This is a genomic window from Nocardioides sp. NPDC101246, from assembly GCF_044767415.1.
Classification (GTDB): domain Bacteria; phylum Actinomycetota; class Actinomycetes; order Propionibacteriales; family Nocardioidaceae; genus Nocardioides.
In genome coordinates this window covers 222,589-280,259 of sequence record NZ_JBIWNX010000008.1, presented here as the reverse complement: position 1 = coordinate 280,259, position 57,671 = coordinate 222,589, and the positions used below count along the sequence as shown (strand labels likewise).

The window sequence follows — 57,671 nt, the reverse complement described above, 5'->3', positions numbered from 1 at the left end:
TTTGTGGTTGGGGTGGGCCGCCGACCCTCTCTTTGAGGGTCTTCTCGACCTGGCCCGGAGTCAAGGACGGCCTGCGGCCGCCGGCTTCGCCGGTCGCCTTCGGCGATCCTTGACACCGGACCATGTCGAGAAAAGATTTGGCTGGCTATCGGGGCGGCGGCCCGGGTGTGGTCGCGGGAAACCGCCCCGGGCAGGGGAAGGCTTCTACGGGCGAACGAAAATTCGTTCGCCCCCACCGAGCAAGGACTCCTCCAGCGGAAAGAAAATTCCTTCCACCAGCAGAGTCCACACCCGGAGGGGACAACTCAGGAGCGAACGAAAATTCGTTCGCCGTCCACCCCGCCCACCAACACCAGCGAAACGCTCAGCCGAGTCCCAGGCCCCCACCCAACCCAGACCTCCGCACCAAACCCCTGCCGCCGACCCGATAACCAGCCAAAATTCTCGGCGACGGCCGGCGTCAAGGATCGCCGAAGGCGACCGGCGTCAGCCGGCGGCCGAAGGCCGTCCTTTACTCCGGACGCCGCCGAGAACACCCTCCCCGAAAGGGTCGGCGGCAAACCCCAACCACAAACACCCCGACCAACACGCGGCCAAGAAAAGGAGACCTCAGGGCTCCAACGGCAACGGCAACCCCGGAGCAACCCCAGCAGTACGAACCTCGGTTCGCAACGGCCGGAACGGAACCACCGCATCCCCATCCCCGCTCATCACCACAGCAGCGTTGACCGGGACACCCTCGGGCACCAACTGGATCAGGGCCGCCTCCGCAGGCACCTCGACCTCGGCACCGAGTCCGGGACCGACCTTGACGGACTTGGCCTTGAGCGCCTTGCCCTTCGCGGTCATCGGGACCACCTTGACGGTGCCGCTGGGCCCGGTCTTGGTGACCGGACCGGAGATCAGGACCCGCTTCTTGCCGACGCCGGCGCCGGCCGGGACGACGGCCGCGGTCGGCTCCGAGATGGTCTCGGTGGCCGTCGTGATCGCGACGTCACCGCCGTCGACCGAGCGCATCGCGGTGGCGACCGGGCCGGTGGCGACGATCTCGACGCCGTACGCGTCGCTGGCGCTGTCCTTGCCGAGCAGCTTGGTCAGGTCGACCTGCATCTGCCCGTTGGGCGGCACCTTGATCTCCGGAGCACCCTCCGGGGTGAGCACGTTCTTCGGGGTGAGCAGGCGCAGCTCGGCGCTCACCTGGGCATCGCCCGGGTTGGTGACGGTGAGCGTGCGGCTCGCGGAGCTGTTCGGGTAGCCGACCAGCAGGTTGGTCTCGGCCGGCGCCGACTGGCCCGGGAAGTAGTCCTCGGTGGCCTTCTGCGACTCCAGCGCGATGGCACGGTCACGGACCATCGCCCCGGCCTGGCCGCGTACGACCGTGGTCTTCAGGGAGAGCTCGCCCTTGCGCGGGATCACGTGCAGCAGGTCGAAGGTGCGGGTGGTGTTGCCGGGGATCGCGACGCCGCGGAGTTCCTCGGGGACCGCCACCACGCCCTTCTCGTCGTAGAGCGAGATGTCGACCGTGGCCGCGCCGCTGTTGGGGTTGGTGAGCTCGAGGATCGAGTTGTGGGTCGCACCCGCACCGACGCCGGGGAACCACGCCTCCGCCTGCGGGGGAATGCACCCCGTCGCCGCGAGCGGCTTGGTCGTCGAACGTCCGGCGACCAGCCCGGGGGCGACCTCCTTGCCCGCCTTGACCACGACCGAACCGGGCTTGACCGACGCGCTGGTGACCTTGCCGGATCCCACGGTGGTCTCCGCGCCGTTGCCGGCGCCCGGACCGCTCAGCGTGACCTTGCCGGACCCGTCGGCGGCGTTGGTGACGGCGACCTGGTCGGCGCCGGACTTCGGCTTGCCGGGGCACACCACGGTGGCCGCCGTCGGCGCGCTGCTGTCGGCGGCCAGCTTCGGCTGCTCCCACTGGTGGGGCCGGTTGAGCAGCAGCGCCACTGCCATCGCGCCGACCAGACCCAGCGCCACCAGCACGGTGTTGTCGAGACGACGGCCGCGCTGCCTGCGTACGCGGCGCAGCCGGGGTCGAGCAGCGGCCGCTGCCGCGGCGGCAGCCGCCATCCGTCCGCCCTTGGCACGATCCGGCTCTGACTCCTGCTCGAGCTCCGGCTCCCCCGCCCGCATCTCGTCCGCGGTCGGCCAGGCCTCGAACTCCGGCTCGTAGGCAGGCTGGAACTCCCCGGTCCGGTAGTCACCTTCGTAGGGCGGCGGGTAGCCCGTCTGCGCGAGCATCTGTCCGGTCTCCGGGCCGGGCACATAAGGCTCCTGGGCGTAGAGCTGCTCCGGGGTGTAGCCCTCCGGCGGCGTCTGGGCCGTCTGACCCGTGTAGGGGTCGGCATACGGGTCCAGCATCCACGGCTCCTGGCCGTAGACGTCGTCGGCCTGCGGCTCGTGCGAGCGGTCGTAGGGGTCACGTGAATGGCTCATGCCGACTCCCTCCTCTGGATCAGCGTCGGCAGGCACAGGACCAGGACCACGAACAGCCCGATCCCGGACAGGACCAACAGGATCGTGCGGATGATGGACTGGGACTCGGTCACGCCCGGGTCGCTCGGCTCGGAGTCGAGCAGCCAGGCACGCGTCGAGCGCTCGACGGTGCTCGCCTGGGTCACCGACCCGGAGGCGTCGATCCCCTCGGCGACGGAGGAGTCGGCCGGGCCGGGCATCACGATGTAGGCCACGCCCTGGGCGGCCAGATCACCGATCACCGCGTCGTCGGGGTCGGCGGCGAGGCGGCGTACGACTCCGGTGAGCTCCTCGGAGCCACCGGCGACCTGCGCGATCTCGTCCTCACCGAGGGTGATCCCGTCGTTGCGGAGGACCGCGTAGCGGATGCCCTCGTCGACCGAGCCGCGCAGCACGAGGACGCCGTCCTCGGGCCCGAGGGTGGTCGAGGTCGGGTCGAGCATGTAGGAGGGCACTCCGATGTGGCCGAGGGCCCGGGTGTTGTCGGTGAGGTTGCCGGTGCCGGCGTAGACGAACCAGCCGAGGCTGCCGACGACACCGACCGCCGCGACCGCGGCCGCCGCGCCGACCATGACCTTCCGCAGCCCGCTGAGGCCGTCGAGGATGGCCCCCTGGGCACCCAGCACCGCCGCGACCACCGCGAAGCCCTGGATGGCGACCAGCGGGAAGCCCCAGCCGACCCGGGCGATGCCGGCGTCGAGCGGGATCGGGATCCAGGACAGCAGCATCGTGACGACCGCGGTTGCGACCGCGCCGATCCAGCAGACCATGACCGGGATCCGGGTGCGGCTCGGGATCAGTGCGAGCACGGCCAGCAGCGGCAGCGCCAGGCCCAGCCACCACGGGGCGCCGAGATCGGCACCGTCGAGCCCGGTGAGACGGCCCACGAGCAGGTCGAACCCGCCTGCGGCCGGAGCCGGCAGCCTGCCCGGGTCGAGCAGCAGACCGGCCCAGCCGCCGGAGAAGATCGCCGGCAGCCACCATGGAAGCAGCAGCCCGACCGGTGTCGCGATGGCCGCGGCGGGCGGACCCCACTGGTCGCGGTCACTGAGCACGGCGGGCATCAGCCGGCGGGCGACGATGAAGATGACCGCCGCGAAGACGGCCGCGACCAGGAAGGCCATCGGAGCGAAGGCGGTGATGACGGTGAGCAGCAGGCCGGTGCGCCACCCGGCGCGCCAGCGGCGGTCGGCGACGGGGTCACTGAACCCGAGCGCGGCGTGGGCGAGCCAGGGCAGCAGCGCGCCGACGACGACCGCACCGATCCGGCCGTCACCGAAGGCACCGCTGACGTAGGGAACCAGGGCGTACGCCGTCGCACCCCACAGCAGCAGCCAGCGAGGGGCGCCGAGGTGGCTGATCAGCCGGCCCGCGACCCGCAGCAGCCGCCACGCGCCACCGAGCGCGACCGGGAAGCTGAGCAGCATGACACCGGCGACCGCCAGGCTCGGGTTGCCGCCGAGGAATGTGGCGAGCACTGCCAGCGGGAAGACGTGCGGCGGCGCGGGCACACCGGTGCCCTGCGAGATCGCGTGCCACGACTCGAACTGCAGCTGCCACCAGTCGCCCACGTTCTGCGGCGTCGGCCCGAGACCGCTGCCGGCCACACCGCCGAGCGCCGCACGGGCGCCGATGACGCCGAGGATGCCGATGACGACCAGGAGCACCGCGACCGGGTTGGTGAACAGACGCACCAGCCAGCCGGTCTCGGCGGGGATCTCGTCCTCCTCCAGCTGGGCCCGCTCGGCCTGGCGCTTGGCGGCGAAGGAGGCCGGATCGGCCTCGGCCTGGGCCATCTGGCGCCGCTCGGCGATGTCGGAAGCCTGCTGGGTGATCGCGTTGGCGACGTCGGAGACGAAGTCGAGCCCGTGCCGGTAGGGCAGCCACGGTGGCGGCAGCAGCGCCTTGACCACGTCCTTGTCGGCGTGCGCCTGCTTCCGGCGCCGCCGCTTGGCCAGCATGATCTGGCCGGTGTGGCCGTAGATCCAGCCCAGCGCTCCCAGGTCGTCGAGCGCCGCCCCGGGATCGCGCACCAGGATGAAGCCGAGCATCCTCCACAGGGTCTGGAAGAAGAACCGGACCATCGTGAACGGGAGCATCCCCGGCCGGCCGTTGACCAGCAGGGTGTAGAGCGCGGCCCGTCGCTCCTGGTAGTGGATCCGGCGCCCGGTCAGCTGCGTCTTGCGTACGCCGCGGTGGGCCGCCTCCACGTGGAAGACAACAGCGTCCGGGACGGCGATGGTCGTGAAGCCGGCGTTGGCGGCCCGCCAGCCGAGGTCCATGTCGGTGCCGAGGACCGGGAGGTGCTTGTCGAAGCCGCCGAGGTATTCGAGGACCTCGCGGCGGATCAGCATGCCGGCGGTGTTGACGGCCAGGACGCGGCGTACCTCGTCGTGCTGGCCCTGGTCGTACTCGCCGCGCTCCAGGCCGGTCTCCCGGTTGCCGGTGACCGAGATCGAGACACCGAGCTCGAGCATCCTGCGCAGCGAGGGCCACTCCCGGATCTTGGGGCCGAGGATGTCGGCCTCCGGGTATTCCTCGGCGGCGTTGAGCAGGGTCGACAGCGCGTGCGGGTCGGGGGTGGAGTCGTCGTGGAGGAACCAGATCCACTCCGGCGGCTGGGCCGCCTGGTGAAGGATGGCGAGCGCCTCGTTGGCCGCGTCCGCGAACGTCGTCGACGCCGGGAGCTTGACCACCTGGGCGAAGGTCTCCTCCAGGATCTCGACCGACCTGTCGGTCGAGCCGGTGTCGATCGTGACGGCAAAGCTCACCGGAGCCTGCTGGTTCCGGATCCCGTCGATGACGGTTGGAAGCCAGCCGGCGCCGTTATGAGAGACGAGGACGAGGGCGACCGACGCGTGCACGATCGGCAACCCTAGTGCCCAACCGGTGATAGTCCGAATGGACCTGTCGGGCGATCGGGACACGCCCCCTCAGGTATTTGCCCCGAAATGATCAGCAGGCCCGGACCGTGACGGTCCGGGCCTTGCTGGCTCGTGCTTGGTTGCGACTGTCAGTGAATCTCAGACAGCGCGCTTCTTCAGCTTGCGGCGCTCCCGCTCGGAGAGTCCACCCCAGATTCCGAAGCGCTCGTCGTTGCCCAGAGCAGACTCAAGGCAGTCCTGGCGCACCTCGCAGGTCTGGCAGACCTTCTTGGCCTCCCGAGTCGATCCACCCTTCTCAGGGAAGAACGCCTCCGGATCCGTCTGCGCGCACAGGGCGCGCTCCTGCCAGCCCCCTTCGTCGGTGTCCGGCTCGAGGAGAAACAGCTCTCTCATCGTCTTTCCGACCTTTCGACCCTATTCAGCTTGTTTTTGGGACCGTGACCCCGTCTCGGGCCAGTCACCTCACGCCATCGGCAGGTAACCGATCCCCCCGTTTTTTGCGGGAACTGCCTCTTGTTACGACCTGGGCCGTCACTTTGATGCAGTTCCCTGACGAAATTTTCCCGAGATATCCAAGCACTGTGTCCACAGTTGTCGGTCCCCGGTTCAATTTCGAATCACACTGATGAAATTACATGCCTGTCGGTGCCACAAGTCAACCCTCAAATCTGCTAGGGCGGCATTAGCACCGGCTTTAAGCACCGGCTGGAGCAGGGTTGCTGGCCCCGTCTGAGAGGCTAGGGCCATGCGTGACATCACCGTTCTCTCCGGCGGCCATGGCGGCTCGAAGTTCATCTCCGGGCTCCTCCACGGCATCTCTGCCGGCCGTGTTCCAGGCATTAGGGAAGATGCCCGGGTCACCGTGATCGCCAATACCGCCGACGATCTGTGGATGCACGGCGTCAAGGTCTGTCCCGACCTCGACACGGTGATGTACACCCTTGGCAACGGATTCGACCACGAGCGCGGCTGGGGCCGCAAGGCCGAGACCTGGTCGATCAAGGACGAGCTCGAGGCCTACGGGGTGCCCGGGACCTGGTTCGGGCTCGGCGACCGAGACATCGCCACCCATCTCGTACGCACCCAGATGCTCGAGGCCGGGTTCTCGTTGTCGCAGGTCACCGCCGCGTTGTGCGAACGCTGGCTGAAGCCTGTATGGGACGACCGTGTGCAGCTGCTGCCGATGACCGACGACCGCGTCGAGACCCATGTGGCGATCAAGGACGAGAATTCACCCAGTGGACTCTCAGTCGTTCACTTCCAGGAATACTGGGTACGTCTCCGGGCCGGCGTTCCTGTCGAGAAATTGATCTTCGTGGGGCAGGACGAGTCGAAACCCGGACCCGGGGTGATGGACGCGTTGCTGAATTCCGACCTCGTGATCGTGCCCCCGTCCAACCCGGTGGTCTCGATCGGGACCATCCTCGGCGTACCCGGGATCCGGGAGGGCCTGGTCGCCACCTCGGCCCCTGTGGTGGGGATCTCGCCGATCATCAGCGGTCATCACGTACGCGGCATGGCGGAGCAGATGCTCGCCGCCATCGGCGTCGACGCGACCGCCGCCGGAGTCGGTCTGCATTATGGGACGCGAGGCGCGGGCGGGGTCCTCGACGCCTGGCTCGTCGACACCGCGGACGCCGCCGCGGTGCCCGCGCTCACCGAGTCGGGACTGAAGGCGGCGGCCGTCCCGCTGTGGATGTCCTCCGAGGACGCGACTGCCGACATCGCCGCCGCCGCGGTCGAGCTGGTCAACCGATGACGCGGCCCACGAACAGGCCGATGAGCGGGCTGGGCATCACCGTCACCGCCCCTGACGGCGTACCCGAGGTGCGTAAGGGCGACGACCTCGCCGCCCTGCTCCTCACTGCACTCGACTCCGGCCTGGAGTCCCCACTGGCCGACGGGGACATCGTCGTGGTCACCTCGAAGGTCGTCTCCAAGGCCGAGGGTCAGGTGCGGGAGGGCAACCGGGACGACGCGCTCCCCGGCGAGACGACGCGGGTGGTGGCCCGACGCGGGCCGACCCAGATCGTGCGCAGCCGCCTGGGGCTGACCATGGCCGCTGCCGGGATCGACGCCTCCAACGTCGAGGCCGGCCACATCGTGCTGCTCCCGCTGGACCCCGACGCCTCCGCGCGGGCCCTGCGCGCCACGCTCCGCGACCGAACCGGCGCGAACGTCGGGGTGATCATCACCGACACCGCCGGACGCGCCTGGCGCGACGGGCAGACCGACATCGCCATCGGCGCCGCCGGTCTCGAGGTGCTGGAGAGCTTCGCCGGCCAGGTCGACGCCTACGGCAACGATCTCGTCGTCACCGCCCCCGCCGTCGTCGACGAGATCGCGTCGGCGGCCGAGATCTCCCAGGGCAAGCTGGGCGCGCGGCCGTTCGCGGTCCTGCGCGGCCGGGCGGACCTCGTCCGCGAGCCCGGTGACGACGGACCGGGGGCGAACGCGCTCATCCGCCCCGAGGGTTCGGACTTCTTCGGCTTCGGGGCCCGGGAGGCCGTCGTACGCGCTCTGAAGGGTGCCGCCGAGGACCAGGCTCCGTTCGGTGCGCCGGCGAGCGTCGAGGAGCTCTCCGCGGCCGTCGCGGAGGTGACCGGGACCGCCCCCGTCCCGCACCAGGACGGGCTTCGGGTGGCCGGAGCCGACCCCGCGGTGATGGCCGCGCTGGCCTTCGCCCACGGCTGGCGGTGCGAGCGCGAGGAGAAGAATCACGGGGCAACTTCCCTTCTGCTACCACTGACCACCTAGAATCTGCGCGTCCCGACAAAAGACCCGAGGTACGCCGAACAGTGGCCAACAAGTCGCTCAACAAAGACCGCAAGGCGGTCATCAACGACATCCGCAAGAAGCAGGGCCGCGCAGAGCGCGTCCGTGGTGCGGCGATCGTCGGTGTCTGCGTCGTCATCGCCCTCGTGATCGTGGGTGCCGCTGCCTGGGGCCCGGTCACGGGCTTCTTCAAGGACAGGGAGTTCAACGACGTCGCGCTGCAGGACATCGGCAAGAGCGCCAAGGCCGCCGGCTGCCAGAAGGTGACCGAGATGGCCGCCGACGGCAACCAGAACCACATCGCCACCGGCACCGAGCAGACCTACACCACTGCTCCCCCGGCCTTCGGTCCGCACTGGAACGAGGCCAACGTCGCGCCTGCCGACATGTCGCGCAAGTTCTACACCGCCGACGACCGCCCCGACCTCGAGGCGCTGGTGCACAACCTCGAGCACGGCTACACGATCGTGTGGTACGACGACACCGTCTCCGAGGACGAGCTGGACGAGCTCCGGGCCATCGGCCAGAAGTTCTCCGGCACCTCCAACTTCCGCTACAAGTTCATCGCGGCCCCGTGGACCGCTGCCGACGCCAAGGAGACCGCGGTCGCCGGCGACAAGAAGACCGAGTTCCCCTCGGGCACCCACATCGCCATGACCCACTGGTACGCCGACGCCGCCAACCCGACCGAGGCGTCCACCCAGAAGGGCGTCTTCCAGTACTGCGAGGGTGTCTCCGGCGTGGCGATCAAGGACTTCATGGAGAAGTACCCCTACACCGACAGCCCCGAGGCCCAGGCCATGTGAGACCTGCCCTCAGGACGTATGACACGGCCGTCTCCCTTCGGGGAGACGGCCGTCTCATTCCGCCGGTCGAGCACGCCTCCGCCTAGCGGCTCCGGCGGCTCGACCAGCGCTAAGTGAGGTCTGTGCGGTCGGAGTCGTTGAGGGCGGCGACGATCTTCTTGACCTGCTGGGCATGGGTGCGGGTGGTGACCAGGACGGCGTCGTCGGTGTCGACGACGACGATGTCCTCGAGGCCGATGAGGGCGATCATGCGGCCCGAGTGGGGCACGACCAGACCGGTGGAGTCGAGGGCGTGGACGAGCGAATCGTCACCGAGGATCGTGGGGCCCTCGGGCGAGGCGGTGGTGGCGGCCTGGAGCAGCGTCGCCAGCGAGTCGAAGTCGCCGATGTCGTCCCAGCCGAGGTCGGCGGGCACCGTGGCGACCTTGCCCGCGGCGGCAGCGGGCTCGGCGACCGCGTGGTCGACCGCGATCTTCGGGAGCGTCTCCCACAGCTCCTCGAGCCGTGACGGCTCCGCGGCGATGGCCCGCAGCCGGTCGGTGAAACCGGGGTCCGACTCCGCGAGCAGGTCGAGGAGGACGGTGGGACGCACGACGAACATCCCGGCGTTCCAGCGGTAGCGGCCGGTCGCGAGATACCCGGCGGCGACCTCGGCCGACGGCTTCTCGACGAACTCGTCGACCAGGTAGGCCCCCGGGTGACCGTCCAGCGGCTTGCCCTCGGCGATGTAGCCGAACGCGGTCGAGGCGAAGGTCGGCGAGATCCCGATCGTGACCAGCCAGCCGTCCGCGGCGATGGCCGCGGCGCTGCGTACGGTCTCGTGGAAGTTGTCGATGTTGCGGATCACGTGGTCGGCCGCGAAGGAGCCCATCACGGCCTCCGGGTCGCGCCGCTCCAGGAAGGCCGCGGCCAGGCCGATAGCGGCCATCGAGTCGCGCCCGCTCGGCTCGGCCAGGATCGCGTCGTGCGGCACCTCGGGCAGCTGCTCGCACACGGCCCGCTCGTGGACCGCGCCGGTCACCACCATGATGCCGTCGGAGACGGGCTCGAGGCGGTCGTAGGTCTCCTGCAGGAGGGTACGTCCGTGGCCGGTGAGGTCGCGCAGGAACTTCGGCTCCGAGGACCGCGAGAGCGGCCACAGCCGGGTGCCGGCACCACCAGCGGGGATCACTGCCCAGAACGTCATGCGGCACACCTTAGGGTCTGTGTGTGACCAGCTTCCCCGAGACCCTCGCCCGAGCCCTGCGGACCGCCCCGGGCACCCCGTTCGTGACCTTCTACGACGAGGCCAGCGGCGAGCGCCAGGAGCTCTCGACCACCACGTACGCCAACTGGGTGGCCAAGGCGTCCGGCCTCCTCCTCGACGAGCATGGCCTCGAGCGCGGGGACAGCATCCGGATCGACCTGCCCACCCACTGGCTGGCCAGCGTGTTCCTCGGCGCCGCCTGGAACACCGGACTCGTGGTGACCGACTCCGAGAGCCCCGACGCCGTCGTGTGCGGTCCCGAGACCCTGCCCGCCTGGGCGGACGGCGCCGGGAAGCGGCCGACCCTGGCGTGCTCGCTACTGCCGTTCGGCGTACGTTTCGCCGACCCGCTCCCCCAGGGCGTGCACGACGTCGGCATCGAGGTCTGGGGGCAGCCGGACGCCTTCACCCCCTTCGACCCGCCGGCCGCGGAGGACACCGCCACCTCGTGGGCCGGCGTCGAGACCAGCCACGCCGACCTGTTCGGTGGCGGGAGGGCCGATCGGCTGCTCTCCCCCGTCCCCTCGGCCTCCCCTGCCGGCGCCGAGCTCCTGGCCGCCCTGCTCGCCGGTGGCGGCTCACTGGTGCTGGCGACCAACGCGACCGACGATCGCCTCGCCGCCCTCGCGGAGGCCGAGCGCGCTCAGCCGAACTGGTCGTAGCCGCGTACGACGCCCATCTGGGTCTTCCGGTCCCAGCCGCCGCTCTGGTTGTGCTCGTAGGCGAACCACATCCCGTCGGACTTGCGACGCAACAGCAGGTCGCCGCCGGTGGAGGCACCGCGCAGGTCCTTGGTCGCGAGGATGAAGTCGAAGGCGCTGGCGTCGATCCCGGGGTCGGAGTAGGTGGTCAGGCCACCGGGGCCGTTGGTGCGGAAGATCAGCAGCTTGCTGGCGGTCCTGAAGATCGCTTCCGGCGAGCCGTCGTCGTTGTAGAAACGGCCGGCTCCGATGACCTGGGTCGAGCCGCTCACCGCGCTGCGCATCCGGTAGGAAGCCCCCAGTGAGCTGGTGCCGCGGCCGGGCCAGACCCGGATCTCGCCGTTGGGGTGCTTGCCCACGATGTCGGGCCAGCCGTCACCGGTGATGTCGCTGACCACGTCGATGACCGAGATGGACTGGAAGTTGCGCCCGATGATGACGCCGGTGGCGAACGTCTCGGTCCCGTTGCCACGGTTGACCCGGATCGTGCCGTCGGTGTGGCGGATCAGGATGTCGCCGTCGCCGTCGCGGTCCCAGTCACCGGCGTTCATCAAGGTGGCCGAGGTGCCGCCGATCAGGTTGGTCGCCCGCGGCGTACCGAAGCGGGCGTTGCCGTCGGTACGGAGCACGACGATGCGCCGATCGCTGGACCGCCGGGCGACCAGGTCCGGGTAGCCGCGGCCGCTGATCTGCGACTGCAGCTCGCGCGCCGACCAGCTCGCCTGCTTCGAGCCCGCCTGCGAGCGGATCGTGCTCAGCTTGGCGTAGAGGTAGCGGCCGGGGCACGCGGTGGAGCCGGCGTCGCGATGACCCATGATCGCGTGCGAGAAGGTGCGGTCACCGATCTTGGTGGATCCCTTGTTGCCGCGGACACCGTGCAGCGACAGCTTCCACGCGAACAGCGATCCGAAGGCGTTGACCAGCGCGGTCGGGGGCGCGGCGTTGTCGAAGTTGCCGATCGCCGAGGCGCCGAAGCTGTAGCTGTTGTAGCCCGAGGTGTGGGCACCCACGACGGGGCGGTCGACGCCGCCATAGCGCCCCTCCCAGATCCGGCCGAACTTGTCGAGCAGGAAGTTGTAGCCGATGTCGCGCCAGCCCCGGCTCTTCACGTGGTAGGTGTAGATGCTCCGGATGATCCCCGGCACCTGCGCCTTCGTGTAGGAGTTCGTGTTGACGGTGTGGTGCACGAAGCCGCCGCGGACCTCGTGGTAGTCGGGCGGTCCGGCCTCGCGCACGCTCTCGTCGGCGCCCCACTGGCGACGGCTGTAGATGCTGGGCTTGGCGGTGTAGGCGCCCGCCGACAGCGTCGCCGCCTCCCCCTCCTCGGCACTCGTGGCGCCCTCCGCGCCCTCGGCCGGCTCCGGTGCGTCATCGGCACCGGTCTCGATCTCGGGTGACTCGCTGCGGCTCGCGTCCGCCTCGCCGGGCGTGATCACCGCCAGCCTGAGATCGGCCGGCACCTGGGCACCGGTCAGCCGCAGCCGGGTCTGCACCTGGTCGACCTCGCCGACGATCGCCTCCATGGTGCCCGGCCTCGACCCGGCGGCCTCCGTGGAGCTCGGGTCAGGAGCATGGTCGTCGAGGTGGACGTCCAGCGCCTGCCAGGCGCTCCACGTCCCGTCCTCCAGAGTGCGTACGTCAGCCCCGACCGCATCCTCCGGAACGACCGCATCGGGCGCCCAGGTGAGTCCGACCGTCCCGAAGCCGTCCACCGGCTGCGGGAGGCTGGTGACGGTCACCGCGTCGCCCCGAGAGGCGGCCTTCGTGGCCTCAGCGGTGATCCGTCCGGGCACGCGGCGCGCGGACGGTGCGGTCAGCGAGATCTCCTCGAGGTGGGCGTCGACCGGGACCGCGGGCACCTGCGCCGCCGACGGCGCCGCCACCTGGCTCCCGGAGACGGGAACCTCGCCGGGCCGGACCACCTTCAGGTCGACGACGGTGCTCGCCGGGACCAGCGCGGCCAGGACGAACCCGAGCACGAGCAGCTGCTGGGTCGAGGCGACATAGCGCGACCGAGCGCGCTCGACGTCATTCGACTGCTCTTCTCCGGCCTGCGAAAGCACGTATGGACCCCCCTGGTTCCGTAACACCAGGGAACATCTTTCACATCAGCCACAGAGGTTGGGAAGAGCCTGCGGGGAACTACAGATCTGTAATTCCCCGCAGGCTCTCACCCCGAACTCGCCTCAGACCTCCGCGCCAAGAGCGCTGTCGGCGGCCTCGAGCTGCCTGAGCTTGGCCGATCCCTTGGCGTCGTCCTCACCGTAGTGGAGGTACTCGATGCCCTCATCGACGTCACCGTCGAAGACCAGGCGGCCCTTCTCCAGGCAGATGACGCGGTCGCACATCCGCTTGACCGAGCCGGCGGCGTGGCTGACGTAGACCACGGTGCGGCCGCTGTCGCGGATCTCCTCCATCTTCTCCATGCACTTCTTCTTGAAGGGCTTGTCACCGACGGCGAGAACCTCGTCGGCGAGGAAGATGTCGGAGTCGATGTGGACTGCGACCGAGAACCCCAGGCGCGAGTACTGCCCCGAGGAGTAGTTGCCGACCGGGGAGTTGAGGTGGTCGCCGAGCTCGGCGAAGTTCACCACGTCGTCGTAGATCGCGGCCGTCTCCTCGGCGGAGAGCCCGTAGATCGCCGCGTTGAGGAAGATGTTCTCGCGCCCGGAAAGCTGCGGGTGGAAGCCCGCACCGGTCGCGATCAGGCCGGCGATCTGGCCACGCGTCTTCACGGCACCCTGGTCGGGGCGCATCACACCGCTGATCAGCTTCAGCAGGGTCGACTTGCCCGAGCCGTTGAGGCCCATCAGGCCGACCGACTCGCCCTGCTTGATCGTGAAGGTGACGTCGTCCAGCGCCTTGAAGGTGTTGGAGACTGCCCGTCCCTTCATCTTGGCGACGGTGATGTCCTTGATGCTGCGGTGGTAGCGGAGCGTGAAGTTCTTGGTGACTCCGTCCACCACGATCGAGTCGGCTGTCATGTCAGGCGCTCCGGAATCTTGTTCTCGTGCTTGCTGAAGATCAGCTGGGCGATCACCAGCAGAACCAGGGAGACACCGAACGCGCCCAGACCCCACATCCACAGATTCTCGGGCAGGTGCTCGGCGGCCGTCTGCTCGGGATTCGGGGTCACCCCGACCCAGAAGGCCTGCTGGAAGAGCAGCACGGCGTCCGCGATCGGGTTGAGCAGATAGATCCAGGCCTTGTCCCCCAGCGCGCTCTCGATCATCGAGAACGGGTACATCATCGGTACGCCGAACCGGATGTAGTTGGTGAGGATGTTGACCGCGCTGCCGAAGTCCCGGAAGAAGACGTTGGCGAGGCTGAAGACCAGCGCCAGTGCCGTGCCCAGCGCCATCACGATGCCGAGCGCGAGCAGGAGCGAGGGAACCGTCTCCCAGGTCGGCGTCCAACCGCTGAACAGGCAGACGACCACCAGGATCAGGGTCGCCGGCACCAGGTGGTAGAGCGAGACCAGCATCGAGGCGACCGGGAACATCTCCTTCGGCATCGCCATCTTCTTCAGCAGTCCCTTGTTGCCGAGCAGGGAGCGGGTCCCTGCCCCGAAGGTCTCGGTGAAGAAGTGGACGATGACGAGCCCGGCGAACAGGTGGACCGGGTAGTTGTCCATCCCCTTGTCGGCGCCCATGATCTTGCCCATGAAGATCCAGTAGACGCAGAACTGCGTCAACGGGTTGATGTAGGACCAGAAGACGCCGAGGATCGAGTTGGAATAGCGACCGCTGATCTCCCGCTGCACGAGCAGCTTGAGGAGGTAGCGGCGCTTGAAGACCGAGAGCAGACCGAGGTTCTCCGCCGGGGGTGCCAGCGGAGCGTCGACGATCCGTACGGGGCGTTCATCAACTCCGGTTGCCATCGGTCCCCTTCTCCTCAGCGGCGGACCACGGCTCGAAGGTCTTCTCCCAGGCCTCGGGCGAGGTGAAGTCGCCGAGCTTGGAGCGGTACTCCTCGGCCAGCTTCGGCCACTGGCGCTTGAGCCGGCGGTGCACCTTGACGGTGTCCTTCAGCATCTGGTTGAAGAGCTTCTTGTCGCGGCGGTAGAAGGCAGCGCCCTGCTGGTCGTTCATCGACACGATGGCGCTGTCGTACTTGGTGATCCGGTACCACTGGTTGTCCATCGCGGCGAGCTCGGCCTCGGGGAACTCCGTGGAGAGCTTGCGCGGCTTCATGATCTGCCGGATCGGCGCCTTGAGCGCGGCCAGCTTGACCTCGCGGTTGGTCGGGACCTCGGTGTCCTCCTTGCCCTTGCGCGGCGGCTTGTGGCGGCGCACGGGCGGGAAGTCTTCACGGTCGGCCTTGAGCTGAGCGTCCGAGTAGTCCTTGACCATCTCGCGTACGGCGGGAAGCTGGGTCGCGAGGGTCTCGTGCAGCTTCTCGGGGCCGGCGAGGACGTCGAGCAGCGCCTGGTGGCGCAGCAGGACCGTCGAGTACTGCATCGAGACCAGGTGCTTGACCTGGTGGGAGAACGACTCGGTGACCATCCGGCCGCCGTCGTCGTAGATCGAGTGCAGCAGCGCGGCCACGAAGCGGTTGCGCTGGTGGAAGTAGGACTGCCAGTCGAGGGCGTCGTTCTTGTCGGTCCACGGGACGTGCCACACGGCCGCACCCGGGAAGGACACTGTCGGGAAGCCGGCCGCCTTGGCGCGCAGGCCGTACTCGGAGTCGTCCCACTTGATGAAGACCGGCAGCGAGAGCCCGATCTCCTCGATCACCTTGCGCGGGATCAGGCACATGAACCAGCCGTTGAAGTCCACGTCGACGCGCTTGTGCAGCCAGCGGGTCGAGCGCAGGTTGCGGGCGCCGAAGTCCCAGTCGCCGTAGACGCCGGGAGCCGACTGCCACCAGAACCGCCACGGCTGGACGATCTCGCCGTAGGAGTGCAGGCGGGACTTGGCGTAGAGCGAGAACATGTGGCCGCCGACGATGGTCGGTCGCTTGGCGAGGTCACCGAAGGTGACCGCGCGGATGATGCCCTCGGGCTCGCAGACGACGTCGTCGTCCATCATCAGGGCGTACGTCGCGGTGCCCTTGCGCAGCGACTCGAGCTGACCACGCGCGTAGCCGCCGGAGCCGCCCAGGTTGCCCTGCTCGATGATGTGCAGCAGGTCGCCCAGGGCCTTCTCGGCCGCCGGGAACTCGACGTCGTCGGCGACCTTCTTGGTGCCCTGCTCCATCACGAAGACGGTGTCGAGGTAGGGGCGCAGCTGCTCGTCCTCGCCCATCTGCGCGAGCAGCTTGGCGCAGAAGTCGGGCTTGTTCATCGTGGTGACGCAGATGTCGACGGTGCCGTGCTCGGCACGGTCGTCGGGGACCTCCGCGGTCCACTCGGCCGAGGTGATGACGGCGTCCTCGTCGGAGGCGACGACGTCGTACCAGTACCAGCCACCGTCGACGAACGGCTTCAGCGGCAGGTCGAAGGTGAAGGTGCCCTCGGGGTTGGTGCCGGTGTCGGCTGCGTCGACGCGCTGCGAGCGGCCGTTGGCCATCGACTTGTAGACGATGACGCTCGCGCCGCGACCCTGCAGCGCGACGGTCAGCTTCACGCTGTCGACCACGGTGTGCCGGCGCCAGTAGCTGGCCGGGAACGCGTTGAAGTAGGTGCCGAGCGAGAGCCGCTCGCTCTTCAGGATCCGCAGCGCCGTACGCGACTCGATCTGGTCGGGGTGGATCTGGGTGCCGTCGTTGATCGACTGACGGATCTGGGCGTTGTTCAGCGCCTGAGCCGTCTTGTCGGAGCCGACCTCGTACTTGTCGGCGTCGAGGATGGCAGCCTGGTTGTCGACGTAGAGCGGGAGTACGTCGGAGTCACGGTCCAGGGGCAGGATCTGCCGCTGGAGCAGTCGGGTCACGCTCATTCGTCAACGCCTCCGGAGGTGAGCGGGGTGCCGTCCTCGAAGTGGGGACGGAGCTTGTTCTCGAACATGGTGAGCGCGGACGCGATCGCCATGTGCATGTCCAGGTACTTGTAGGTGCCGAGTCGGCCGCCGAAGAGCACCATCGGCTCCTTCTTGGCCAGGTCGCGGTAGACCAGGATCTTCTCGCGGTTGTCGGCGGTGTTGATCGGGTAGTACGGCTCGTCACCCTCCTGGGCGAAGCGGCTGTACTCCTTGACCACGATCGTCTTGCCGGGCTTGTAGCGGTCGGCCCGCTCCGGGTGGAGGTGCTTGAACTCCAGCTCACGGGTGAAGGGGACCTCGGGGTCGTTGGCGTTGACCACGCCGGTGCCCTGGTAGTCGTCCACGTCGAGGATCTCGGACTCGAGGTCCACGGTGCGCCAGGAGAGCTTGCCGGCGGAGAAGTCGAAGTACTCGTCGACCGGGCCGGTGTAGACGATCGGGACCTTGCCCTTGTAGTCGTCGACCACGGTGAAGAAGTCGGTGTCGAGCTCGACCTCGATGTTGGGGTGGTCGGCCATCCGCTGCAGCCACGCGGTGTAGCCGTCGACCGGGAGACCCTCGTACTTGTCGTTGAAGTAACGGTTGTCGAAGGTGTAGCGGACCGGGAGGCGCGTGATGATGTCGGGCGACAGCTCCGTCGGGTCCTTCTCCCACTGCTTGGCGGTGTAGCCCTTGATGAACGCCTCGTAGAGCGGGCGGCCGATCAGCGAGATCGCCTTCTCCTCGAGGTTCTTGGCGTCCTCGGTGTTGAACTCGGAGGCCTGCTCCGCGATCAGCGCGCGGGCCTCGTCGGGAGTGTGCGACTTCCCGAAGAAGGAGTTGATCAGCGCGAGGTTCATGGGCAGGGAGTAGACCTGCCCCTTGTACTTCCCGAACACCTTGTGCTTGTAGTCGGTGAACTCGGTGAACTTCCGCACGTAGTCCCACACCTTCTCGTTGGAGGTGTGGAAGAGGTGGGTGCCGTACTTGTGGACCTCGATGCCGGTCTCCTCGTCGAACTCGGAGTAGGCGTTTCCACCGATGTGCGGGCGGCGCTCGATGATGAGCACCTTCTTGTCCAGCTCGGTGGCAGCGCGCTCGGCGATGGTGAGGCCGAAGAGGCCGGAGCCGACGACGACGAGGTCAGGAGTGGTTTCAGGGAAGGACACGATCGCTCAGTCTAGGTCTCTGTGGGTAAGGGGTCGGTCAGGAGGAGGTGGGGACGGTACGCATGCCCCGCGCGGCGCGCAGGGCCTTGATCACGTTGACGGCTTCATGCTTGCCGCCTCGCAACGGGCTGAGGAGAACCACAGCCGCGGTGATGAGCCACGGTTTGAGACGTACCAGGACGTTCTCGCCGTAGCGGAAGTGGACGACGAAGAGGTTGCGGTACATGTAGAAGCCCTTCCAGCCGGCCAGGTCGTGCTGCTGGCTGAAGTCGAGCTGTCGCACGAGCACCGCGTCGCGTACGGCCCAGATGGTGCGGCCGGCGCGGCGGGCGCGGATCGCGAGATCCACGTCGTCGTAGAAGATGAAGTAGGTCGGATCGGGGAGCCCGATCTCCTCCAGGACGGTGCGGCGGATCATGAAGCCCTCGAAGGCGACGTTCTCCACCGGAACGCGCTCCGGCATGGCGTCGCGGGTCGGGTAGGTGTCCATGACGGCGGCGGTCTTGGGCTTGATCGCGAGCGGGTTGCGCAGGTCGAACTTCAGCGCGGCCAGCTCGATCAGCTTGCCGTTCTTGTCCTCGCGCACGGAGAAGAGGCAGTCCTCGTCCTGGGCGAGCAGCACCTCGAGGCAGTCGTGGGCCGGGACGACGTCGTCATCGATCAGGTAGAGCCGGTCCCAGCCCTGCTCGACCGCGGCCTTGGTGCCGAGGTGGAAGCCACCGGCGCCACCGAGGTTCTCCGGGCTGTCGATGACCTGCAGGTTGGGCGTGATCGCCTCGGCGAGCACCTGCGCGGTGTGGTCGGTGGAGGCGTTGTTGACGACGATCACCGCGTCGGCGGGCTGGTCGAGCTTGGTGAGCCCGTCGAGCAGCCCACGCAGCATGTCGGCGCGGTTGTAGGTGACGACGACGATCGCGACCGTCTCACGGGTGGTGCTCAACGAAGGAACCTCTCGTGTCCACTGAAGTCCCCCCGGATAGCGGCCCACCACGCCTGCATCGACAGCCAGATCCGGCGCGGCTGCGGCTTGGTGAGCAGGTAGAACCATAGAGTCTTCGCCACGAAAGCCAAAGCGAAGGGCCACCCTCGGTAGTCGCGCAGGTTGAGCAGGTTGTTGCGCGCCATGCAGTAGTGCTTCAGGTCGCTCGGCGTGTGGTTGTACGTCGCCCTCCCCCACGCCATCGGGGTGCCGAGATCACCGACGGAGGGGTGGCGCACCTGGGCGCCGACGACGGTCGCGATCCGCGCCCCGGCCTTCTCGGCCCGGAGACGGTATTCGTGGTCGTCGCCCCAGATGAAGTATTCCGCCCGGGGGTAGCCGATCCGCTCCACCAGGTCGCGGGTCACCAGGACCCCGTTGAACGGGATCACGATGTCCTTGATCAGGCCGTCGGTGGCGGCCGCCTCGACATCGGAGAGCTGGTGCACGACCTTGGAGCGGCCCGGGAGCCGGATCGGGAAGACCAGGCGGCCGGGGTCGCCCTCGTCGACGACGAGCGGCCCCCAGAAGTCGAGGTCGGTCTGCTTGAGCAGCAGCGCCAGGCAGTCGGTGTCGGGCAGGCCGTCGTCGTCCATCAGCCAGACCAGGTCGGCGCCACGCTCGATCGCCGTCTCGAGGCCGTCGTGGAAGCCGCCGGCGCCGCCGCTGTTGCGCTCCAGGGTGCGGGCGACCACCGGCACCTGGCGCTGTCCCGGCTCGATGGCACCGTCGAGCTCTGCGAGCCACTGCGACGTACCGTCGGTGGAGGCGTTGTCGATGACGATCACCTCGTCGAGGCCGTCGACCACGTCGAGCCGCTCCAGCAGTCGCTGCAGCAGCTCGAGACGGTTGTAGGTCACCACGACCGCGGCGACACGATTGCTCCCTGGCACGGATCCAGACTAGCCGCGACCGCGGTGTATCCCGGGAATCAGCGAGTCGGTGTGACCTGCCCTTAACCCGTTGTTCAACACGCTGAGGCGAGGTCGTCGGTCTCGTTGGCCTGGTAACCCTTGTTGCGAGAGCCCAGGGAGCCACCGGTGACCGGACCACCCTTGTCGGAGTCGCCGGTGGCCTTCGGCTTCTCGGTGGCGGGCGCCTTGGTCTCGCCGTCCTCGCCGGTGCCGGGCGACTTGAAGGCCTCCTCCTTCTTCGGGGTGGCCTTCTTCACCGCCTTGCGGACCTCCGCATGGATCTTGGACATGTTCGGGTCGGCGGTGTTGACCAGCGGAGGCACCAGCGAGAGTGTCGAGATCTTCTGCGACTTCGCCTTCAGCGCCAGCGTCGAGAACCGCTCGATCTCGCTCGGCGGGACCGTCGTGGTGATGGTGGAGCCGGTCGCCTTCGCGACGTCCTGGTAGTGGCGTACGACGTCGGCGGGGCTGGTCTGCTGCAGGATCGCGTTCAGGACGCACTTCTGGCGGGCCATCCGGGAGTAGTCGTCGGAGTCGTGGCGGGCCCGGGCGTACCAGAGGGTCTCCCAGCCGTCGAGCTTCTTCGTGCCGGGCTGGATGTGGGTGTAGAACTTGTCGGAGGGGAGGCCGACCGGGATCGGCTGGCGTACGTTCAGGGTGACTCCCCCGATGGCGTCCACGATCTCCTGGAACCCGTTGAGGTCGACGATCGCGTAGTAGCTGATCTGCAGGTCGGTGATGCCCTCGACAGCGTCGACGGTGGCGGCCATGCCGGGGTGGTCCTCGCCCTTGTACAGCTCCTTGTGGTCCTCGGCCCAGGTGCTCACGCCGTTGAGGTAGCAGCCGTCGCAGTCGAAGCCGCGCGGGAACTCCTCGTCCATCGGGGATCCGTCGTCAAAGGTGAAGTTCTGCATGTTGCGGGGCAGGCCGATGAGGACGGTGCGGCCCGTGACAGCGTCGATGGACGCGACCGTGAGCGAGTCGGGACGCAGACCCCAGCGGGTCTTGCCGCCGTCGGAGTCGGCACCGGCGAGCAGGACGTTGAAACGGCCGTTGTGGGCCTCGGCGGCCTCGGCACCGGCGAAGATCGCCTCGACCATGCCCTTGTGGACACCGACCAGGTGGGCGCCGAAGATCAGGGTCGCGGCCACGGAGAAGGCCAGCGCGCCGTTGATCGCGACCACGATGCGGCGCTGCTTGAGGTCGAGCTCGAGCGGGCGGCCCAGGCGCCAGGCGTCGATGAAGAGCCCGGCCCAGGCGATGGCGCCGGCGATGAGCGCGATGCGGAAGAGCCCCAGCAGCCACGGCGTCGTGCCGAGCCGGAAGATCAGGCCGTGCCACAGCAGGGAGATCCCGAAGACCAGCCCGGCGGTGACCGCGAGACCGATTACGGTCCAGATCGCGATCCGGCCGACGCGGCGGTTGCCTGCGACGAGCTGGGCGGAACCCGGCAGGAGCAGCGTGATCAGCAGCAGCGCCATGGCGCGACGGAACCGCACGCGGGAGGCGCGCTCGGCGGCCGTACGCTGGGGCCGGTAGTTCTGCTCAGCCATCTCGGGTCCCTCGGGAGAAGAGTTTGCACCGCCAGTATCACCAGTCACACTGGTAACACAGCGGTGCGACGCGCCGACTAACTTTAGCGGCCTGGCACGGTACGTTTGAGCGCATGCCAAACCCCCGCAACCCTGGCAGCCCCAACGATCCCCGGTCACAGCAGTATGGCTGGGCGTACGGCAACGGCCAGCCTGCTCAGCCTTCGGGCCCCGAGCCCACCAACGTCATGCCCACCGTCCGGCGCCCGCCGGGCGGTTCGCCGCCCCCGGCGCCGCCGCGCGGCGGCTATGACCGGCCGCTGCCCCAGCCGGGGCAGATCGCGCCGACCCCTGGCCAACAGGGCGGGTATGGGAACCAGGGTTACGACCAGGGCTACAACCAGGACTGGAGCCAGCCGAGCGAGTACGGCGGCAACGGTGGCAACGGCGGCTATGGGGGTCCGGGCGACGGCTACGGCGGCGGTCGCGGGGGCCGCCAGCCCAGGCCCAAGAAGCGCCACCCTTTCCGCAAGTTCGTCGCGATCGTGATGATCCCGATCCTGATCCTGGTCGGCGCGGTGGCCTGGATCGGCATCAGCGCCTGGAACAAGGTCGACAAGGTCCCCTACGAGCCGACCGCGGGTGAGCGGCCCGCGGACCAGCCGGGGACGACGTACCTCATCGTGGCCAGCGACTCGCGTGAGGGTCTGACCGCCGAGGAGAAGAAGAAGCTGCACACCGGCGATGCGGCCGGGAGCCGGACCGACACGATCAAGCTGCTGCACACCGGTGCCGGCAAGACCATCGTGGTCACCATCCCGCGGGACTCCCCGGTGGACATCCCCGGTCACGGCAACACCAAGATCAACGCCGCGTTCGCCTACGGCGGTCCTGAGCTGTTGACCCAGACGATCGAGCAGAACACCGGCGTACGCATCGACGGCTACGTCGAGATCGGCATGGGTGGTCTCGCCCGGCTGGTCGACGGCGTCGGCGGCGTCGAGATCTGCCCGAAGCAGGACATGAAGGACAAGCTGGCCGGGCTGGACATCAAGAAGGGCTGCCAGGAGGCCAACGGCGCGACCGCTCTGGCCTACGCGCGCTCCCGTCACGTGGAGAGCACCGGAGACCTGGCGCGAGGCGTCAACCAGACCGAGGTCATCTCCGGCATCGGGAAGAAGATGACCAACCCGGCCACCGTGCTCAACCCGTTCAAGCTCGCCGAGATGGGCAAGGGCGCCGAGGGTCTCAAGGTCGGCAAGGGCATGAGTGTCATCGGCGGCGCGAAGTTCGCCTGGGCCTTCAAGGCTCTCGCCGGCGGCTCCGCGATGACCTGCGGTGTCCCGATCGTGGGCATGAGCACCCAGTGGGACCGGGAACGCGCGCTGACGATGTTCGGTCACATCAAGGAGGACACGGTCGACGACATCCCGGCCGACCTCTGCACGCCGACCGGCCTGCCGAAGAGCGTCACCGGCTGATCCTCGGAGCAGCCACGGCCGTCCCTACTGACCTTCGTCGGTAGGGACGTCTGCTTTTCGTCCACTGTGCCCGGCCGCGTACGTCCTTAGGTTCGAGGCATGATCGAACTGGACCACCTGACCAAGAGATACGGCGCGACCACCGCGGTCGACGACCTCACCCTGCGGATAGAACCGGGCCGGGTGACCGGCTTCCTCGGCCCCAACGGCGCCGGGAAGTCCACGACCATGCGGATGATCCTCGGCCTGGACCGGCCGACGTCGGGAACCGCCACGATCGACGGCCGTCCGTACGTCTCGCTGCGGCGTCCCCTGCGCGAGGTCGGTGCGCTGCTGGACGCCAAGGCGGTGCACCCCGGTCGCCGGGTGCGTACGCATCTGGTGGCGATGGCGCGGAGCAACTCGATCCCGGTGGCCCGGGTCGACGAGGTGCTCGAGCGCGTCGGTCTGGCCGGGGTCGCCCGGCGGCGGGCGGGCAGCCTCTCGCTCGGGATGAGCCAGCGGCTCGGGATCGCGGGCGTGCTGCTGGGCGACCCGCGGGTGATGCTCTTCGACGAGCCGGTCAACGGGCTCGATCCCGACGGGGTGGTGTGGATCCGGAAGCTGCTGAGGTCGCTCGCCGCGGAGGGGCGTACGGTCCTCGTCTCCAGCCATCTGATGAGCGAGATGCAGCAGACCGCCGACCATCTGGTCGTGCTCGGACGCGGGCGGCTGCTCGCGGACGCCCCGCTGAGATCGTTCGTCGCCGGGCACTCCTCGCTGGAGGAGGCGTACTTCCGCCTGACCGCAGGGTCGGTCGAGTACGCCGGGGAGGTGGCCTGATGCTGAGCCCGTTCCTGGCCGCGATCTCGTCCGAATGGACCAAGCTCTGGTCGGTCCGCTCGACCTGGTGGTGCCTGATCGGCGCGGCCGCGCTGATGGCGCTCTACTCGGTCCCGCTGGGCTTCGACGCCGCCGAGCCCAACCCGAACCTGTCCCACGCCGACCAGCTGCTCCACGTCGAGGAGGTCGCCACCGCGGGGCTGCTGTTCACCCAGTTCGCACTGATCGCGCTGGCGCTGCTGACGGTGACCTCGGAGTACGCCTCCGGCAGCATGCGTACGACGCTGCAGTGCGAGCCCCGACGCGGCCGGGTGCTGGTCGCGAAGCTGGTCGTCGTGGAGGTCGTCGCGCTGGTCTCGGGCGCGTTCCTCGCTGTCCTGGGCGCCGGGCTCGGCTACCTGACGGCGGGTGACTACGGCGTCTTCGACGTCTCCTCGGTGGCCGCGGTGGCCGGCAGGATCAGCGTCTACCTGGGCGTGGTCGTCGCGCTGGCCATCGGGCTCGCGGTCGGTCTGCGCAGCACCGCCGGGGCGCTGGTCGTGGCGTTCCTGCTGCTGTTCCTGCTGCCGATGGTGCTGATGATGAGCGGGATGGACCTGATGACCGACGTGTCCTACTACCTCCCGGGGACGGCGGGCACGGAATACCTCGGCATCGGGATCGCGACCCTGTTCGGGCTCTCCGACGGACTCCCCTACGGCCGCAACGGCGGGCTCGGGCTCGTCGCCGCCTGGTCCGTGGCCACGCTCCTGGCGGGCTCCTTGGTGTTCCGCCGCCGCGACGCCTGAGGCCTGCGCCTCCTAGCGGTCCTCGCTCACGAGCCCGGCCTCGTGGGCGAGGATCGCTGCCTGCACCCGGTTGCGTACGCCGAGACGACCGAAGGCGCTGCTCAGATAGGCCTTCACGGTCCCCTCCACGAGGTGGAGACGGCGACCGATCTCGGCGTTTGAGAGCCCGGCGGCGACCAGCGCCATCACGTCGCGCTCGCGGTCGGTGAGAGCGGCGACCTTGGCCCGCGCGTCCGCGGCCCGCGACATCCGGTCACCGGCCCCGGTGCCGAGCTCGGCGATCACGCGCTGGGCGACCCGTGGGGAGAGGAAGGCGGCGCCGTCGGCGACCGCGTGCACGCCCGCGAGCAGCTCGCGGGGATCGCCGGACTTCAGCAGGAACCCGCTCGCCCCGTCGCCGAGGGCCCGGGCGATGTAGGCGTCCTCGGAGAAGGTGGTCAGCATGACCCGCGCGGTCTCCGGGGCGGTCCGGGCGATCTCCGCCCCCGCCGCCAGACCGTCCATCCGCGGCATCCTGACGTCGAGCAGCGCGACGTCGGGCCGGTGGCGCTGGGCCGCCTCGACCGCCTCTCGCCCGTCGGCGGCCTCGGCGACCACCTCGATCGTCTCGTCGGTCTCCAGGATCGCGCGTACGCCGGCCCGCACCATCGCCTCGTCATCGGCCAGCAGCACCCGGATCACAGCACCGCCTCACGCCGGTCGCTGCGTACGGGCAGGTCGGCGACCACCTCGAAGCCTCCGCCCGCGCTCGGGCCGTGGCGCAGCGTGCCCCCGGCGGCGCGCGCCGCCTCCTCGAGCCCGGCCAGGCCCAGCCCGGTCGTCGTCCCCGCTTGCGGTGGAAGGGTCGCGCGGCCGTTGCTCACCGAGAGACGTACGCCTTCTGGTTCCCGCTCCACCGAGACCGTCACCGACGACCCCGGAGCGTGCCGGGCGGCGTTGGTGAGCGCCTCCTGCACGATGCGGTGGGCGGCCGCGTCCCGCACCGGCGTGGATCCGGGGCACTCGTCGAGCGAGCCCACGAGGCGTACGTCCATCCCCGACTGACGCGCGCGCTCGACCAGGCCATCGATCCCGGCCGCGGCGGGGGTCAGCGGCGCCTGTTCGGTGGCGGGACGGAGGACGCCGACGATCTCGCCGAGCCGCTCGGTGGCCCCGGCTGCGGCCGCGCGGATGTCGCCGGCTGCCTGCTGGTGGGCCTCGGTGAGCCCCGGCGCCACCTCGAGCGCACCGGCGCGCAGCGCGATCAGGCTGAGCTCGTGGCCCAGCGAGTCGTGCATCTCCTGGGCGATCCGGGCACGCTCGGTGAGCTGGGCCTGCTCGATCTCGGTCGAATGGCTGCGGGCGACCTGACGTAGGTAGCGGCCGCTGAGCCACGGCAGCGCCATGAAGATGATCATGTTGCCGGCCATCGCGACCTGCACCCCGCCGCCGTTGACGACGGCGTCCAGCACCGTCAGCGTCACCACGGCCACGCCCGTCACGACCGCCGAGGGCCACACCTGGTCGGCCCATCTGCCGACGAGGAAGCTCGTCAGCGCGGCGAACGCGACGTAGCTGATCAGGATCCAGCCGTCGTTGGCCACCACCGTGCCGCCGACCAGCGCGCACACGAGTGCCATCGCGACGGCAGGACGCCTCTGCCGGACCCACATCGCGACGGTGACCCCGAGGACTCCCAGCAGCGCCGACCAGCCCGACCACTGCGGGTGGCCGGCGTCGCTCATGTAGAGGTGCTCGGCGGTGACCGCCACGACCAGAAGGCCCGACAGGATCGACTCGAGGGTCCGGGGCCGGCGCAGCAGACTCACGCCCACCACGGTAGTCGGCGACATTCTCGAAAAGTACTGTCTTTCGGCAGGGGGTCTCGACAAGCTCGACCACCGGTGCAGACTGTGACCCATGGCTTACGAGACCCTGACCTTCGACGTGGACGGCGACGGCATCGCGCTCCTGACCCTCAACCGACCCGACGCGCTCAACTCGTTCACGGTGACGATGGCGCGCGAGCTGGAGGAGGTGTTCACCACCGACGCGATGGCCGACGAGGTTCGCGCGGTCGTCGTGACCGGCGCCGGGCGGGCGTTCTGCGCCGGGATGGACCTCTCCGCCTCCGGGAACGTGTTCGGCCTGGACGAGTCGCTGCACCCGACACCCGAGAGGCTCGCCGAGCACCTCGCCGACCCGGCGAACCACCCCGAGTACGCCGAGGGCGTACGCGACACCGGCGGCAAGGTCACCCTCGCGATCCACGCACTCCCCAAGCCCGTGATCGCCGCGATCAACGGCCCGGCGGTCGGCATCGGCGCCACGATGCTGTGCGCGATGGACGCGCGGCTGGCGTCCTCGAAGGCGAAGATCGGCTTCGTCTTCGGCAAGCTCGGCATCGTCCCCGAGGCCTGCTCGTCCTACTTCCTGCCGCGCGTCGTCGGCGTCCCGCGGGCCCTGGAGTGGCTCTACACCGCGGAGATCCTCGACCCCGACCAGGCCCTCGACGGGGGTCTGGTCCGCAGCATCCACCTGCCCGACGAGCTGCTGCCCGCCGCCTTCGAGCTGGCCCGGAGGTTCACCCAGAACCGGTCGCCGGTCGGCACCGCGCTCGTCCGCCAGCTCATCACCCGCAATGCCTCCGCACGCCACCCGCTCGAGGCCCACCTGTCCGACTCGCTGGCGATGTTCTATGCCTCGATCGGCGACGGCAAGGAGGGTGTCGCGGCGTTCCTGGAGAAGCGGGCCCCCGAGTTCACCTCGAAGGCGTCCGAGGTCCCGGACGTGTTCCACGGAGAGATTTTTACGGGCTGACCTGCAGCGATAGTCGAGAACCCCCTGTTGTGGGGCCGCATCCTGGGCTACGGTCGAAGGTGGGCCCGCCCGCTGGTCCCTCACCCGGGTGTGGCCGCGGCCGGCACGCAGTGCCCAACCCGAGATGGGCGCGTGTCGGCCGCATCTCGGCACCTGGCCGAGACGGCGGCCTAGGCGCCGATCAGGCCTGCGTACTCCTCGACGATCGCGTCGACCGGCTGGTTCACGTCGATGACCATCCCGGCCTCGTCCGAATCGAGCGGCTCGAGCGTCTTGAACTGGCTCTCCAGGAGCGTGGTCGGCATGAAGTGTCCGGGTCGGCTCGCCTGGCGCCTCGCGATCACCTCGCGGGTGCCCTCCAGGTGAAGGAAGGTCACCTCGGCGTGGTGCCGCCGGAGCTGGTCCCGGTACTTCCGCTTGAGCGCCGAGCAGCTCATCACGCCGCCGCGCTCGGCGTGCCGGGCCAGCCACTCCCCGACCGCCTCGAGCCAGGGGTAGCGGTCGTCGTCGTCGAGCGCGATCCCGGCGGTCATCTTCTCGATGTTCGCCTGCGGATGCAGGTCGTCGGCATCCTCGAACGGCACCCGCAACCGCCCCGCGATCGCCGCCCCGATGGTCGATTTCCCTGAGCCCGAGACTCCCATCACGACCAGCACCGGTTTCGCCATCACGACATCGTACGGGCGTAGAGCGCCTCCAGATCGGTGAAGTGCCGATGAGTCCCCGCCTCCTGGTAGGAGGAGGTGTCGGCCATCGAGTAGCCGTGCGGGGCATCGGGGTAGATGAGGTTGGTGTAGACCACCCCGGCGTCGTCGAGGGCCCGGCTGAGGTCGGCGACGTTCTCCGGAGTCATGGAGCGGTCGTGGTCGGCGTGGCCGAAGTAGTACTCCGCCCTGGTCCCGGCGATGCAGGTGTGCGGCGAGGCCTCCTCCGCGGTGACCAGCCCACCGCCGTGGAACCCGGCGACGGCGACGAACTCGTCGGGGAACCGTCCCGCGGTCCGCACCGCCAGTCGCGCGCCCATGCAGTAGCCGTGGGTGGCGAGGGGGCCGGCGGCGTACGTCTGGAGGGCTTCGACGTACGCCGGGATGTCGATCGCCAACCGGTCCACGGTCAGGCCACGGACCCGGTCCATCGCACCGACGAAGAACGCGTCCCTGGCCCCCGGGTCGCGCAGGTCGGCCGTCGGTGCCAGCTCAACCGCGCTGCCGTCGCGGTAGAACGTGTTGGGCGCGAGGACGACATAGCCCCACGTTGCGACCCGCTCGACCATCTCGGCCAGCCGCGGCCGGAGGCCGATCGCATCCATGTAGACGAGTACGCCGCCCTTCGGTGCGCTCTCGGGCCGGGCCAGATAGGCCTCGGCGGTGCCATCAGGTGTCTCGATCTCGATCTGCTCGACCACGCCCTCACGCTACCGGCAGGCACTTGCTGCCATGCTCGTACCCATGACCCAGCACCCAGAGGCACTGCACCTCGAATCCTCCCGAGCGATCCCGGTCGCCTACGAGACCGCCCTCGCCCGCGTCCTCCCGGCGCCGCTGCCGCAGATCTTCGGCCGCCGGTACGCCGCGATCGGCCCGATCGCCGAGGTCCGCGACCAGGCCGGCGACTGGGACACTGCAGGCGAGACCCGCACGATCGGCCTCGCCGACGGCGCGACGATGCGCGAAACCCTGACCGCGATCGAGGCTCCCTCGTCGTTCTCCTACGAGATCACGCCGCTCTCCGGCCCGCTCAAGCTCCTGGTCGGCCACGTCGCCGGCCGCTGGTCCTTCGCCCCGGCCGGCACCGGCACCCGGGTCACCTGGTCCTGGGACGTCACGCCCACGTCCCAGGCTGCGTCGTTCGCGATGCCTGTCTTCGGGTGGATGTGGAAGGGGTATGCGCGGCAGAGCTTGGAGTCGTTGGAGGAGTTGCTGCTCGGCTCTTGAGTCTTTCCCCGCTGGCGGGTCGGTGTTGTTTGTGGTTGGGGTTTGCCGCCGACCCTTTCGGAGAGGGTGTTCTCGGCGGCGTCCGGAGTAAAGGACGGCCTTCGGCCGCCGGCTGACGCCGGTCGCCTTCGGCGATCCTTGACACCGGCCGTCGCCGAGAATTTTTGGCTGGCTATCGGGTCGGCGGCAGGGGTCTGGTGCGGAGATTCAGGTTGGGCAGGGGCCTGGGAATCGGGTGATCGTTTCGCCGGTGTGGGCGGTCGGCGAACGAATTTTCGTTCGCCGTGTAGGTCGTCCCCTCCGAGTGCGGGATCTGCTGGCGGAAGGAATTTTCTTTCCGCCGGAGGAGTCCTTGCTCGGGTGGGGGGCGAACGAACTTTCGTTCGCCATGTAGGTCGTCCCCTCCGAGTGCGGGATCTGCTGGCGGAAGGAATTTTCTTTCCGCCAGAGGAGTCCATACTCGGTGGGGCGAACGAACTTTCGTTCGCCCGTAGAAGCCTCCGTCGCCCTGGGCGGTTTCCCGCGGCCACTCTGGGGCCGCCGCCCCGATAGCCAGCCAAATCTTTTCTCGACATGGTCCGGTGTCAAGGATCGCCGAAGGCGACCGGCGAAGCCGGCGGACGCAGGCCGTCCTTGACTCCGGGCCAGGTCGAGAAGACCCTCAAAGAACGGGTCGGCGGCCCACCCCAACCAACGAGGAAACCCTCGCGGTCAGCGAAACGGCCAAACCTCACACCCCATGCCGCTTGATGAACGACAGAATCTGCTCCGACAGCTCAGGCCGACAAACGATGACGTCAGGCAGATACACATCGTCCTGGTTGTAGCGCAGCGGGGAGCCGTCGACGCGGGAGGTGAACAGCCCGGCAGCGGCGGCGACCGCCACGGGAGCGGCGGAGTCCCACTCGTACTGCCCGCCCGCGTGGACGTACGCGTCGGAGATGTCGCGCACGACCGACATCATCTTCACGCCGGCCGATCCCATCGGCACCAGCTCGGCGCCGATCTCCTCGGCCAGCGCCTCGACGAAGGCCGGCGGGCGGCTGCGGGAGACGGCGATCCGGGGACGGGGCGAGGTCGACGGCGGCACGACCGGAGCGGCACCGGTGTGGAAAGTGCTCTGCACGGACGCGTCGGCGAGCGCCGGCTGCGCGACCGCGCCGGCGATGAGCTCACCGCCGTTGGAGGAGGCCCACAGGGCCACGTGCACGGCCCAGTCGTCGCGCGGCGGTTCGGAGAACTCGCGGGTCCCGTCGAGCGGATCGATGATCCACACCCGGTCCTTGGTGAGCCGCTCCTTGGAGTCCTTGCCCTCCTCGGAGAGGACGGCGTCCTGCGGGCGGTACTCGGCGACGAGCTCCATCAGCAGCTCGTGGGCAGCCAGGTCACCGGCATCCTTGAGCTCCTTGCCCTCCAGCCCGGAGGTGGCACGCACCTCGAGCAGCCGCCGGCCGGCGGTCTCGGCGAGCCAGGCGGCCAGCAGGTGGTCGGAGGCGAGGATCTCGGGCGCAGGCACACCAGGCATGAAGGTCACCCGCGGCACTCTATCCAGCCGACCGCCGCGTCCGATAAAGGCCCAGCCCGAGTCCGATCGCGATGACCAGCACCACCCCGGTCAGCACGGCGCGCAGGATCAGCCCGGTCTTGGCGCGCTCGTCCTCGGCGGTGACGTCGTTGGCCATGGTCTCGGCCGACTTCAGGATCACCTGGAGAAGGTTCTGGATGTAGGCGACGGCACCATCAGACCAGGTGCGGACGATCGGCTCGCCCTTCGACGCCGCCCTCAGCTCCGTGGCGACTCCTTGGATGCTGCCCTTGGCGGCGACATCACGGACCGTACGCTGCACCATCATCGCGCCCGAGCCCTTCTCGAAGGTGCCGTCGGAGACCCGGTCGAGCTCCGCCTGCAGCTCGGGCGATGCTCCCGAGTAGAACGCCGAGGACGACTTCACCCAGGCGGCCTCCGCGTCGGTGAGGTCCTTGACCGACTTCGTACCGATCTCGTTCTCGGACAACGCGACGACCATGAGCTCCCGCTCGATGCTGAACGCCTCCGCCGCCCCCGTCAGCCTGCTGAGGTTGCGGACCTGGTCGCCGGTCTGGTCGTCCTCCAGCTCCGGCACCTGCGCCGCGAGCATCAGCAGGTTGCTGGCCAGCGCGGTGTAGACCTCGCGAGCGGCGTCCTGGCTGGCTCGGTCGCCTTCCTGCATCTCGACCCGGTAGAGCTCGAAGTCGTCGAGCACCTCGGTGATGTCGTGGTGGAGCCTGCGCAGCTCGGGATCACCGTCGACGTCGATCGCGGCCGCGGCGGTCTGCCACTCCTCGACCGCCAGGTCGGTGGTGTGCAGGTAGGTGGAGCGTACGTTGACCGGCGCCTGCGCGACGGGCTGCAGCGCGTCCCGTTCGAAGATCACGTCGACGGCGAGCTCGATGGTCTCGGGGAGTGCCTCGCTGAGCGCGGCCGCCCGGCCGGTCTCCGAGGCGCTCCGGAAGGAGGCGAACGTCGCCAGGCCGCCGACCGCGACACCGACCAGAGCCACCGCCAGCAGGATGCTCAGGGGCCGGTTGGCGCCGGAGCGCTTCGCCACCCGGGAACCGCCGGTCGGGAACGACCCGCTCGCCCCGATCTTCGCGAACGCCCCGGACGTGCCGATAGCGCCGGAAGAAGACCCGGTCGACCCGGCCGCGGGGAACGAGCCGCTCCCGCCGAAAGCCTCGTAGGCACCGGAGGTGCTGATCGGACCCGACGCGTGCATCGGACGCTGCCGGGGCACCTGCATGTCGAAGACCGGCAGCGGGCCCGAACCGGTGAGCACCGCGACGACGTCGTGCGCGCTCGGCCGCTGCCCGGGGTCCTTGGCCATCATCATCGCGACCAGGTCGTCGATGATCTTCGGCACCTGGACCGCCCCGCTGACCCGCGGGATGGGTGCGGTGGCGTGCTGGTAGACCACCGTCGCCGGCGCGCCGCCGGAGTAGGGGGTACGACCGGTGAGCATCTCGAAGAAGACACAGCCCAGCGAGTAGATGTCGCTCGGCGGACCGACCTCGCCTCCCGAGCCACGCTCGGGCGAGAGGTAGCCGAGGCTGCCGACCACGTCATGGGTGGAGGTCAGCCGCTGGTCGCCCAGGCGGGCGAGCTGGGCGATCCCGAAGTCGACGATCCTGATCCTGCGGTCGCTGTCGTAGACGAGGTTGGACGGCTTGATGTCGCGGTGGACGATCCCCTGGGCGTGGACCGCGGCGAGCGTACGCGCGGCCTGGACGATGACCTCACCGGCCTCACGGGCGATCAGCGGGCCGTGCGAGCGCAGGCGTTCGCCGAGGTCGGGGCCGGTCAGGAGCTCCATGACGAGGAAGGCCATCGGCCCGTTGGCGGTGCGTTCGATCCCGGCGTCGTGGATCTGCACGGTGCCGGAGTGGCTGGCGGCCGCGGTGGAGAGCGACTCGCGCCGGAACCGCTCGATCATCGTCGGGTCGGCCGACGTCCGCACGACCTTGACCGCGACCCAGCGCTGCAGGGTGAGGTCCATGGCCTGCCATACCTCGCCCATACCGCCTCGCCCGATCAGGCGGTGCAGCTCATATCGGCCGGCAATCATGGGGTGGGGGGAGGTTTGCATGGGGGACGTTCCCGTCGAGGATCCAGTTGTTCGTACGTGTCAGGTTGCTCACACAACGGCCTGGGAGTTTAGGCGACACTCACTAGTAGGCGCCAGAGCCACGCACAACAGCTTTGACCGTACGAACGACGATTCCGAAGTCGCGTAGCAGCGTCCAGTTGTCCACATAGTCCAGGTCCAGGCGAACCGTGTCCTCCCAGGAGAGGTCCGATCGCCCCGAGACCTGCCACAGCCCGGTCAGACCGGGAGCAACCGCGAGTCGGCGATGCGAGTCCCGATCGTACATCGCCACCTCGCTCGGCAGCCCCGGGCGGGGCCCGACCAGCGACATCTGGCCCAGCACGATGTTGAACAGCTGCGGCAGCTCATCGATGGAGTACTTCCGCAGCACTCGCCCGACCCGGGTCACCCGCGGGTCCGCACGGAGCTTGAAGAGGACCTGGCCGGGACGGTGGTCGAGCGTGCGCAGCAGCGACTCGGCGTCGACGACCATGGTGCGGAACTTCCAGATCCGGAACTGCTTGCCGTTGCGCCCGACGCGCACCTGCCGGAAGAAGACCGGACCCGGGGAGTCGAGCTTGATCACGACCGCCATCACGGCGAAGACCGGGACGAGCACGGCGACGGCGGCCGCCGCGGCCAGCCATTCCCACACGTACTTGGCCACCCGGGTCAGCCGCGCCCGCAGGGCCTCGTCGACGTAGAGGAGACTCATCGAGCCCAGCCGCATCGAGGACGTACGCTGCGGGGTCACGTCCTGCATCCGGGTGCTGACCAGCAGGGGAAGGCCGAAGGACTCGCTCGTCCAGGCCAGTCGCTGGATCTCGCGGCCGGCCAGGTCGGGCCCGGGGACGACCAGCACCGCGTCGGGCCCGACCGAGGCGATCGCGCCGGAGAGCCCGTCGGCACGGCAGACCGCCGCGGCCTCCATCAGGCCGCCGCTGAGCCGGTGGGTCCACTCCGGGATCGCTCCGTGGTCATGGGCCGCCTCGACCACCACGACCCGCAACGGGGTGCGCGGCCGGGAGCTGAAGATGTAGCCCACCACGCGGAACGCGAGCGCGGTGACCAGCCCGAGGATCGTCTGCACGACCAGCTGCGCCTGCGGCAGCTCGACCACCGCACCCAGCAGCCAGGTCGCCATGCTCATCGCCATGAACGCCTTGAAGACCCCGGAGACGGTCGCCCGCAGGCGCTCGGCGCCGGGCAGGATCTTCGGCGCGGTGATCCTGGTGGCCAGCCCCCAGAGCAGCCCCCACACCAGTGCGTGGACGATCTCCTGTCCCACGATCAGCGGCGCGAGGATCATCAGCGCGAGCCCGTCGACCATCGAGGCCTGCAACCGAAGGGAGGGTGCCTTGGCGGACACCCTCCGTCGGTTGATGTCGAGCGGGACTACTGTCTCCACCGACGCCAGCTCTATCGTCATCCATCTCCCCCAAAGCTGCTGGGCGCCCGAACGCTTACTTCATGCCAGAACAATGCGGTAAGAAAGCGGTCGTTGGGGGCCGATGGGGGTCCGGTTAGACCAAATGAGGGAACCGGAACCCACTGGTCCAGACCAGTGGGTTCACTCCAGTGACTGCGGGGAGCGCCAGCCGAGGCGGTGGGCAAGGCCGACGGCGGCGATCTGGGAGGTGACCTGGAGCTTGGCGAGGATGGACTTCACCTGGGTGCGCACGGTCGCCTCCGACACGACGCCGATGACGGCGATCTCGTGGACGGTGCGGCCGAGCATCAGGTGGCCGAGGACCTGCGACTCGCGCTTGGTGAGCAGCTCGATGCGACGGCTCAGCTCGGAGACCTCGTGCTGGCGCTCGAACCAGACCCGGATCAGCCGCTCGCGATCGCTCACCGCGAGGACGCAGGCGCCCTGGTAGAGCCGTCTGACGGTGCCGAGGATCTCGCCGAGCGGGCGGGACTTGGACAGCACCGTGCGGGCGCCGTTGCGCAGCGCCTGGCCCCAGCGGGCCTCCTCGATCGCACCGGTCACCACGACCACGTCGACGCCGGCCTTGGCCAGCGGCTCGATGAGGCGTACGCCGTCGCCGTAGCGGCCCAGGTCGAGGTCGAGGAGCACGACCTTCGGCTTGTTGCGGAGCACGACGGAGACCATGGTGGCGGTGGAGACCGGCTCGCTGGGCATCGGGATGCGACGTACGTCGTAACCCTCCATCGAGACGGCGAGCTCGAGCGACTCGGCGAAGAGGACGTGGTCCTCGACGATGACGACTCGATACTGGCTACGCGGCGACAACGTCATCGGAGACGCCTTCCTGCTGTGCTTCGATCGTGGCGCGCGGGATCACGGCGCTGGGAAGGGTGACCACGAAGGTTGTACGGTCCACGGCGGCGAGGCGGAGCGAGCCGCCCATCCGCTCGGCGACGGTGTGGGCTTCATTGAGTCCGATGCCTTGACCGGCCGAGTCCGGCCCGCGGACGCCCCACTCGAAGATCCGCTCGCGCACCTCGGGGGCGACCCCGGGGCCGTCGTCGGAGACCTCGACCACGACCATCTGACGGGACTCGCCAGGCTCGTGCCGGACGGTGACGTCGACAGCGCCGGAGCCGTGCTTGGCCGCGTTGTCGAGAAGAATGTTGATGATCCGTGCGGCCGCGTCCGAGCTGCCGACCGCGAGCGCGTTGCTGGGCTCGTGGACCACCGTGGTGCCGCCGGCCTCGTGGGCCAGGGCGAGGTTGTGGACCACCGCGTCGACGTCGATCACTCCGGTGTCGACGGGCATCGTGTCCGCGCCGCCTCGCTGGGCACGGACGAGGCGCTCCAGGCGCCTGAGCTCGCTGCCCATCATGGCCATCATCGCGACGCGACGCTCCGGGTCGAGCGTCTCGGAGTTGCACAGCAGCTCGCTGGCCGAGCGAACACCGGCGAGGGTCGAGGTCACCTCGTGCATCCGGGCCCGGTGGAGACGCTGCGTCTCACGCGCGCTGAGCAGGTCGTGGTAGATCTCGTCGGCTGCCTTCGCCTCCGCCGCACACACGCGCCGGTAGATGCGCACAGCCCCGAAAAGGAGAGCTGCGGCGGCCGCGAGCGAGGTGGTCACGACGATGGCCGTGAGGAGGACCCAGAGGAGTGCTCCGCCCGGATGGAAGGAGACCCAAGGGCCCTGAAGGACGGCGATCAGAAAGCTCTGGACGCCGATCAGGACTGCGGTGGTGGTTACGTAGGCGGTGGTTAACCAACCCGAGTTGATCCGCTGGAAAATGGACATAGACATACTGCTCCCCAGGACGGGTCGGCCAGTGAGGTATGAGTCCCGAATAGGGCCGTGTCCAGGCCCTGCTCCCCCAGCCCGAGCTTGTCGGGCCGTCCCAATTTGAATGTTGTGACCGAAACCTTTACAAGGCAACGTAATCAGCACCGTATCGCCACGTGACCGCATTCCGGGCCAATACCGAGAATTGAGGAGTCATAGAATTTCGAGGTCGTCCACAAACTACATTGCGGGAAGCGTTGTCCCAGGTCATCCCCAAACTTGGGGCACTGTAGAACAGGTTCCCGATCTCCGCCTGGATTCACCCACAATAGCCATACCCCCAGGGAGATCTGGCAGGGCCAGCCCGAGACGACCGAACGGCACAGCAGACATGGCAGCCTCGACCGTACGACTCAGGGTCGCAGTCTCAGCGGACGAGACGATGACCCTTGATGCCGTGACGGTTACGCTCGACGAGCGCGGCATCACCGTGACGGCGACGGCCTCCACCTCCGCGGATCCCGACGAGTTGCTCGTCGGAAGTCCCTCGACCTGGCTGGTGGTCACCGACCTCGACGGCTGGACCCATCTCGGTGAGGTGTGTGACCTGGTCCGCGGCGTACGCCTGCCCGGGGTCGTGCTGACCTCCGCCCCGCGCGGGGGGCTCTGGGGCGCCCTGCTCGAGGCCGGTGCGGTCGCGGTGCTCTCCGCCGACACCCACTCGGACGCGATCGAGGACGCGCTGCGCGATGCGGCCGAGGGACGGCGCGGGCACAGTCCGGGCGAGGCCGAGGGGCTGGTCGCGCAGTGGCACCTGCTGCGGGAAGGGCGTGAGCGCATGCACCGCCTCGTCCGCTCGCTGACGGTGCGCGAGCACGAGGTGCTCGAGCTGCTCTACGACGGGGCCACCGTCGCCGAGATCGCGTCGCGCTTCGGGGTGGCGCAGACGACGGTGCGCACGCAGGTGAAGTCGATCCTGCGGAAGTTCGAGGTCGGCTCCCAGCTGGCGGCGGTCGCTGCGTACGACCGGTATCTGCGGCCGCCTCGGAGCTGACCCGGAGAGCCGACCCTAGGAGTTGAACCGCTGCTGGGTCTTCTCCAGACCCTCGTTGATCAGCGTCTCGATCGCGTCGGCGGCGGTGTCGACCACGAACGGCAGCACCTTGCGCTCGGTGCTGGAGAAGTTGGAGAGCACGAAGTCGTGCACCTCCTGGCGACCGGGCGGGCGGCCGATGCCGACGCGCACCCGGTGGAAGTCGCCGGTGCCCAGGGAGGACCGCATCGACTTGAGGCCGTTGTGGCCGTTGTCGCCACCGCCCAGCTTGACCCGCATCGTGTCGAAGGCGATGTCGAGCTCGTCGTGGATGGCGATGACATGGTCGGGCTGGACCTTGTAGAAGGTCGCGAGCGCCTTGACCGGCCCGCCGGACTCGTTCATGTAGGTCCGGGAGCGGGCGAGCACGACGCGTGGGCCGGGCACCCCGGGGGTGGTCCCCCCGAGGCGCCCTTCCACGACGTCAGCACGGCCGGTCTTGTGGGCACGCCACTTGCTGCCCAGCCGGTTGGCCAGCTCGTCGGTGACGAGATAGCCGATGTTGTGACGGTGTCCGGCGTACGTCGGCCCGGGGTTGCCCAGGCCGACGACCAGCCAGACGCCGTCGGTCACCGAGTCAGAAGTCACTCGGCGTCGGCGGCCTCAGCCTCGGTGGCCTCAGCCTCGGTGGCCTCAGCGGCCTCGCCCTCGGCGGCCTCGTCGGCGACGGGCTCCTCGATGGTCTTGGCCTCGGTGATGTTGACGACCAGGGTCTCCGGGTCGCTGACCAGGGTGGTGCCCTTCGGCAGCGCGACGGAGCCGGCCAGGATCTGGGTGCCGATCTCGAGGCCCTCGATGCTGACCTCGATGCTCTCGGGCACGTGGGTGGCCTCGGCCTCGACGGTCAGAGTGTTGGCGTCGGTGACGACCAGGCTGCCGGAGACGGCGTCACCGGTGACGTGGACGGTGACGTCGACGGTGACCTTCTCGCCGGCGCGGACCGCGACGAAGTCGACGTGCTCGATGACGCGGCGGACGTCGTCGACCTGGACCTGCTTCGTCATGGCGAGCTGGGTCTTGCCGTCGATGTCGAGCTCGAGGAGAGCGTTCGCACCGTGGTTCTTGAGCGCCATCATGGTGTCGTGGCCCGGCAGGGTCAGGTGGATCGGGTCGGCGCCGTGGCCGTAGACGACCGCCGGGATCTTGTTCTCACGGCGGATGCGGCGAGCGGCACCCTTGCCGAACTCGGTGCGCTTCTCGGCTACGATCTTCTCGCTGGACATGCGTTGAACTCCTCGATGAGTGGTGCTGACGTCAATGGCGCCCGGCTGGTCCAACGAAGGCCGTGCGACGAAGGCACGGCGTCTCTGAGAAGAGACGTCCACCTTGTCGATCACGGAGCGCGAGGCGCTCCCTCGCCGAGGCAACTGCCACAGACTATCCCCGGGTCACGCTCACAGCGAAATGCGCGCGCGTCCTGACCTGCGAGGACGTACGTTGGAGGTCGTGTCCCTCACACTCGACGAGGCCCGCACACGGGCCGGCGTGCTCAGCTCCGTCTCCTACTCCCTCGATCTCGACCTCACCGGTCCCGAGACCTTCCGGAGTCGCACCCGGGTCCGGTTCCGATCCACGGTCGCCGAGACGTTCCTGGATCTGAAGGGCGCGCTCGCGGTGTCGCTGGTCGTCAACGGGGAGGCGGTCGAGGCTGCGTACGACGGTGAGCGGGTGGTCCTGACCGGGCTCTCGACCGACGCCTTCAACGAGGTCGAGGTGACCGCGACGCTCCCGTTCACGACCGACGGCGACGGGATGCACACGTTCACCGACCCCGTCGACGGGTCGCGCTACGTGTCCGCCTACCTGGGCATGGACAACGCCTCGAAGGTCTACGCCTGCTTCGACCAGAACGATCTCAAGGCGTCGTTCGCGGTCGCTGTCACCGCCGATCCGGCCGACACGGTCCTCGCCAACGGCGCCGTCGTCTCGCACGACGCCGGCCGCTGGGTCTTCGCCACCACTCCCCCGATCCCGCCGGCCCTGCTGGTCGTCGCCGCCGGGCCCTGGCACTCGGTGCGCTGGACTGCTGCGCTCGACTCCGGGGAGAGCCTCGAATTCGGCTGGCATGCCCGGCGGTCGCTGGCGGCCGAGCTGGACCGCGACGCGGAGGAGCTGCGGCGTACGTCGGAGGCGTGCTTCGCCCACTACGCCGACCTCATCGACGAGCCCTATCCGTTCGACTCCTACGACCAGGTCTTCGTGCCCGGGCTCAACTGGGGCGCGCAGGAGATGCCGGGGTGCGTGACCTACCGCGACGAGCTGCTGCCACGCGGCGCGATCACCGACACCCAGCGGGCCATCCGCGCGGTGATCATCGCCCACGAGATGTCGCACATGTGGTTCGGCGACTCGATGACGATGACCTGGTGGGAGGACACCTGGCTGCAGGAGTCGTTCGCCGACTACATGGGCTACCGGGTCGCCGAGGCGGGCGCCGGCTTCTCGGACCTGCGGGTCGAGGTGGAGATCGGGAGCAAGCCGTGGGGCTACCGCTCCGACGCGCGGCGCTCGACCCATCCGGTCGCTCCGCTGGCCGTGGACGTGCCCGACGTGGACACCGCCGCCACCATCTTCGACGGCATCTCCTACGCCAAGGGCGGGGCCTGTCTGGTGCAGCTCGCCTTCTGGCTCGGTGACGAGGAGTTCATGGCCGGGGTCAACCGACACCTGACCCGCTTCCGGTTCGCCAACGCGACGCTGGCCGACTTCGTCGAGTCGCTCGCGGCGAGCTCGACGAAGGACGTACGCGGGTGGGTGGACGCCTGGCTGCGGCGCCCGGGGTTCGACACCGTGTCGGTGCGGCGCGACGGGGAGGTCCCGGTCCTGGCGCGCGAGGGAAGCCGGCCGCACGCGTTCACCGTCGCCGGCTACGACTCCGCGCTGCGGCTCGTGGGACGCAAGCGGGTCGAGCTGGGTGCCGAACCGTTGCCGCTGCCGGAGTTCGCCGGGCTCGTCGTGGTCCCCAACGCCGGCGGCGAGACCTTCGCCGCGCTCCGTCTCGACCCGGGGTCGTGGGAGGCGCTCTCCGGCGGGCTCTCCCGGCTCGAGGACCCGCTCGTACGTGCCGTGCTCTGGTCCGCCACCGCCCTGCGGGTGCGATCGCGTGACCTCTCGGCCGACGACTACCTCGACCTGGTCGAGGCTCACCTTCCTTCCGAGACCCGGGCGGACATCATCGAGGGGGTCCTCGGCGAGGCCCGGTCCGTGGTGATCCCGCAACGGGTGCCGGCCTCGCGCGCGGCGGGAGCTGTGGCGCGGGTCGCCGCCGCGGCCGCCGCGGGCCTGGCGGCTTCCGCTGACGACGAGCAGCGGGCCTTGGCCTGGGCAGGGGCCCTGGCCGCGACCAGCGCGGACGCCGGGCTGCTGCGCGGCTGGCTGGACGCCGACAAGGTCGGCGTCGGCATCCCGCTGCTGCCGACCACACGATGGGCGGCGATCGTACGTCTCGCCTCGCTCGGCGAGGCCGACGCGCGGTTCATCGCGACCGAGCGCGACCTGGACGGCACCGCCGAGGGATACCTCGGGGCGCTTCGGGCGCTCGCCGCCCGCCCCTCGACCAGCGCGAAGGACGCCGCGTGGGAGGCGATGCTCGCCCCCGGTGTCGACAACCGTCGCTTCGGGGCGCTGGCATCGGGGATGTGGATCGCCGAGCAGGCGCATCTGCTGCGTCCCTACGTCACCGCCTATCTCGCCGAGGCGCCGGCCCTGGCCACCCGTGGCCAGGCCTTCGCGATCGAAGTCGGGCGCGCCTTCCCTCGGATCGCTCTCGACGACGGGCAGCTCGATGCGCTGCGCGCGGCCCTGGCCGGTGACGTACCGACGATCCTGCGGCGTTCCTGGGAGGACCACTTCGACGACCGCGAGTAGCGACCACTAGCCTCTATCCGCCCTCGACCCCCACCACTGAGGACGGCCATGAAGAAGAAGCGCATCTGGCTCAGCGTCGGGATCGCGTTCGTCGTGCTCGTCGGCGCCGTGACCGGCACCGGTTGGTATCTCGCCCACCGGCTCGACCGCCAGGTCCAGACCGTCGACGTCTTCGCCGGGCTCGAGGAGCGTCCAGAGGCAGCCGGCGAGGCCGCGGGCGCCCTGAACATCCTGCTCCTCGGCACCGACGGACGCACCGGCGGCGAGGCCACCACCGGCAGCGGGGCGACCGCGTCGTGGACGCCCGGTGAGCAGCGGGCCGACACGATGATGCTGCTCCACCTCAGCGCGGACCGCCGCTCGGCCTCGGTCGTCTCGATCCCACGGGACTCCTGGGTGCGGATCCCGGGCCACGGCAAGGCCAAGGTCAACGCCGCCTTCTCCCAGGGTGGCCCGACGCTCAGTGTGCAGACGGTCGAGAAGCTCACCGGCGTACGCATCGACCACGTCGCCTGGGTCGACTGGGCCGGCTTCGAGGAGATCGGCGACCTCCTCGGCGGCGTCGAGGTCTACATCCCCGAGACCGTCCACGACTCCGCGCGCGACCGCACCTGGACCAAGGGCACCCACCTGCTCACCGGCGAGGAAGCCCTCCTCTACGTGCGCCAGCGCTACGGCCTCCCCGGCGGCGACCTGGACCGCGTGAAGCGCCAGCAGTACGTGCTGCGCTCCATCCTCCGCGGCCTGCGCCAGAGCGTCGACCCGAAGAACCCCAAGAAGGCGTACGACCTCCTCGACATCATCACCCGCCACCTGACCGTCGACTCCGGCTTCTCCGGTGGTGACCTCCGTGGCCTGGCCCTCGATCTCGCCCGGATGCCTTCCTCGGACCTGACCTTCTTCACGGCGCCCGTTGCTGGGCTGGGGCGCGAGGGGAAGCAGAGTGTCGTCCATCTCGATCGGCGCAAGGGGCGGGAGCTGTGGGACGCTGTGCGGGAGGACGAGATGGACGCTTGGCTTGCGTCGAACCAAGAGGTTCTGACGGGGCGGACGGTCAACTGAGGCTGGCGGCCGCCGACCCGTTGTGGATGGTGTTCTCGCCGGCTCCCGGAGTAAAGGACGGCCTTCGGCCGCCGGCTTCGCCGGTCGCCTTCGGCGATCCTTGACACCGGGCTCCGGCGAGAATTTTGGCTGGTTATCGGGTCGGCGGCGGGGTTTGGCGCGGAGTTTTTCGGGTTGGGTACGGGCTTGGGGCTCGGGGCGCTGATTCGCGGTCCTTTTACAAGACGATGACACCTTGTGAAAGATTCACAAGCGCGGCGATGGGGGCGGGTGGCGCGTTGGGCGTCTCGGGCGCCAGGGTTGGCTGCCTCGGGGCGGCTGGGGCGGTGCCGGCCGCCACCCTGCGGGCAATGTAGGGGGTCCGGAGGCCGTCATCCCGGCTTCCCCGAGGTGTCGGCCGTTCCCATCGAGACGCTGATCCCTCTGCTCCGGAGCGTGGAACCCACCGCGGCGTGGGCAGCATCAGCAGCTGTGACGAAGCCGCATCCAGACGCGGTGCGCGACCATTCCGAGGACACGGTCCCGCGTCCAGCACCGCCCCGCGTCCAGCACGGAGCCGCCGGCCGCTACCGCGCTGACTGTCGGGTACGGTCCGGCGATCGACACCAGCACAGCGATCGACACCAGCTCGAGGACTGGCAGTGGTCCGACGACGGGTCAGCCTCAACAGGGTCGCGGGAACGAGCGCGCACTGATCGTCTCGGCAGCCATGGACGTGTGGCGGCGAAGAACGTGGGCGGTGAGCGGTCTGGTTTCGGGCGGGTCCGGTTCAGGTGCGGCGGGTGAACCGGATTCGTCCGTCCGGAAGTCGCTCATAGGTGGAGCCGGCATGGATGCGGCGGTGGTCGCTGGGGCACAACAGGACCATGTTGGCCATGTCTGTGTTTCCGCCTTGGGACCAGGGTTTGAGGTGGTGGGCTTCGGTCCAGGCCGCGGGGGCGTCGCAGTCTTCGGCTTGGCAGCCTTGATCTCGTAGCCGCAGGGCTCGGTGTTGGATCGGGTGGGCCAATCTGGCGGTGCGGCCGAGGTCGAGGACCTCTGAGTCCGTGCCCAGCACGACGGGGACCAGATCCGCGTTGCAGGCCATCCGGCGGGCTTCGGCGGCGGTGATCTGGTCACCGTCGAACCCCAACGCGGCGGTGCCCAGGTCGGCGCGGAGCTGGTCGAGGCTCATGGTGATGAAGACCGTGGTCGCGTGCCCGCCGTGGCGGGGCAGCAGGTCGACGTCGTAGGTCTCCACCACGCGGGCGAAGGCCTGGCCCAACAACCGGTCGTAGGGAGCTTTGTGGCCCTTGTCCTCCGCGGACCACTTCCGGGGCTGCGCCAACGAGTCCAGCATGGTGCGGAGCCTCATCCCGATCGCGCGGGAGACCCGGGCGTGGAGGTCGATGGTGCCGTCGCCGTTGTCGCGGGAGGAGAAGAACGTGCGTCGTTGAGCGAGCTCTTCCTCGCGCTGTAGCGCTTTGGCCTCGGCGGCTTCGAATCGTTCGGGGTCGATCTCGGCGAGGATCCGTTTCCCGACGATCCGCAACTCGTTGGCGGTCAGTCGGGTGGCGTGGTCGACCAGCAGCTTCTCGGCGAGCACCAGGTCCTCAGCACTCGCAGCGGGGTCGGACTCGATGGCGTCGAGCGCTTTGGTGATCACGCGGGCCTTGTCCTGGGACACCACACCCTCAGCCAGACCGGCGGCGACAAGGTCGTACCTGGCCACGCCTGTGGCGAGCCTGATCTGGGAGCGGGCGGCGGCCTTGTCGACCAGGAGGTCGGTCCGCATCCACCCGGAAACGTCCTTGGCGCCGGTCTCCTCGGCGATGTCGCCGGCGGTGGCCAGGACCCGGAGCTTTACCGCGGCCTGTTGGGCGTGGATCTTCTCCAGCCGTTCCAGTAGGTCCTTCTTCTGGCTGGTGCGCCAGTAGACGGGATCACTCGTGAGCAGGTCGTGGAGGGAGGATTCGATGGCGGTCAGGGCGGCGTCGATCGGGTCGCCGGGCTGGCTGCCCCAGTGGTCGACGTCGTGTTCGAGACTCATCGTGATCCCTCCCCTCAATGGCGTGTCGTGATGGGTCCGATTCTACGCCGCCAAGGGGATACCTAGCCACCTATAGGTGCAGGTCAGCGGCTAGTTTCGCGGTGAGCGAACGCGGTCGCTTCTGTGGATGGTAAGTGGCCCGAAGGGCCACCTCTCCGCTCCCACAAGCCCCACTGATCCCAGCAGGATTCCGCTGCACCACACCCGGGCCGCCGCCCCGATAGCCAGCCAAATCTTTTCTCGATCTGGTCCGGAGTCCAGGACCGCCGAAGGCGGCCGGCGAAGCCGGCGGGCCGAAGGCGGCCGGCGAAGCCGGCGGGCCGCAGGCCCGTCCTTGACGCCGGCCCAGATCGAGAAGACCCTCCAAGAACGGGTCGGCGGCCCACAGCTCCACGAAGCACCCCCAGATACCGTGACCACCATGCCGACCCCAGACTTCATCCTCGACCTCCGCCGCAAGATCGGGACGGACATGCTCTGGCTCCCCGGCGTGACAGCCGTGGTGCGCAGAGACGACGAGATCCTCCTGGTGCAGCGATCCGACAACCGGATGTGGACACCGATCACGGGAATCGTCGATCCGGGCGAGCAGCCGGCGACGGCGGCGGTGCGGGAGGCGAAGGAGGAGACCGGGGTGGACATCTCGGTCGACCGGCTCGCCTCGGTGGGGGCGACGACGCCGATGGCCTACCCCAACGGCGACCAGGCCGTCTACATGGACCATACGTTCAGCTGCACGTGGGTCTCCGGTGAGGCGTACGTGGCTGATGATGAGTCCATGGACGTCGGCTGGTTCCGGGTGGAGGATCTCCCCGAGATGCACCATGAACTCAGGGCCCGGATCGACGCAGCGCTCTCGGGCGAGATCGCGGCTCGATTCACCGCCCCTTGAGCTCGCCCCGGAGGCGCGCGTCGAGCATCTTCATGAGCTCCGCGACGCGGTTCTTTCCGACCGGGGCCGACGGATAGCGCGCGAGCACCCCGATCAGCTCAGGACCAGCCCGCGCGACAGCCCGGTCCAAGGAGACCAGAGCAGCCCCAGGATCGCCGGAGGCCTCGATCTCCGCGATCCGAGCGACGTTCGCCGCCGCACGCAGGATGTGCCCGACCTGATCCGCGGAGGCGAGCGGATGAAGGTAGGCGGCGGCAGCGGCGTCGCCAGCACTTCGAGCAGCCAGGCGTACCGACTCGGACGGCGCCTCGGCCGCGGCGCGATGGGCGTCCAAGGAGGTGACGCGCTGGAGCTTCGTACGCCGGGCACCACCGACGAACTCCCAGGCCGCATCCAGCGCCAGCCTCGGTCGAGGGTCGTCGGGGCAGGCCGCCTCGAACAACGGCAGGACCTCGGCAGCGGTCTCCGCGACGTAGCGTGCGACGACCCGGAGCTCGTCGGTCGTCAGCTCGAAGTCGCCCGGCACGGGGAGTGGCTCAGGCGTGACCGTCGAACATCGAGGTCACCGAGCCGTCCTCGAAGACCTCACGGATCGCGCGAGCGAGCATCGGGGCGATGGAGAGCGTGGTGAGCTTGTCGAACTGCTTCTCCTCCGGCACCGGGAGGGTGTTGGTGATGACGACCTCGGTGGCGGTGGAGTTCTTCAGCCGGTCGACGGCGGGGTCGGAGAGGATCGCGTGGGTGGCGCAGATGATCACGCCGGCGGCACCGTCGGCCATCAGCGCGTCGGCGGCCTTCACGATCGTGCCACCGGTGTCGATCATGTCGTCGGTGAGGATGCAGATGCGGTCCTTGACCTCACCCACGACGCGGTTGGCGACGGTCTCGTTGGGCCGGTTGATGTCGCGGGTCTTGTGGATGAACGCCAGCGGCGCCCCACCGAGCCGCGCGGCCCAGCGCTCGGCGACCTTGATCCGGCCGGCGTCGGGAGAGACGACCGCGAGCGGCTGGTTGCCGTACTTGTCCTTGATGTAGTCGGTCAGCAGCGGCAGCGCCATCAGGTGGTCGACGGGACCGTCGAAGTAGCCCTGGAGCTGGTCGGCGTGGAGGTCGACGGAGATGATCCGGTCGGCACCCGCGGTCTTGAACATGTCGGCGACCAGGCGGGCCGAGATCGGCTCGCGACCGCGGTGCTTCTTGTCCTGGCGGGAGTAGCCCCAGAACGGCATCACGACCGTGATCCGCTTGGCCGAGGCGCGCTTGAGCGCGTCGACCATGATCAGGTGCTCCATGAGCCACTGGTTGATCGGCGCCGTGTGCGACTGGAGGACGAACGCGTCCGAACCGCGCACCGACTCCTCGTAGCGGACATAGGTCTCGGAGTTGGCGAAGTCGTAGGCCGAGGTCGGCGTCAGCTTCGTGCCGAGCAGGTCGGCGACCTCCTCGGCGAGGACCGGGTGAGCCCGGCCGCTGAAGAGCATCATCTGCTTCTCGGTGGTGCGCTTGGTCATGTGCTGGCTCCTACCCCCGGGGTCACTGCACTTGGATTCTCCATCAACTACGCCGCCGGGCCCAACCCCGGGGGTCACTCGCCCGTCGCCGAGGGTTCACTAAGGATCGGTACGCCCGCCTCGAGCGCTTCCTCGGCCGCGGCCGCCTGCGGCGTACCCGCCCGGCGAGCCAGCGCCCAGCCCTCGATGATCCGCTGCTGACCTGCGGAGACGGCCAGCGCACCGGGCGGAACATCGTCGCGGATCAGGGCCTCTCCACCGGTCGCCGCACCGTCTCCGACGACCACCGGGGCGACGAAGGTCACACCTGAGCCCGACTTCACGTGCCGCCCGATCCGGGTCTTGTGCTTGTTGACCCCGTCGTAGTTGGCGAAGATCGTCCCGGCCCCGATGTTGGTGCCCTCACCGATCGTCGCGTCGCCGACGTAGGACAGGTGCGGCACCTTGGCACCCGGCCCGATGGTCGAGTTCTTGACCTCGACGAAGCCGCCGATCTTGCCCTCCTCCCCGAGCACCGTGCCCGGGCGCAGGTAGGAGAACGGCCCCACGTTGGCGCCGGGTCCGACGACGGCGAGCTCTGCCTGCGTACGCACCACCCGGGCGCCGTGGCCGACCTCGGTGTCCTTCAGCGTGCAGTCGGGGCCGACCACCGCGTCCTCGTCGATCCGGGTGGCACCGATGAGCTGGGTGCCGGGCAGGATGGTGACGTCGGGCGCGAGCTCGACGTCGGCGTCGATCCAGGTCGTGGCCGGGTCCATCACGGTGACCCCGTCCTTCATCCACCGGGTCACGATCCGCTCGTTGAGGATCTTCCCGAGCGCGGCGAGCTGGGCCCGGTCGTTGGCGCCCTCGGCCTCGCTGACGTCGTCGAGGACGAACGCGTCCACCCCGAGCCCGTCGGCGACCGCCAGCGCGATCGCGTCGGTGAGGTAGAACTCCTTCTTGGCGTTGTCGTTGCCGATCCGCGGAAGCACCTCGGCCAGGAAGCCGCCGTCGAAGGCGATGATGCCCGAGTTGATCTCGGTGATCGCCCGCTCCTCGTCGGTCGCGTCCTTCTCCTCGACGATCCCGGCGACCCCGGCGTCCCCTCGCAGGATCCGGCCGTAGCCGAAGGGCTCCGGGACGATCCCACTCAGGATCGTCGCCGCCCGGCCGGCGGCCTCGTGGTCGGCCACCAGCGCGCGCAGCGACTCACCGCGCAGCAGGGGCGTGTCCCCGTACGTCACCAGCACCGTCCCGCCGGAGACCGCACCGGCCTCGACCGCCACCCGCACGGCGTGCGCCGTGCCGAGCTGCTCGGACTGGACCGCGATCACGGCCTCGGGCAGGATCTCGGCGATGTGGGGCTCGACCAGCTCACGCTGGTGTCCCACGACCGCGACGACTCGGGACGCTCCGGCCTCCGAGACCGCGGCCAGAACATGGCCCACGAGACTCCGGCCCGCGATCTGGTGGAGCATCTTGGGAGTCTTGGACTTCATCCGGGTGCCGCCGCCGGCGGCCAGCACGATCACGGTGAGCTCGCTCATGTTGGCTCAGTCTAGGCCGCCGGGCCCGGCCGCCGATCCGGGGTCAGCGGACCCGTTCCTCGGCCGCGTTGAGGACCCCGATGATCTGGTCGTAGTCGCCGCGGACCTCGGCGTAACGCAGCAGCTTGACCTGCTCGACGAGCACCTCGTGGGGTTCCGGGTCGGCTTCGAGGAGCGCCATCACCTCGTCCACGTACGCCTCGAGCGGCATGGCGTGCTCGGAGCTCTCGTGGCCCGGCATCAGGGCCGTCCGGACCGCCGGCGGGACGAGCTCGGTGACCTGGATCCCGATCGGCGCCAGCTGCATCCGGATCGACTCGGAGAGCTGGTGGATCGCCGCCTTGGTGGCGTTGTAGGTGGGCGTGAACCGCAGCGGGGTGTGGGCCAGACCCGAGGAGACGGTGAGGATCGTGGCGCCGGGACGCTCCCGCAGATGCGGCACCAGCGCGTCGATGAGCCGGATCGGACCGAGCAGGTTGGTCACCACGGTCTCCTCGGCATCGGCGAGGAAACCCGACGTGGTCCAGTCCTCGGGGCGCATGATCCCGGCCATCGCGACGAGCACGTTCAGCTCCGGGAAGCGGGTGATCACGTCGGCGGTCGCCTCGGCGATCGACGCGGCGTCGGCGGTGTCGATGCGGACGGTGCCGAAGCCGTGCGCCTGCGCCAGCTCGGAGAGCAGTGACGTGCGCCTGCCGCCGATGACGACCGTGTTGCCACGCTCCTTCAGGCGCAGGGCGAGAGCGAGACCGATCCCGGAGGTCGCTCCGGGGATGAAGATGGTGTTTCCGGTGATGTTCATGCCTCCACCCTGCGGCGGCCACGACGTCGGCGGGAGAGACCTGGTGATCGTGGGATCGGCGGTCCCTGGTTGCGTACGCTCCCACCCCGCATGATGGACGCCATGGACCGCGCCTCCCTCGCCGACTTCCTCCGACGCCGCCGTGAGGCGCTCCGCCCGCAGGATGTCGGCCTGGTGACCGGGCCGCGTCGGCGTACGCCCGGCCTGCGCCGCGAGGAGGTGGCCGCGCTGACCGGGATGTCGACCGACTACTACGTACGCCTCGAGCAGCAGCGCGGGCCGCAGCCCTCCGACCAGATGCTCTCCGCGCTCGCCCGGGCGCTACGCCTGACCATCGACGAGCGCGACCACCTCTACCGGCTGGCCGGACACAACGCCCCGCGGCGTACGTTCGAGGACGGCCATGTCGCGCCGGCGTTGCTGCGCGTGCTCGACCGGCTCGAGGACACTCCGGCGATGATCATGTCCGCGCTCGGCGAGACGCTGGTCGCCAACCGGCTCGCGACCACGATCTTCGGGGACCGGGCGGCGCTGACCGGCTGGGACCGCTGCGAGGCCTACCGCTGGTTCACCGACCCATCGACGCGCGACGTCTACCCGCCGGACTACCACGCCACGCACGGCCGTGGTCTGGTGGCGAGCCTGCGGATGGCCTACGGTGCACTCGGCGAGAACTCCCGCGCCGGCGAGCTCGTACGCCTCCTGCTCCCCAGGTCCGACGAGTTCCGCGAGCTGTGGGAGCGGCACGAGGTCACCCACCGGTTCGAGGACCACAAGACGCTGCTGCACCCGCAGGTCGGGCGCATCGACGTCGACTGCCAGGTGCTGTCCGCCCAGGACCAGGGCCAGGCCCTGCTGGTGCTGACGCCGGTGCCCGGCAGCGAGGCGGAGGAGAAGATCCGGCTGCTCGCCGTGCTCGGCCACGAGGAGTTCAGCGCGCCCTAGGCTGCGCCCTTGCCAGGTCGAGGACGAGAACTGCCATGTCGTCGGAGGCCGGCGCGGAGGAGAAGTCGGTGACCGCCCGCAGCAGCCGGTCGGCGACGACCTGCGCTCCCAGGTCGATCCCCGTGGCGAGGACGGCCTCGACCCCTGCCTCCTCGAACATCGTGTCCTCGGAACGCCGCTCGAGGACACCGTCGGTGACGACGACGAGCCGGTCGCCGCGCGCCACCGTCACCTCCTCCTCGATGTAGTCGACCGAGTCGAGCACCCCGAGGAGCGGCTGCGGCCGGCCGACCCGGCGGGCCGGGACACCGGGTTCGGTCCGGGTCACCAGGAACGGCGGCGGATGGCCGGCGCAGACGAGCCGCATCCGGAAGCGGGAGGCGGCGGTGACCTCGAGCGTGCCGCACACGAGCGTGATGAAACGGCCCCGCAGGCCCTCGTCGCTGATCGCGGCGTTGAGCCGCTCCAGGGTCGGCGCGATCGGGATGCCGGCCCGCATCAGGGCCCGCACCGTGTGGCGCGACATCCCGGCGACGGCGGCCGCCTCCGGCCCGACGCCGCACACGTCGCCCACCATGAAGCCCCAGCGCCCCGCGCCGAGCGCGAAGATGTCGTAGAAGTCCCCGCCGGCGTCGTTGAACTCCCCCGTCGGCTCGTAGCCCACCCCGATGTCGACGCCGGGGATCTCCGGCAGCACCGTCGGCAGCAGGCTGCGCTGCAGCGACTGGCCGATCTCCTGCAGCTCGGTGTGGGCGCGGGCGTTGTCGATGGCCAGGGCCGCCCGGCGGGACACCGCCTCCGCCACCATCAGCCGCTCGCGACGCAACGGCTCACCGGCCGGCCGCCCGAGTGTGAGCCAGCCGATGATCCGGTTGCGTGCCTCCAGCGGAAGGATCGCGACCTCACCCTCGACGTCGGGCGCGGCCGGAGCCTCGGGACCGTCCGGCTCGGCGTCCTCCAACGCCTCCCGCACCGCGTCGAGCTGGTGCTCGTCGGCATGCCATGCGAACTGGAGCCGCGGATGGTCACGGGAGTCGTTGAGGTAGATGCCGCACCACGTCGCCAGCCGCGGAACCACGATCTGCCCGGTCATCGCCGTCGTCGTCTCCAGGTCCAGCGACGCGGCCAGCATCACGCTGGCCTCGCTCTGGAACGCCAGCCACCCGCGCCGCTCGCTGTCCGCGGCCCGGGTCGAGGCGCGGTCGACGCTGGGCGCGGCCCAGTCCGCGACCCGCTGCAGCTGCGCGCCGTCCTCCGTGGTGAAGCTGCCCGGCTCGGCCCGGGCGACCGCCAGCGTCCCGATCACCCGGCCGTCGAAGGCCACCGGCGCGGTCACGAGCGAGCGCAGCTCGAGGCCGCGGAGCAGCTCGACCGGGGTCGCGCGCAGGTCGGCGATCGACAACGGCCGAAACGACGCCTGGCGGCTCGGCGCACCGACCTCGCCGTGGCGTACGCTCCGCCCCTTGAGCGAGTCCGCCTCACCGCTCGTGGCGACGACCACGAACCGGTCCTCCATCTCGTCCTCGAGCAGAAGGTACGCGGCATCGGCATCGAACAGGTCCCGGGTCTGCTCCACCACCAGCTCGAGCATGTCCCCGAGCGGCAGCTGGTTGAGCGTCAGCCCGGCGAGACCCAGCGGATCCTGGTCGGCGGAGACGGGCTCCCGGCGGCGTACGTCCCGGTCCTCCGGGCCGTCACCGGCGGGCGCTTCGGCGCCGAGGGTCTCCTCCACCAGCGCGAACGCGGCCCAGACCCGCTTGTGGTCCTTGCGGTACTCCACGCCCCAGGACGTGGCCAGCGCCGAGGTGATGAGCAGCCCGCGGCCGTGCTCGCCGGTGCCGGGGTGGGCGTTGGCACCGAGCGGAAGCACCCGGGTCGGGTGCTGGTCGACGACGTCGATGCGGAGCCGGTCCACCTCGAGCACGACCACGACGGTCATCGGCGTGCCGGCGTGGGTGACGGCGTTGGTGACCAGCTCGCTGGTCAGCAGGATGGCGTCGTCGACGAGGTCCTCGAGGCCCCATTCGGCCAGCACCTTGCGCGCGAAACGGCGCGCTTCTGAGACCGACGTAGGTGCCGGTTCGAAGGTGCGCGAGAGCGTCTTGACTCCGGTGCTCATGGCCACCGACGATTCTGCACCCGTTTGCCGCCGGAAACGCACTGATCAGACGAAGGAAATTCCCGCGTAGGTCAAGGAATGACCAGAATCGGTGGGGAACGATCCTTTTGTCAGCCCAGGGAGCCGATGGGTGCGACACTTCAGAAGACGCGCGACTCCGCGCGATAGGAGGCGAAATGCCGTCATCGTCGGGCACATCGGGCGATATGCCGGCCGACTCCGCACGTCCTGAACAGGTGACGGTCGATCCGATCGCGCTGCGCCAGCTCAAGGACGCGATGACCGCGATGCGCGACGGGATCTTCACCGGCAGGCTGGAGCCTGCCGACGGGCCGCTGGGTGACCTCGCCTCCGTCCACAACGAGATCGCCGAGCGGCTGAGCCACCTGACCGACGAGCTCACGCGCGTGCGTCGCGAGGCCGGCCGCGACGGCCACCACGACGAGCGGCTCCGACCGAGCATCGGCGGCGGCGCCTGGGCCGGCGCCGTCGAGGACGCCAACAACCTGGTCGCCGACCTGGCCCGCCCGACCGCCGAGGTCGCCCGGGTCGTCGCCGCGGTCTCCGCGGGTGACCTCACCCAGACGATGGCGGTACGCCACGGCAGCCGCGCCCTCAAGGGCGACCCGCTGCTGGTCGCCAAGAGCGTGAACGGCCTGGTCACCCAGCTCGCCACGATCACCGAGGAGATCGCCCGGGTCACCCGCGAGGTCGGCACCGAGGGCAAGCTCGGCGGCCGCGCCCGGGTGCGCAACGCGTCGGGCACCTGGCGCGACCTCGTCGACGCGGTCAACACGATGTCGTCGAAGCTGACCGCCCAGGTCCGTGACATCGCCGAGGTCACCACCGCGGTCGCCAACGGCGACCTGTCCCGCACGGTCACCATCGAGGTCTCCGGCGAGATGGCGCAACTCAAGGACACCGTCGACCGGATGGTCGGCCAGCTGTCCTCGTTCGCCGCCGAGGTCACCCGTGTCGCCCGCGAGGTCGGCACCGAGGGCCGCCTCGGCGGCCAGGCCGACGTACGCGGCGTCTCCGGCACCTGGCGCGACCTGACCGACTCGGTCAACACGATGGCCTCCAACCTGACCTCCCAGGTGCGCGGGATCTCCTCGGTCGCCAAGGCCGTCGCCCTCGGCGACCTGTCGCAGCAGATCACGGTCACCGCGCGCGGTGAGGTCGCCGAGCTGGCCGAGACGCTCAACTCGATGACCGCCACCCTGCAGACCTTCGCCGCCGAGGTCACCCGCGTCGCCCGCGAGGTCGGCACCGAGGGCATCCTCGGGGGTCAGGCTGAGGTTCCCGGCGTAGCGGGCACCTGGAAGGACCTCACCGACTCGGTGAACTCGATGGCCTCCAACCTGACCAACCAGGTCCGCGACATCGCCCAGGTCACCACCGCGGTGGCCGGTGGCGACCTGTCGCAGAAGATCACCGTCGACGTACGCGGCGAGCTCGCCGAGCTCAAGACCACCGTCAACACCATGGTCGACCAGCTCTCCGCCTTCGCCGACGAGGTCACCCGAGTCGCCCGCGAGGTCGGCACCGACGGCAAGCTGGGCGGCCAGGCCGAGGTGCCGGGCGTCGGCGGCCGGTGGAAGGACCTCACCGACTCCGTCAACTCCATGGCGACCAACCTGACCAACCAGGTCCGCAACATCGCCCAGGTCACCACCGCCGTCGCAGGTGGAGACCTCTCCCAGAAGATCACCGTCGACGTACGCGGCGAGCTCGCCGAGCTCAAGACCACCGTCAACACCATGGTCGACCAGCTCTCCTCCTTCGCCGACGAGGTCACCCGAGTCGCCCGCGAGGTCGGTGGCGAGGGTCAGCTCGGCGGCCAGGCGGCGGTGCCCGGCGTCTCCGGCACCTGGCGTGACCTGACCGACTCGGTGAACTTCATGGCCGGCACGCTGACCGCCCAGGTCCGCAACATCGCCCAGGTCACCACCGCGGTCGCCCGTGGCGACCTGAGCCGGCAGATCACCGTCGACGCCCGCGGCGAGATCCTCGAGCTCAAGTCGACCATCAACACCATGGTCGACCAGCTCTCCTCCTTCGCCGCCGAGGTCACACGCGTCGCCCGCGAGGTCGGCACCGAGGGCCGCCTCGGCGGCCAGGCCGACGTGCACGACGTCTCGGGCACCTGGAAGGACCTCACCGACTCGGTCAACTCGATGGCCTCCAACCTGACCTCCCAGGTCCGCAACATCGCCCAGGTCACCACCGCCGTGGCCCGCGGCGACCTGACCCAGAAGATCACCGTCGACGCCCGCGGCGAGATCCTCGAGCTCAAGTCGACCATCAACACCATGGTCGACCAGCTCGGGTCCTTCGCCGACGAGGTCACCCGCGTCGCCCGCGAGGTCGGCACCGAGGGCGCGCTCGGTGGCCAGGCGCAGGTGCCCGGCGTCGCCGGCACCTGGCGCGACCTGACCGTCTCGGTGAACTCGATGGCCTCCAACCTGACCAACCAGGTCCGCAGCATCGCCCAGGTCTCCAAGGCGGTCTCCCAGGGCGACCTGTCGCAGAAGATCTCCATCGAGGCCCGCGGCGAGGTCGCCGCCCTGGCCGGCACCCTCAACGCGATGGTCGACACGCTGCGCACCTTCGCCGACGAGGTCACGCGTGTCGCCCGCGAGGTCGGCACCGAGGGTTCGCTGGGTGGTCAGGCACACGTACGCGGCGTGGCCGGCACCTGGAAGGACCTCACCGACTCGGTCAACTCGATGGCCTCCAACCTGACCTCCCAGGTCCGCAACATCGCCCAGGTCACCACCGCCGTGGCCCGCGGCGACCTGACCCAGAAGATCACCGTCGACGCCCGCGGCGAGATCCTCGAGCTCAAGTCGACCATCAACACCATGGTCGACCAGCTCGGGTCCTTCGCCGACGAGGTCACCCGCGTCGCCCGCGAGGTCGGCACCGAGGGCAAGCTCGGCGGCCAGGCCGAGGTCGCCGACGTCTCCGGCACCTGGCGCGGGCTGACGGAGAACGTCAACCAGCTCGCCCTCACGCTGACCACGCAGCTCCGTGCGATCGCCGAGGTCTCCGCGGCGGTGACCCAGGGCGACCTGAGCCGGCAGATCACCGTCGGCGCCGCCGGCGAGGTGGCCGACCTGAAGGACAACCTCAACGAGATGATCGACTCGCTCCGCGAGACGACCAGGGCCAACGAGGACCAGGACTGGCTCAAGACCAACCTGGCCCGGTTCACCGGTCACATGCAGGGCGGGCGCGACCTGCTCGAGGTCGCCCGGCTGATCGTCTCCGAGCTCACCCCGCTGGTCGGCGCGCAGCAGGGCTCGATCTTCCTCACCGACCAGACCTCCGAGCACGGCGGCCCCAAGGTCCTGCGCCGGATCGCCTCCTACGGCTACCAGCCCAGCGCCGACGTCCCCGATGTCTTCGCCCTCGGCGAGGGTCTGGTCGGGCAGGCCGCCTACGACCGGCAGCCGATCGTCGTACGCGACGTGCCGGCCGGCTTCCTGCGGATCTCCTCCGGACACGGGTCGGCCGCCCCGACCTCGATCGTGGTGCTCCCGGTGGTCTTCGAGGAGAAGGTGATCGGCGTCGTCGAGCTCGCCTCCTTCCGCCCGTTCAGCACCGTCCACATGCAGTTCCTCGAGCAGCTAGCCGAGTCGATCGGGGTCTCGCTCAACGCGATCATGGCCAGCTCGCGCACCGAGGAGCTGCTGGTCGAGTCGCAGCGGCTCGCCGCCGAGCTGCAGGACAAGCAGGACGAGGGCGAGCGTCAGCAGGTGGAGCTGCAGCAGTCCAACGCCGCCCTCGAGGAGAAGGCGCGCCAGCTGGCCGACCAGAACCAGGCGATCGAGATCAAGAACCTCGAGATCGAGGACGCCCGGCGTGGCCTGGAGGAGCGCGCCGAGCAGCTCGCCCTCTCGTCCCGCTACAAGTCCGAGTTCCTGGCCAACATGTCGCACGAGCTGCGCACCCCGCTCAACTCGCTGCTCATCCTGGCCCGACTGCTCTCCGACAACGTCGACGGAAACCTCAACCCCCGCCAGGTCGAGTACTCCCGCACCATCCACGGCGCCGGCACCGACCTGCTCCAGCTGATCAACGACATCCTCGACCTGTCCAAGGTCGAGGCGGGGAAGATGGACGTCCACGTCACCGACGTCGCGGTGACCTCGGTGGTCGAGTACGTCGAGGCGACCTTCCGGCCGCTGACCGCCGAGAAGGACCTCGACTTCATCGTCAGCGTCGACCGCGACGTACCCCGCGTGCTCCGCTCGGACCAGCACCGTCTGCAGCAGGTGCTGCGCAACCTGCTCTCCAACGCGGTGAAGTTCACCGACGGCGGTGGTGTCCGGCTGCTGATCCGCAACGCCTCCGGCGAACGCTTCTCGACATCGCGCCTGCAGCAGGCCGACTCGGTGCTGGCGTTCTCGGTGGTCGACACAGGCATCGGCATCCCGCCGGAGAAGCTGAGGGTCATCTTCGAGGCGTTCCAGCAGGCCGACGGCACGATCAGCCGCAAGTTCGGCGGCACCGGCCTCGGCCTGTCGATCAGCCGCGAGGTCGCCCACCTGATCGGCGGCGAGATCCAGGTCAAGAGCGAGCCCGGCCACGGCAGCTCCTTCACCCTGTACGTCCCCAGGATCAGCTTCGAGTCGGTCGACGCCCAGCCCGCCACGCCCGCTGTCGACGAGCAGAGCGCGACCGACGACAGGAGGGCCGACCAGGTCCTGCTGGTCCTCAGCGGCGGCAGCGACGAGTCCGGTCCCGGCACCAGCGCCGTCGTGGAGGCCCTGTTCGGCTCGGTCGACGAGGTCGAGACGGTCTTCGGCACATCGCCCGAGGAGGCTCAGACGGTTCTGGCCGACCGCGACGTCGACTGCGTGGTCCTGGACCTTCCGCTGGCGGACGGAGGCTTCGACGTGCTCCGCTGGATGCGCACCCACAAGCGCACCAAGAACATCCCCGTCGTGCTGAGTAGGGTCGGCGAGGTGACCAAGGCCCAGCAGAGCCGTCTGGACAGGTACACCCAGGCGATGACCCTCAAGACGCCGGCAACCACCGAGGAGGCGATCGACGACGTGAGCGTGCTGCTGGGCCGGCCCGGGCCGCAGCCCCCGAGGTCGTACGTCCCCGAGCCGGCCGACCCGAACGGCCAGTTCGTGGGTCGCAGGATCCTGATCGTCGACGACGACGTACGCAACGTCTTCGCGCTCACCAGCGCGCTCGAGCAGCACGGCATCGACGTCATCTACGCGGAGTCCGGGGAGGCCGGGATCGAGGCGCTCCAGCGGGAGCCGGGTGTCGACCTCGTGCTGATGGACATCATGATGCCGGGCATGGACGGGCTGACCGCGATGCGCCTGATCCGGGACATTCCGCAGTTCAAGAGCCTGCCGATGATCGCGCTGACCGCGAAGGCGATGACCGGTGACCGCGAGGACAGCCTCGCCGCCGGTGCCTCGGAGTACATCACCAAGCCGGTCGACGTCGCCGACCTGCTCTCGCTGTTCCGGTTGTGGCTCTCATGAGTGATCGCCATCAGGATGGGACGGCGAAGATCCTGCTCGTCGACGACCGTGCGGCCAACCTGGTCGCGCTCGAGGCCATCCTCGGTTCGCTCAACCAGACCCTCGTACGCGCGGGATCCGGCGAGGACGCACTGCGCGCCCTGCTCCACGACGACTTCGCGCTGATCCTGCTCGACGCCCAGATGCCTGGGATGGACGGTTTCGAGACGGCCGCCCGGATCAAGGCGCGGGAGCGCACCAAGGACGTCCCGATCATCTTCCT

Annotated in this window: 44 protein-coding genes and 1 pseudogene (1 of these 45 running past the window's edge); 16 read left to right on the top strand and 29 right to left on the bottom strand. The window is 69.4% G+C overall.

Annotation, left to right across the window (positions count from 1 at the left end; all coding sequences use genetic code 11):
- Positions 1-609: 609 nt before the first annotated feature.
- The 3 genes from ACIRON_RS17265 to ACIRON_RS17255 form a co-directional block, all read right to left on the bottom strand.
- On the bottom strand, positions 610-2,439 hold the full coding sequence (locus ACIRON_RS17265; protein WP_402993705.1) for a DUF5719 family protein: 1,830 nt from the start codon (positions 2,437-2,439) through the stop codon (positions 610-612).
- On the bottom strand, positions 2,436-5,342 hold the full coding sequence (locus ACIRON_RS17260) for a glycosyltransferase (protein ID WP_402993703.1): 2,907 nt from the start codon (positions 5,340-5,342) through the stop codon (positions 2,436-2,438). Before ACIRON_RS17260 ends, ACIRON_RS17265 begins: the two co-directional genes overlap by 4 nt.
- Positions 5,343-5,501: 159 nt before the next feature.
- On the bottom strand, positions 5,502-5,756 hold the full coding sequence (locus ACIRON_RS17255; protein WP_008361238.1) for a WhiB family transcriptional regulator: 255 nt from the start codon (positions 5,754-5,756) through the stop codon (positions 5,502-5,504).
- Between the two features lie 352 nt (positions 5,757-6,108).
- Here ACIRON_RS17255 and cofD point away from each other — a divergent pair, with 352 nt between their 5' ends.
- From cofD to ACIRON_RS17240, 3 genes are read left to right on the top strand one after another with little or no spacing between them, the layout of a single operon-like run.
- On the top strand, positions 6,109-7,122 hold the full coding sequence (gene cofD, locus ACIRON_RS17250) for a 2-phospho-L-lactate transferase (protein ID WP_402993701.1): 1,014 nt from the start codon (positions 6,109-6,111) through the stop codon (positions 7,120-7,122).
- A gap of 20 nt (positions 7,123-7,142) precedes the next feature.
- On the top strand, positions 7,143-8,120 hold the full coding sequence (locus tag ACIRON_RS17245) for a coenzyme F420-0:L-glutamate ligase (RefSeq protein WP_402993699.1): 978 nt from the start codon (positions 7,143-7,145) through the stop codon (positions 8,118-8,120).
- Between the two features lie 41 nt (positions 8,121-8,161).
- Positions 8,162-8,944 (top strand): DUF3105 domain-containing protein, encoded by a 783-nt coding sequence (locus ACIRON_RS17240; protein WP_402993697.1) that lies wholly within the window; start codon positions 8,162-8,164, stop codon positions 8,942-8,944.
- A 109-nt stretch (positions 8,945-9,053) separates the two neighbouring features.
- Here the strand turns inward: ACIRON_RS17240 and ACIRON_RS17235 are convergent, their stop codons facing one another.
- The gene (locus ACIRON_RS17235; protein ID WP_402993696.1) at positions 9,054-10,130 is read right to left on the bottom strand and encodes a mannose-1-phosphate guanylyltransferase; all 1,077 of its coding nucleotides are present in this window, start codon (positions 10,128-10,130) and stop codon (positions 9,054-9,056) included.
- Positions 10,131-10,153: 23 nt separating this feature from the next.
- Here ACIRON_RS17235 and ACIRON_RS17230 point away from each other — a divergent pair, with 23 nt between their 5' ends.
- Entirely contained in the window at positions 10,154-10,852 is a 699-nt protein-coding gene (locus ACIRON_RS17230; RefSeq protein WP_402993694.1) for a TIGR03089 family protein, read from the top strand.
- Here the strand turns inward: ACIRON_RS17230 and ACIRON_RS17225 are convergent.
- From ACIRON_RS17225 to ACIRON_RS17190, 8 genes are all read right to left on the bottom strand, one after another.
- On the bottom strand, positions 10,834-12,954 hold the full coding sequence (locus ACIRON_RS17225; protein ID WP_402993692.1) for an N-acetylmuramoyl-L-alanine amidase: 2,121 nt from the start codon (positions 12,952-12,954) through the stop codon (positions 10,834-10,836). The two genes, ACIRON_RS17230 and ACIRON_RS17225, sit on opposite strands and share 19 nt — an antisense overlap.
- Before the next feature lie 123 nt (positions 12,955-13,077).
- Positions 13,078-13,785 carry an ABC transporter ATP-binding protein gene (locus ACIRON_RS17220; RefSeq protein ID WP_402993764.1) on the bottom strand — a complete coding sequence of 236 codons (708 nt, stop codon included), beginning with the start codon at positions 13,783-13,785 and terminating at the stop codon, positions 13,078-13,080.
- 86 nt (positions 13,786-13,871) lie between these two features.
- A complete protein-coding gene (locus ACIRON_RS17215; protein ID WP_402993690.1) occupies positions 13,872-14,771 on the bottom strand; it encodes an ABC transporter permease in 900 nt (299 codons plus the stop codon).
- Entirely contained in the window at positions 14,755-16,770 is a 2,016-nt protein-coding gene (locus tag ACIRON_RS17210; RefSeq protein WP_402993688.1) for a glycosyltransferase, read from the bottom strand. Before ACIRON_RS17210 ends, ACIRON_RS17215 begins: the two co-directional genes overlap by 17 nt.
- Positions 16,767-17,960: a UDP-galactopyranose mutase gene (glf, locus tag ACIRON_RS17205; protein WP_402993686.1), complete on the bottom strand. Its 1,194-nt coding sequence runs from the start codon at positions 17,958-17,960 to the stop codon at positions 16,767-16,769. Before glf ends, ACIRON_RS17210 begins: the two co-directional genes overlap by 4 nt.
- Positions 17,961-17,997: 37 nt before the next feature.
- The gene (locus ACIRON_RS17200; protein WP_091052699.1) at positions 17,998-18,900 is read right to left on the bottom strand and encodes a glycosyltransferase; all 903 of its coding nucleotides are present in this window, start codon (positions 18,898-18,900) and stop codon (positions 17,998-18,000) included.
- Positions 18,897-19,832: a glycosyltransferase family 2 protein gene (locus ACIRON_RS17195; RefSeq protein ID WP_402993683.1), complete on the bottom strand. Its 936-nt coding sequence runs from the start codon at positions 19,830-19,832 to the stop codon at positions 18,897-18,899. The genes ACIRON_RS17200 and ACIRON_RS17195 overlap by 4 nt, the downstream gene beginning before the upstream one ends.
- Positions 19,833-19,906: 74 nt before the next feature.
- Positions 19,907-21,406, bottom strand: a complete 1,500-nt coding sequence (locus ACIRON_RS17190) for an LCP family protein (protein ID WP_402993681.1) — start codon at positions 21,404-21,406, stop codon at positions 19,907-19,909.
- 113 nt (positions 21,407-21,519) lie between these two features.
- Between ACIRON_RS17190 and ACIRON_RS17185 the strand changes: the two genes are divergently transcribed.
- The 3 genes and pseudogenes from ACIRON_RS17185 to ACIRON_RS17175 all read left to right on the top strand — a co-directional run bounded on the left by ACIRON_RS17185 (position 21,520) and on the right by ACIRON_RS17175 (position 24,476).
- Complete coding sequence (locus tag ACIRON_RS17185) at positions 21,520-22,866, top strand: LCP family protein (protein ID WP_402993679.1); 1,347 nt, start codon at positions 21,520-21,522, stop codon at positions 22,864-22,866.
- A 99-nt stretch (positions 22,867-22,965) separates the two neighbouring features.
- Positions 22,966-23,622: pseudogene (locus ACIRON_RS17180) on the top strand (ABC transporter ATP-binding protein); the annotation flags it as partial.
- A gap of 65 nt (positions 23,623-23,687) precedes the next feature.
- On the top strand, positions 23,688-24,476 hold the full coding sequence (locus tag ACIRON_RS17175; RefSeq protein ID WP_402993677.1) for an ABC transporter permease subunit: 789 nt from the start codon (positions 23,688-23,690) through the stop codon (positions 24,474-24,476).
- A 12-nt stretch (positions 24,477-24,488) separates the two neighbouring features.
- Here ACIRON_RS17175 and ACIRON_RS17170 read toward each other — a convergent pair whose 3' ends face one another.
- On the bottom strand, positions 24,489-25,157 hold the full coding sequence (locus tag ACIRON_RS17170; protein ID WP_402993675.1) for a response regulator: 669 nt from the start codon (positions 25,155-25,157) through the stop codon (positions 24,489-24,491).
- A complete protein-coding gene (locus ACIRON_RS17165; protein ID WP_402993673.1) occupies positions 25,154-26,284 on the bottom strand; it encodes a sensor histidine kinase in 1,131 nt (376 codons plus the stop codon). Before ACIRON_RS17165 ends, ACIRON_RS17170 begins: the two co-directional genes overlap by 4 nt.
- Positions 26,285-26,375: 91 nt before the next feature.
- Here ACIRON_RS17165 and ACIRON_RS17160 point away from each other — a divergent pair, with 91 nt between their 5' ends.
- Positions 26,376-27,275, top strand: a complete 900-nt coding sequence (locus ACIRON_RS17160) for a crotonase/enoyl-CoA hydratase family protein (RefSeq protein WP_091052712.1) — start codon at positions 26,376-26,378, stop codon at positions 27,273-27,275.
- 170 nt (positions 27,276-27,445) lie between these two features.
- Here the strand turns inward: ACIRON_RS17160 and ACIRON_RS17155 are convergent, their stop codons facing one another.
- Complete coding sequence (locus tag ACIRON_RS17155) at positions 27,446-27,943, bottom strand: gluconokinase (protein WP_402993670.1); 498 nt, start codon at positions 27,941-27,943, stop codon at positions 27,446-27,448.
- Positions 27,943-28,680, bottom strand: coding sequence for a dienelactone hydrolase family protein (locus tag ACIRON_RS17150; RefSeq protein WP_402993668.1), 738 nt, complete (start codon positions 28,678-28,680; stop codon positions 27,943-27,945). The genes ACIRON_RS17155 and ACIRON_RS17150 overlap by 1 nt, the downstream gene beginning before the upstream one ends.
- A gap of 43 nt (positions 28,681-28,723) precedes the next feature.
- On the opposite strand from ACIRON_RS17150, the gene ACIRON_RS17145 reads away from it, so the two are divergent.
- Positions 28,724-29,209: an SRPBCC family protein gene (locus ACIRON_RS17145; RefSeq protein ID WP_402993666.1), complete on the top strand. Its 486-nt coding sequence runs from the start codon at positions 28,724-28,726 to the stop codon at positions 29,207-29,209.
- Positions 29,210-29,939: 730 nt separating this feature from the next.
- Here ACIRON_RS17145 and ACIRON_RS17140 read toward each other — a convergent pair.
- The 5 genes from ACIRON_RS17140 to ACIRON_RS17120 form a co-directional block, all read right to left on the bottom strand.
- Entirely contained in the window at positions 29,940-30,734 is a 795-nt protein-coding gene (locus tag ACIRON_RS17140) for a 3'(2'),5'-bisphosphate nucleotidase CysQ (protein ID WP_402993762.1), read from the bottom strand.
- Between the two features lie 19 nt (positions 30,735-30,753).
- Positions 30,754-32,811: a protein kinase gene (locus tag ACIRON_RS17135; protein ID WP_402993760.1), complete on the bottom strand. Its 2,058-nt coding sequence runs from the start codon at positions 32,809-32,811 to the stop codon at positions 30,754-30,756.
- Between the two features lie 103 nt (positions 32,812-32,914).
- The gene (locus tag ACIRON_RS17130) at positions 32,915-34,240 is read right to left on the bottom strand and encodes an exopolysaccharide biosynthesis polyprenyl glycosylphosphotransferase (RefSeq protein ID WP_218131499.1); all 1,326 of its coding nucleotides are present in this window, start codon (positions 34,238-34,240) and stop codon (positions 32,915-32,917) included.
- A 162-nt stretch (positions 34,241-34,402) separates the two neighbouring features.
- Entirely contained in the window at positions 34,403-35,095 is a 693-nt protein-coding gene (locus ACIRON_RS17125; protein ID WP_091052720.1) for a response regulator transcription factor, read from the bottom strand.
- Positions 35,076-36,062 (bottom strand): sensor histidine kinase, encoded by a 987-nt coding sequence (locus tag ACIRON_RS17120; protein ID WP_402993664.1) that lies wholly within the window; start codon positions 36,060-36,062, stop codon positions 35,076-35,078. The genes ACIRON_RS17125 and ACIRON_RS17120 overlap by 20 nt, the downstream gene beginning before the upstream one ends.
- A 442-nt stretch (positions 36,063-36,504) precedes the next feature.
- Between ACIRON_RS17120 and ACIRON_RS17115 the strand changes: the two genes are divergently transcribed.
- Positions 36,505-37,101 carry a LuxR C-terminal-related transcriptional regulator gene (locus ACIRON_RS17115; RefSeq protein WP_402993662.1) on the top strand — a complete coding sequence of 199 codons (597 nt, stop codon included), beginning with the start codon at positions 36,505-36,507 and terminating at the stop codon, positions 37,099-37,101.
- Between the two features lie 15 nt (positions 37,102-37,116).
- Here ACIRON_RS17115 and pth read toward each other — a convergent pair whose 3' ends face one another.
- Positions 37,117-37,728 (bottom strand): aminoacyl-tRNA hydrolase, encoded by a 612-nt coding sequence (pth, locus tag ACIRON_RS17110; RefSeq protein ID WP_402993660.1) that lies wholly within the window; start codon positions 37,726-37,728, stop codon positions 37,117-37,119.
- Positions 37,725-38,363: a 50S ribosomal protein L25/general stress protein Ctc gene (locus ACIRON_RS17105; protein WP_402993658.1), complete on the bottom strand. Its 639-nt coding sequence runs from the start codon at positions 38,361-38,363 to the stop codon at positions 37,725-37,727. Before ACIRON_RS17105 ends, pth begins: the two co-directional genes overlap by 4 nt.
- A gap of 223 nt (positions 38,364-38,586) precedes the next feature.
- Between ACIRON_RS17105 and pepN the strand changes: the two genes are divergently transcribed.
- Positions 38,587-41,007, top strand: coding sequence for an aminopeptidase N (gene pepN / locus ACIRON_RS17100; RefSeq protein WP_402993656.1), 2,421 nt, complete (start codon positions 38,587-38,589; stop codon positions 41,005-41,007).
- A gap of 48 nt (positions 41,008-41,055) precedes the next feature.
- Complete coding sequence (locus tag ACIRON_RS17095; RefSeq protein WP_402993654.1) at positions 41,056-42,069, top strand: LCP family protein; 1,014 nt, start codon at positions 41,056-41,058, stop codon at positions 42,067-42,069.
- 769 nt (positions 42,070-42,838) lie between these two features.
- Here the strand turns inward: ACIRON_RS17095 and ACIRON_RS17090 are convergent.
- Entirely contained in the window at positions 42,839-44,098 is a 1,260-nt protein-coding gene (locus ACIRON_RS17090; RefSeq protein ID WP_402993652.1) for a DUF222 domain-containing protein, read from the bottom strand.
- Between the two features lie 421 nt (positions 44,099-44,519).
- Here ACIRON_RS17090 and ACIRON_RS17085 point away from each other — a divergent pair, with 421 nt between their 5' ends.
- Entirely contained in the window at positions 44,520-44,990 is a 471-nt protein-coding gene (locus ACIRON_RS17085) for an NUDIX hydrolase (protein WP_402993650.1), read from the top strand.
- On the opposite strand, the gene ACIRON_RS17080 is transcribed toward ACIRON_RS17085, so the two are convergent.
- The 4 genes from ACIRON_RS17080 to ACIRON_RS17065 all read right to left on the bottom strand — a co-directional run bounded on the left by ACIRON_RS17080 (position 44,977) and on the right by ACIRON_RS17065 (position 48,832).
- The gene (locus ACIRON_RS17080; protein ID WP_402993648.1) at positions 44,977-45,516 is read right to left on the bottom strand and encodes a putative immunity protein; all 540 of its coding nucleotides are present in this window, start codon (positions 45,514-45,516) and stop codon (positions 44,977-44,979) included. The two genes, ACIRON_RS17085 and ACIRON_RS17080, sit on opposite strands and share 14 nt — an antisense overlap.
- 10 nt (positions 45,517-45,526) lie before the next feature.
- Positions 45,527-46,501: a ribose-phosphate diphosphokinase gene (locus tag ACIRON_RS17075; RefSeq protein WP_402993646.1), complete on the bottom strand. Its 975-nt coding sequence runs from the start codon at positions 46,499-46,501 to the stop codon at positions 45,527-45,529.
- Positions 46,502-46,575: 74 nt separating this feature from the next.
- Complete coding sequence (glmU, locus tag ACIRON_RS17070) at positions 46,576-48,030, bottom strand: bifunctional UDP-N-acetylglucosamine diphosphorylase/glucosamine-1-phosphate N-acetyltransferase GlmU (RefSeq protein ID WP_402993644.1); 1,455 nt, start codon at positions 48,028-48,030, stop codon at positions 46,576-46,578.
- 43 nt (positions 48,031-48,073) lie between these two features.
- A complete protein-coding gene (locus ACIRON_RS17065; RefSeq protein ID WP_402993642.1) occupies positions 48,074-48,832 on the bottom strand; it encodes an SDR family oxidoreductase in 759 nt (252 codons plus the stop codon).
- A 102-nt stretch (positions 48,833-48,934) separates the two neighbouring features.
- On the opposite strand from ACIRON_RS17065, the gene ACIRON_RS17060 reads away from it, so the two are divergent.
- Positions 48,935-49,777: a helix-turn-helix transcriptional regulator gene (locus ACIRON_RS17060; RefSeq protein WP_402993640.1), complete on the top strand. Its 843-nt coding sequence runs from the start codon at positions 48,935-48,937 to the stop codon at positions 49,775-49,777.
- Here the strand turns inward: ACIRON_RS17060 and ACIRON_RS17055 are convergent.
- On the bottom strand, positions 49,764-51,896 hold the full coding sequence (locus ACIRON_RS17055; protein WP_402993639.1) for a SpoIIE family protein phosphatase: 2,133 nt from the start codon (positions 51,894-51,896) through the stop codon (positions 49,764-49,766). The two genes, ACIRON_RS17060 and ACIRON_RS17055, sit on opposite strands and share 14 nt — an antisense overlap.
- A gap of 236 nt (positions 51,897-52,132) precedes the next feature.
- Here ACIRON_RS17055 and ACIRON_RS17050 point away from each other — a divergent pair, with 236 nt between their 5' ends.
- The gene (locus ACIRON_RS17050; RefSeq protein ID WP_402993637.1) at positions 52,133-57,409 is read left to right on the top strand and encodes a HAMP domain-containing protein; all 5,277 of its coding nucleotides are present in this window, start codon (positions 52,133-52,135) and stop codon (positions 57,407-57,409) included.
- Positions 57,406-57,671: the beginning of a two-component system response regulator gene (locus ACIRON_RS17045; protein WP_402993635.1), read on the top strand. The gene runs 373 nt beyond the window's last position; the window shows 266 of its 639 coding nt (coding positions 1-266); the start codon lies at positions 57,406-57,408; the stop codon falls past the right edge of the window. Before ACIRON_RS17050 ends, ACIRON_RS17045 begins: the two co-directional genes overlap by 4 nt.

Coding starts and splice junctions, on each gene's coding strand:
- ACIRON_RS17125 (WP_091052720.1), bottom strand. CDS start 35,095: ATGACGTTGTCGCCGCGTAGCCAGTATCGAGTCGTCATCGTCGAGGAC.
- ACIRON_RS17190 (WP_402993681.1), bottom strand. CDS start 21,406: ATGGCTGAGCAGAACTACCGGCCCCAGCGTACGGCCGCCGAGCGCGCC.
- ACIRON_RS17095 (WP_402993654.1), top strand. CDS start 41,056: ATGAAGAAGAAGCGCATCTGGCTCAGCGTCGGGATCGCGTTCGTCGTG.
- ACIRON_RS17160 (WP_091052712.1), top strand. CDS start 26,376: ATGGCTTACGAGACCCTGACCTTCGACGTGGACGGCGACGGCATCGCG.
- ACIRON_RS17235 (WP_402993696.1), bottom strand. CDS start 10,130: ATGACGTTCTGGGCAGTGATCCCCGCTGGTGGTGCCGGCACCCGGCTG.
- ACIRON_RS17155 (WP_402993670.1), bottom strand. CDS start 27,943: ATGGCGAAACCGGTGCTGGTCGTGATGGGAGTCTCGGGCTCAGGGAAA.
- ACIRON_RS17245 (WP_402993699.1), top strand. CDS start 7,143: ATGAGCGGGCTGGGCATCACCGTCACCGCCCCTGACGGCGTACCCGAG.
- ACIRON_RS17090 (WP_402993652.1), bottom strand. CDS start 44,098: ATGAGTCTCGAACACGACGTCGACCACTGGGGCAGCCAGCCCGGCGAC.
- ACIRON_RS17060 (WP_402993640.1), top strand. CDS start 48,935: ATGGACCGCGCCTCCCTCGCCGACTTCCTCCGACGCCGCCGTGAGGCG.
- ACIRON_RS17255 (WP_008361238.1), bottom strand. CDS start 5,756: ATGAGAGAGCTGTTTCTCCTCGAGCCGGACACCGACGAAGGGGGCTGG.
- ACIRON_RS17265 (WP_402993705.1), bottom strand. CDS start 2,439: ATGAGCCATTCACGTGACCCCTACGACCGCTCGCACGAGCCGCAGGCC.
- ACIRON_RS17145 (WP_402993666.1), top strand. CDS start 28,724: ATGACCCAGCACCCAGAGGCACTGCACCTCGAATCCTCCCGAGCGATC.
- ACIRON_RS17065 (WP_402993642.1), bottom strand. CDS start 48,832: ATGAACATCACCGGAAACACCATCTTCATCCCCGGAGCGACCTCCGGG.
- ACIRON_RS17185 (WP_402993679.1), top strand. CDS start 21,520: ATGCCAAACCCCCGCAACCCTGGCAGCCCCAACGATCCCCGGTCACAG.
- ACIRON_RS17055 (WP_402993639.1), bottom strand. CDS start 51,896: ATGAGCACCGGAGTCAAGACGCTCTCGCGCACCTTCGAACCGGCACCT.
- ACIRON_RS17215 (WP_402993690.1), bottom strand. CDS start 14,771: ATGGCAACCGGAGTTGATGAACGCCCCGTACGGATCGTCGACGCTCCG.
- ACIRON_RS17210 (WP_402993688.1), bottom strand. CDS start 16,770: ATGAGCGTGACCCGACTGCTCCAGCGGCAGATCCTGCCCCTGGACCGT.
- ACIRON_RS17135 (WP_402993760.1), bottom strand. CDS start 32,811: ATGATTGCCGGCCGATATGAGCTGCACCGCCTGATCGGGCGAGGCGGT.
- ACIRON_RS17075 (WP_402993646.1), bottom strand. CDS start 46,501: ATGACCAAGCGCACCACCGAGAAGCAGATGATGCTCTTCAGCGGCCGG.
- cofD (WP_402993701.1), top strand. CDS start 6,109: ATGCGTGACATCACCGTTCTCTCCGGCGGCCATGGCGGCTCGAAGTTC.
- ACIRON_RS17105 (WP_402993658.1), bottom strand. CDS start 38,363: ATGTCCAGCGAGAAGATCGTAGCCGAGAAGCGCACCGAGTTCGGCAAG.
- glmU (WP_402993644.1), bottom strand. CDS start 48,030: ATGAGCGAGCTCACCGTGATCGTGCTGGCCGCCGGCGGCGGCACCCGG.
- ACIRON_RS17140 (WP_402993762.1), bottom strand. CDS start 30,734: ATGCCTGGTGTGCCTGCGCCCGAGATCCTCGCCTCCGACCACCTGCTG.
- ACIRON_RS17175 (WP_402993677.1), top strand. CDS start 23,688: ATGCTGAGCCCGTTCCTGGCCGCGATCTCGTCCGAATGGACCAAGCTC.
- ACIRON_RS17220 (WP_402993764.1), bottom strand. CDS start 13,785: ATGAAGGGACGGGCAGTCTCCAACACCTTCAAGGCGCTGGACGACGTC.
- ACIRON_RS17085 (WP_402993650.1), top strand. CDS start 44,520: ATGCCGACCCCAGACTTCATCCTCGACCTCCGCCGCAAGATCGGGACG.
- ACIRON_RS17120 (WP_402993664.1), bottom strand. CDS start 36,062: ATGTCCATTTTCCAGCGGATCAACTCGGGTTGGTTAACCACCGCCTAC.